Below are 56,512 nucleotides of genomic sequence, written 5' to 3'. Positions count from 1 at the left end.
AACGCGCGGCTCGCCCGCCACGGGCGCAGGCTGGGCCCCGACCCGGCGAGCGAGTCCGCCTGCACCATCGGCGGCATGGTGGCCAACAACTCCAGCGGCATGACGTGCGGCACCCGGGACAACGCCTACCGGACCATGGAGTCCTTGCAGTTCGTGCTGCCCTCGGGCACCGTCGTCGACACCGCGGCGCCCGACGCCGACCAGGAACTGCGCGCCCGTGAACCCGAACTGCACGCGGGGCTGCTCGGGCTGCGCGACCGCGTCCGCGCCTCGGCACGTTCCCGCGCCACCGTCGAGCGGCTGTTCTCGATGAAGAACACCATGGGCTACGGCCTCAACTCGTTCCTGGACCACACCGATCCCGCCGACATCCTCGCCCACCTCATGATCGGCAGCGAGGGCACCCTCGGCTTCGTCGGCGAGGCCGTCTTCCGTACCGTACCCCTCCTGCCGCACACCGCCACCGGTCTGCTGGTGCTGCCCGGGCTCGCCGAGGCCACCGACGCGCTGCCCGCGCTGCTGGCCGCCGGAGCCCGCACCGCCGAGCTCCTCGACGCCGCGTCACTGCGGGTGGCGCAGCGCTCCCCCGACCCCGTCGACGAAGTGCGCGGGCTGCGCGTCGAGCGGCACGCCGCCCTGCTGGTCGAATTCGCCGAGGACGACCCCGCGTCGCTTGAGGAGCGGGTGGCCGCCGCGCAGCCGGTGCTGGACAGCCTGCCCACCGTCACCGGCACCACGTTGGTGCGCGACCCGCGCGTCAGGGCGCGCCTCTGGCATCTGCGCAAGGGCCTGTACACCGCGGTCGCCGGCGCCCGCCGTCCGGGCACCACCGCGCTGCTGGAGGACATCGCGGTGCCGATGGAACGGCTCACCCGCACGTGCGAGGGCCTGATCGGGCTCTTCGACCGGCACGGCTACCAGGACGCGGTGATCTTCGGCCACGCCCGCGACGGCAACCTGCACTTCATGCTCACCCAGGACTTCGGCTCCGCCCCGGAGATCGAGCGATACGCCCGGTTCACCGACGCGATGGTCGACCTCGTCCTGGACGCCGGCGGCACGCTGAAGGCCGAGCACGGCACCGGCCGGGCGATGGCTCCCTTCGTCCGCCGCCAGTACGGCGACGAACTGTACGACGTCATGCGCGAGTTGAAGCGGCTGTGCGACCCGCACGGCGTGCTCAACCCGGGTGTGCTCCTGGAGGACGACCCGGCCGCGCACCTGCGCGACCTCAAGAGCGTTCCCGAGGTCGATCCCGCCGTCGACGCGTGCGTCGAGTGCGGCTACTGCGAACCCGTCTGCCCCACGGCGGACGCCACCACGACGCCCCGCCAGCGCATCGCCCTGCGGCGCGAGATCGCGCTCGCCACCGCCGCCGGTGAGGACGAACGCCGCCGCGCGCTGGAAGCCGACTACGCCTACGCGGCCGTGGACAGCTGCGCGGCCGACAGCCTCTGCGTCACCGCCTGCCCGGTCGCCATCGACACCGGCGCGGTGATGAAGCGCCTGCGCGCCGAACGCCACGGTGCCGCCGCACAGCACGCGGCGAGCGTGACGGCCCGGCACTGGGCGGGCGCGGTCCGGGGCGTGCGCCTCGCACTCGACGCGGCACATGCCGTGCCCGCCCCGGCCGTGCGCGCCGCGACCGGCGCCGTGCGGCGGCTCGGGGCCGGGGAACTGGTGCCCGAATGGGCCGACGACATTCCGCGCGGCGGCCCGGCCCGTCCGGCGCCCCGGCGGCCCGGGGCGGCACGGGCGGTGTTCTTCGCCGCCTGCATCGGCAGCGTCTTCGCCGCAGAAGGTGCCTCCGACGGCGCGGCGGCGGCCTTCCTGCGGCTGTGCGACCGGGCCGGTGTGCCCGTCGTCGTGCCCGAGGGGCTGTCCGGCCTGTGCTGCGGCACCCCATGGCAGTCCAAGGGCTACACCGCCGGCCATCGCGCCATGGCCGCCCGCACGCTCCAGGCGCTGTGGGAGGCGAGCGACCGGGGCCGGCTGCCCGTGGTCTGCGACGCGTCCTCCTGCACCCACGGCCTGGAGCAACTGTCCGGCGCCCTCCCGGAGTCCGAACGCGCCCGCTTCGCCGCCCTGCGCTTCGTCGACAGCGTCGTCTTCACGGCCGAGCACCTGCTTCCCGCGCTCCCCGAGCCCCGCCGCCTGCCGCGTCTCGCCCTGCACCCCACCTGCTCCACCGTGCACCTGGGCATCGACGGGGCCCTGCGCACCGTGGCCGCCGCGGTGGGCGACGAGGTCACCGTGCCCGACAACTGGGGCTGCTGCGCATTCGCCGGCGACCGCGGCCTGCTGCACCCGGAGGTCACCGCGAGCGCCACCGCCGCCCAGGCCGCCGAGATCACCGCGGGCACCCATGACGCGTACGTCTCCTGCAACCGCACCTGCGAGATGGGCATGACCCGCGCCACCGGCCGCCCCTACCGGCACGTACTGGAACTCCTCGACGAAGCCACGGCCTGATCCCCCGGGAGCAGGGCCCGCCTCGGCCTTCGGGCACCGCCGTCCTCGTCGAGCGGGTTGTTCACGGCCGGCAGCGGGCACTCCGCGGAGGCCAGGGCCTGGTCGTCGGCGACGAGGAGGGGGCCGTCGGGCCGGTTCTCCACGTCGCGGCTGATCCGCGCCTGGAGCTGGTCTGTCGCGCAGCCCGTGCCGACGGCCCTCCAGCCCGGCGGGCCAAGGGTCCGGTTCTCCGGGGCCATTTGCCGGGTGTCAGCGGCGGTGGGGCAGGGCGCGGGCGAGACAACCGAGGGATGCCAGGGGGTCGGGGCCGACGGGGGCGAGGACGACGCTGGTCGCGCCGGCCGCGTGACGGGCGGCGATCGCTGCGCGGGCCTGGTCGGGGGTGCCGGCGATGCTCAGCTCACGGACCCAGTCGGCGGGCATGGTCCGGGCGAACGCGCGGCCGTCGGGGCAGGCGGCCCGGTGTGCGCGCAGCTCGGCGGCGAAGGGCAGGGGTTCGATGTGCGCGGCCCAGTCCGGCTCGCCGATGGGCTCAAGACCGGGGCGGACGCGGGTGAGGGCGGTTTCCTCGTCGTCGTCGACGGCCGCTGCGTCGTAGGTGACGATCTCCCGGTCGCCCGCGGCGGAGGCGGCGCCGCCGTCCAGGTGCCGGCGGGAGGCGGTGATGTAGGCGGGGGCGGCGGGTTCGGCCAGGAGGAGTCCGTCGGCGACTTCGCCCGCGGCTTGCTGTGAGCGGGGGCCGCGCACGCCCAGGACGACCGGCGGGACGGCCTCGGGGTGGGGGGTCTCGGTGAGGACGACGCCTTCGCAGCGTACGTAGCGGCCGCCCGCGGGCCCGGGTTCGCCGCGCAGGAGCAGACGCAGGGCGGTCGTGTATTCCTTGATCAGTGTCAGTGGGCTGGCGGGCCGGTTTCCGGCCTGTCGCATCCAGTCGGGCATGCCGTGGCCGATGCCGGCGATCAGGCGCCCGGGATGGAGCTGGGCGAGGGTGGCCAGTTCCATCGCGGTGAAGCACACGTTGCGGGCGCCCGCGGGCAGGATGCCGACGCCGACGGTGGTGCGCGTGGTGGCGGCCAGGACGGTGGCGGCCTGGGCGATGCCGCCGCGCCAGCCGAGGTCCTCCACCACCCAGCTCTGCTCGAAGCCCAGTTCTTCGGCGCGCCGCGCGTACGGCACCACGTCACGGGCGGGGAGGTCGCGGGGCAGCAGCACGCCGACGCGGCCGCGGGCGGGCCGGGTGTGGGGCTCGGGCATCAGGGGCTCCTTCGGGAACGGCGGCGGATTTCGGCCTCCCGGTCCTCGGCGGGCCGGGGGGCTGGGGGGCTTGTGCGGCACGGGGTCAGGTCCGTGCCGCACAAGCGGTCAGTGGATGCCGGCTGCCGGCTCACTCTCGCGGGTGTGGACGGCTCCGGTGCGCAGGACGCGGGCGCCCACGGCGGTGGTCACGCACAGCAGGGTCAGCAGGACGAAGGCGTGGTTCAGGGCGACGAGGTGGGTCAGCCAGCCGATGACGGCGGGGCCGGCGAGCATGCCGACGTAGCCGAGTCCGGCAACGCGGGAGACGTTGGCGCCGGCGGCCGCGGGATCGGCGTGCCCGGCCGCGCTGAACAGCTGCGGTACACAGCCCGACAGGCCCAGCCCGAACAGTGCCCAGCCGGCGAACGCGGCCCACATCCACGGGCCGAGGGCCACGAGTGTGATGCCGGCGGCGGCCGTGGCCGCGCCGCAGCGCAGGATCGCCATGGAACCGAACCGGGCGACGAAGCGGTCCGCGAGCAGCCGGCCGAGGGTCATGGCCGCGGCGAAGGTGCCGTACCCGAAGGCGGCCGTGCCGGCGGGTGCGCCGAGGACGTCCTTGAGGTGCAGGGCGCTCCAGTCGTTGGCGGCGCCCTCGCACAGCATGACCATCAGCGCCAGGGCGGCCAGCAGCCAGACCCGCCCCCTGGTGCCGCGGTGCCTGGCGGCCGGTGCCGCGTCCGGCTCCGTGGCGGAGCCGGAGCCGGCGTCGGGGCTCTCGGCGGCGGGCAGCAGGGCGCGTGCCGAGGCCAGGGCGATCACGATGCCCACGGCTCCCATGGCGGCCATGCCCGCGGCCGGGTTCAGGCCGGCGCTCGCCGCGCCCGCTCCGACGAGCGAGGCGAGGACGCCGCCGACGGAGAACGTGGCGTGAAAGCCCGACATGACGGGACGGCCGTACGCCTTCTCCACGTGCACGGCGTGGGCGTTCATGCTCACGTCCAGGCAGCCGTTGCAGAACCCGAAGACCAGCAGCGCGCCGGCCAGGGTCCACGGATCCCGGGCGAGACCGGGCAGGGCCAGGGCGGCACCGCACAGGATGCCGCCGGCGGGGACCACGACGCGGGAGCCCAGGCGGTCGGTCAGGGGCCCGGCCACCCGCATCCCGATGAAGGCTCCGAGCCCGAGCAGCACCAGCAGGCCGCCGAGGGTGGCGTGGCTGATGCCCACACGGTCCTCGATCGCGGGGATGTGCACCACCCAGATGCCCATCAAGGTGCCGCACAGGACGAAGTAGATGTAGGTCGCCACACGGGCGGCTCGAAGCGATCGTTCCATGCCCCCACCGTAACGACCATCATCCATGTTCGAAAGCCTAGCTAATGAACAGATTGATTGTTTGTTTTCCGGTGGTGTTCAATCGCGGTATGAGCAACGCAGACCGGCACGGACTGATCGCGAAGGCCGTCAGGGACTCCGGTGGCGCCACGGTCCAAGAGCTCGCCGAGCTGACCGGCGCCTCGGAGATGACCATCCGCCGCGACCTCGACACGCTCGCCGCCCAGGGCGTCCTCGAACGCGTCCGCGGTGGGGCACGCACCCTGCTGCTCCGCGGCGAGGAGCCCCCTTTCGCGCTGCGCGCCCACGAATCGGTCGACACCAAACGCCGGATCGCAGCCGAGGTCTGCGCGCTCATCGCCGACGGCGAGAGCGTCCTGCTCGACAGCGGCACCACCTGCCTGGAGGTCGCCCGCCTCCTGCGCGAGCGGCCCGTCACCGTGATGCCGCTGTCCCTCCAGGCCATCCACCTGCTCGGCGAGACACCCGGCCCGGCCACACTGGTCGTGCCCGGCGGACAGCCCCGCGCCGCCGAGGGAGCCCTCACCGGCCCCCTCACCCTCGCCTCCCTGGCCGCCCTGCGCTTCGACACGGCCGTCATCGGCTGCTGCGGACTGAGTGCGGCCGACGGGCTGACCGCCTACGACCTCGACGACGCCGCGGTGAAGAAAGCGGGCATCGCCTCGGCCCGCCGCACCATCGCCGCCGCCGACGGCGCCAAACTCGGCCGGACCGCCTACGCCTACGTCGGCCCCGCCGCCCTCCTGCACACCCTCGTCACCGACACCACCGCACCCGCCGCGGAAGTCACAGCACTCGAAGGCGCGGGCACCACGGTCAAGACCGTCTGACCGCTCCGCCGTGCGGAGCCGGGCCCGCGGCCCGCTCACCCCTGGGGGCCAAGCGATCGTCTTCACGGGCCCGATCCGCAACTCCCTGGTCGTCCCGCCCCTGGCTCTCGACGGGCGGGCCGCCGGGCGCGGTGACCGTCACAGGGCTCCGGCGTCCCGGGCCGTCCAGACGCTTGGGTAGATCGGCCGGAAGCCCAGCTCCCGGCGGATCCGCTGGTTGGACACGATCCCGAGCCACGGGTCGGGGTCCGTGAGCTCGTGGAGCCCGGCGGGTACCTCGACGCCGTTGAGCTGGTACAGCTCGATCGTCGTGACGGGGGCGTCATCCGCGATGTTGTAGATCCGGCCGGCGATGCCCGGGGCGTACAGCAGACGCATCAGGCCCTGAGCGACATCCGCGTGGTGGGCCATCTGGAGGCGCTGGTGCGGCGCCCAACGGGCAGCCCAGTGCAAGGAGTCGGCGAGGTGCGGGTCGCCCTCGCCGTAGACGAAGGGGAGCCGTCCGATGCGTACGTCCAGGTCCTCGAGCGCGAGCAGTTCGCGCTCGGCCTCGGCCTTGGACTCGGGGTAGGCACCCCACATCGAGCCGCCCGGCCGGCTCTCGTCCTCCTCGGTCAGCGGGCGGCCCCGCCCGAGGCCGTACACGTTGTTCGTGCTGACCTGCACGAACCGTTCCACGCCCATGGCCCGCGCGGCGCGGCCCAGGGCCACCGCGGCGTCCCGGTTGACGGCCCACGCCTCCTCGTCCGGCACTCCGCGGAAGGACGCGGCGACGTTCACGACGGCGTCCACGCCGGCGAGCGCCTTGCCGAGTGTCTCCTCGTCGCGCATGTCCCCCACGGCGACCTGGGCGCCCAGCTGCGCGAAGCGCTCACCGCGGGCCGCGTCCCGCACCAGGACCCGCACCTGCTCGTCCGGCTGCCGCTGGGCCAGCAGCCTCGGCACGAAGCGGCGTCCGACCTGTCCCGTCGTACCGGTCACCAATGTCAGCACGATGTGCTCCTCACGTCCTGTGTCACCTGTGGTCGACGACGAGTCTCCGCCTACGCGGGGACGAGGGGGAGAGACCTCTTGATCAGGGGATCGCGGGTCCCTGGATGAGCCGGCCGGCATCCCGCACCCTGGAGAGGTGAACCGAGCCGAACTCGCCGACTTCCTGCGCCGCGCCCGCGCCCGCCTAACCCCCTCCGACGTGGGCCTCACGGCCACGGCCCGCCGCCGTACGCCGGGGCTGCGCCGCGAGGAGGTGGCCCAGCTGGCCGGCATGTCCGTGGACTACTACACGCGACTGGAACAGTCCCGGGGCCCGCGCCCGTCCCGCCAGATGCTCACCGCGCTGGCCCGCGCCCTGCGCCTGACGGAGGACGAACGCGACCACCTCTTCCACCTCACCGGGGAGGAGCCGCCGCGCCGGGAGGCGACCAGCAGGCACGTGCGCCCGGCCCTGCTCCTTGTGCTGGACCGGCTGCACGACAACCCGGCGATGGTGGCCACCGACTGCGGCGAGGTCCTGGCCCAGAACGCGCTGTCACGTGCGCTGAGCGGAGACGTCCTCGCCCGTCCGCCCCAAGGACGCAATATCATCCGCCACTTCTTCCTGGACCCGGCGGCCAGCGAACTGTTCCCGCCCGAGGACCGCCCGGAGCGCGCCCGCGAGCTGGTGGCCGGTCTGCGAGCAGTGGCCTCGGCCCGCCCCACGGACCCCGAACCCGCCGCCCTCGTCGCCGAACTACGTGCCGCGAGCGCGGAGTTCGCCCACCTTTGGAACGAACACGAGGTTGCCGTACGCCGCGCCTCCACGAAACGCTTCCGGCACCCTGCGATCGGCATCCTCGAACTCGACTGCGAGGTCCTCGTCAACTCCGACCACAACCAGCAGCTCGTCATCCACACGGCACGCCCCGGCACGGAGTCGTACGAGCGCTTGCAACTGCTGCGGGTGGTGGGCTTGCAGGACCTGACACCGACAGGCTCCTGACCGCGCGCACGCCTTGAGGCACGAGCGTCTTGACGCCCTGTCAACATCACCCTACGGTGGCGCACCGTCGGTATTACAACGATGCAAAGCGATGTCCCGGCGCAGCCGCGCCGGGCCTTCCCCCGCCTCAGTGCGAAAGCGCTCCCCAAAAGGAGTCCCTCATGCGCACGCAATCCCGCACCGCCCTCCCCCGGTCGCGGCCCCCTCGCTCGCGCCCGCGGCGTCTGCTCGGCGTGCTGGTCGCGCTCGGGCTGGTCCTCGTCGCGCTGAGCGCCGTACGCCCCGCTCCCGTCGCGGCGGCCCAGGCGGACGGGCCGATGGCCCGGCCCGCGGCCCAACAGGCCGCCGCCACCGGTACGTTCCGCAACCCGCTCAACACCGGGCCGGACCCGTTCATGACGTACTGGAACGGGAACTACTACCTCACCACCAGCCAGGGCAGCAGCATCCGCATGTGGCGCTCGCCGTCGCTGAGCACCCTGCTGACCGCCGATCCCATCACCGTGTGGGCCGACACCGACGCCTCGCGCAACCGGGACGTGTGGGCGCCGGAGTTCTACCGGTTCGGCGACCGCTGGTACCTCTACTACACCGCCGACGACGGCACCGACGACCACCACCGGATCTACGTCGCCGAGTCCGACCGCGACGACCCGGCCGGGCCGTACCACTTCAAGGCGAAACTGGTGCCCCCCAACCACGCCGCCGACTTCGCCATCGACCCGGGCATCCTCCAGCACAACGGCCGCCTCTACCTGGCCTACAGCGGCATCAACCCGTACCAGCACAACGGTCTCAACATCGCGCCCCTGTCGAACCCGTACACCGTCTCGGGCGACGCCGTGGCGATCAACGCGGCCGGCGGGTGCCCCGAGGTGCGGGAGGGGCCGGAGTTCCTGTACCGCAACGGCCGTACCTGGATGACGTATTCGACCTGTGACACCGGCAAGCCGGACTACCAGGTGTGGATGATGTCGCTGCCGTCGAACGCCGACCCGCTGGTCCCCGGCAACTGGACGCAGCACCAGGGGGCGGTCTTCTCCCGCGCCGACGACCACGGCGTCTTCGGGCCTGGCCACCACGCCTTCTTCACGTCGCCCGACGGCACCCAGGACTGGATCGTCTACCACGCCAAGACCACCTCGGCCTACACCTACACCGACCGCACCACCCGCGCCCAGCGCATCGGCTGGAACGCCGACGGCAGCCCGAACCTCGGCGTCCCGCTCGCGACGGGCGCCACTCAGGACCTGCCGTCCGGCGACCCGGGACCGGGCGCCTACTGGATCAACGACGACGGCCGTTCCAACGGCGCGGGCAGCGTCGCCTACACCGGCTCCTGGAACTCGGGCACCGGCTGCGCCGTGCAGTGCTTCTGGGGCGACGACCACTGGAGCGACCAGGCCGGGAACACCGCCACGTTCACCTTCACCGGCACCCGGATCGCCCTGCTGTCCGTCCGCGACACCGGCAACGGCTACGCGGCGCTCAGCATCGACGGCGGCGCCGAGCAACGCCTCGACTACTACGGCGCGATCCGCACCGGCGAGACACTCCAGTTCCTCAGCCCGCGCCTGCCCTACGGCCGGCACACGCTGCGGGTGCGGGTGACGGGCGAGCACGACGCGCAGTCCGGGGCGTCGTTCGTCAGCGTCGACCGCGCGGAGGTGTACGTCAACTGAGTCGAAAAGAGTAGGGGGTACGGGACCGGATTCCGGTCCCGTACCCCCTCTCCCTTCCCGATGTCGTCAGGTCAGGTCAGTGTGAACCGCTGTGCTGCCGAGCCGTTGCAGTCCCAGATGCGCAGCCGGGTGCCGTTGGCGGTCGCGCCGTCGGGCGAGTCCAGGCACCGGCCCGACTGGGGGTTGAACAGGGAACCGTCCGAGCGTTGCTGCCAGTTCTGGCCGCCGACGCCGTTGCAGTCCCACAGCTCGACCTGCGTGCCGTTCGCGGTGCCGTTGCCGTTGACGTCGAGGCAGCGGCCGAGCGAGCGCAGCGAGCCGTTCGCGTTGTGGTACCAGTGCTGGTCGACGGCGTAGGACTGGCAGTCCCAGAGCTGTACGGCGCTGCCGTTGGAGCCGGTGTCGTCGGCGGCCACGTCGAGGCACTTGCCGCCGGGGGCCGCGACCGGGGCGCCGCCGTCGACGGAGAACTTCTGCGCCGTCGAACCGTTGCAGTCCCAGATCTGCAACCGGGTGCCGTTGGCGGTGGCGCCGCTCGGCGAGTCGAGGCAGCGGCCCGACTGCGGGTTGCGCAGGGAGCCGTCGGTCTGCTGCACCCACTTCTGACCGCCGACCCCGTTGCAGTCCCACAGCTCGACCTTGGCGCCGTTGGCGGTGCCGTTGCCCTCGATGTCCAGGCAGCGGCCGATGGTGCTCAGCGAGCCGTCGGCGTTGTGCTGCCAGTGCTGGTCCTCGGCCCAGGTCTGGCAGTCCCACAGCTGCACGGCGGCGCCGTTGGCGCCCGTGTCGTCGGCGGCCACGTCCACGCACTTGCCGCCGGGGCCGGTGACGGTGCCCTGCGGGCCGTTGGGCACGTCGGTCTGGCCCGCGTAGCCGACGGAGACGATGTTGGCCTGGACGGCGTTCTCGGCGGCGTCGCTCGGGTAGCCGGAGACCATGACGCCCTCGAAGAAGGTGCCCCGGTTCCAGTTGCTGTTGTCACCGCCGGTGCCCAGGATGATGCCGCCCTCCTGGTGCATGGGCTTGTAGCCGCCGCGGGTGGGCAGTCCGCCGTCCCACCAGGTTGTCAGTGCGCCGGTCTGGGAGTTGCCGCCCTTGAGGGCGTACTTGGTCTGCCCGTCGTTCTTCAGCACGGCCGTGACGAACGGGCTGTTGTTGCCCCGGTTGGCGGTGTTGGAGCCGTTGTCGCCTTGGAACATGCCGTTCTCCAGGTCGGCCTCGACCCATGGTCCGGAGCCGGTGCACGGTGCGAAGTAGCACGTGGTGGCGATGGAGACGGCATCCATGTGGCCGTTTCCGGTGTCGGCCGGGGTGCTCTCGGCGTTGCCGTAGTCGAAGCAGCAGTCGGAGCCGACGTGGGTGCCGGAGGCCACCATGTAGGCGCCCTCGGGCTGGCCGTTGACGGCGACGCCGGAGGCCACGCCGGTGTAGCGGTAGCCGACGCCCGGCGAGATCCAGATGCCGTAGACCTTGTGGCCGCCGGCCGTCACCGCGATCTCGCCGGCGTCGGCGCCCCGGTCGGCGCCCATGCCGGAGGTGCCGGCCGGGCCGGGGGTGAGGTCGTTGTGGCGGGAGGTCTGGTCGTAGACCTTGGTGATGCGGCATGTGGTGTTCTGGCAGAACACGTCCTGCTGGGCGGCGTTGGCGTAGCCGCCGGGGGCCAGCAGTCCGATGTCGGCGCGGGCCCCGTCGGAGGCGCGTGTGACCTGGTAGAGGGGGCCGTTGTAGGAGGACAGCAGGGCGCGTGTGGTGCTGTGCGCGGCGACGCAGGGGGTGCCGGCCGCGCCGTAGATGTCGCACGGCAGCGAGCCGGCCGCCTGGGAGACGGCGGGAAAGGCGATCAGCGCGCCGAGGACGAGACCGAGGGCGGCCACGGCGGACAGTATGTGCCGGAGAGGGAGGACCGCTGATCTCGTGACGAGGCGCGGGATTCCTCGCGCGGCGATGGTGTGTGCTCTGCGCATGGTGTGCTCCCGTGGCTGTGGGGAGGGAAATGGAGCTCAACCTGCCGGTGCGGCGGCAGAGTTCACGCCACTCGGCACCTTCGCGGGAAGTTAACGCGCACTGATCGAACGCGTCAATATTTGTTGCTTCACTTTCCTTGGCCGCTGGCAGTGCGTCTGAATCTGTTGCCTTCTGTTGGCCCGGGGCCCGATTCTGCCACTCGTCGAGCTTGTCCGGACCGTTCCCGGGCAGCCCGCAGCCCAGCGTCATTCCGCCCACGGAACACGCCCGGGAACGGCATCAGGGTCAGCGGAACGAAACCCGGGAACGCACGTGACCGCCCGGGCAGTTCCTGCGGGGGCAGCAAGCGAGCCGAGCATCCAGCAGACGGCACACGGGACGACTCAGCTCGACTCGCGGACGACGAGGCGGCAGGGAACGGTGCACACGCCTGGCTCCGGGTTGCCGCCGATGGCGTCGAGAAGCCGCAGCGCGGCCTGCCGGCCGACCTCCGCGAGATTCGTGTCGATCGTGGTCAGCGGCGGGCGGCACGCCAGCGCCATGACGTCCCAGTTGTCATAGCCGACGACCGCCACCCTGCCGGGGACGTCCATGCCGCCTTCGCGCAGCCTGTCGGCGACGCCCCTCGCGATCTGGTCGTTGCCGCAGAAGAAGGCGTCGGTGTCCGGTGCGGCACGCAGGACCGCCTCGGCGGCGCGGCGGCCCCACGCCTCGCTCCACTCGCCGAAGTGGACCCGGCCGGTGGAGAGCGCCAGCGAGGAGTCCCCCAGCAACTCGACGGTGTGCTGGGCCCGGTCACGGGCGGCAGCGTGATGTGCCGGGCCGGTCACATGCGCGATGCGGGTGCGGCCCGTCGCCAGCAGGTGCTCGACCGCCAGCCGTGCTCCGCTGCGGTCGTCGGACACGACGGACATGTCGTTCGGGTCGGTGGACGGCGAGAGGGCGTAGACCGTGGGGATCGGCTCGATGCCCGTCAGAGGAGGACGCGGGTCGGTGCGCCGGCCGGTCACGATGATGCCGTCCACCCTACGGTCCATCAGGTTGCGCAGATGATGCTGCTCGCGGATGGCGTCGCCCCGGGTGTCGCACAGCAGCACGGAGATCTTCCCCGCGCCAAGCGCATCCTCGGCGCCGAGCAGTACCGGAGTGCTGAAACGGCCGATGCCGTCGGTCGTCATCAGCCCGACGGTCCAGCTGCGCCCGGTATGCAGGCTCTGCGCATGCTGGTTGGGCCGGAAGTCGAGCGCTTCGACGGCGGCCAGGACGCGCTGCCGCGTCTCGGGCCGCATCCTGCCGTTGCCGTTCAGTGCTTTCGAGGCCGTCCCCACACTGACGCCGGCCAGCTTGGCGACATCGGCGAGCTTCGCCCGCCCGCCTTGGGGAGGCCCTGAAACAGCGGTCACGCGCAATCCTTTTCCTAGACGACGTCAGTGATGCCCATCCTGACACCCATCTCGCACCCTGACCAGTTTCCGGCGGGGCGGAGAAACTTGCCGCACTCCCCCTTGACTCACACCCTCGGGCTCCCTACGTTTCCGGCAGAAAATCGTTTTCCCAAACGAGTACGGGGAGCGGGGCACCGCCGGGCCGCTCCCAGGACGCACGACATCCCACGTGCGCCGGGCTTCACCCCGTTTTCCCACCTGCCTTCTCGGAGAGCCATGCCTCGTCCACGTTCCACCGTGTCCTCCCCCACGTGCCCGGCTCCACTCGAAGCGGGTCGCTCCCCCGCGGGCCCGGTTCGCCTCGGCCCGGGTGCCAGGGCCGCGCTGGTCCCCGCCGCCGTCGAGGTGGGCGCCGGCTTCTGGGGCACCCGGAGGGAGGTGAACGCGCGCACCTCCATACCACTGGGCCCCGGTCTGCTGGAGTCGGCGGGGAACCTGAACAATCTGCGGCTTGCGGCGGGCACCGCCGAGGGCGAGTTCCAGGGTGCGTACCCGTTCGTGGACTCGGACGTCTACAAGTGGTTGGAGGCCGCGGCCTGGCAACTCGCCCACGGGTCGCCCGACGGCGACGACCCACTCGCGGCGGACGTGGAGCGGATCGTTTCCCTCGTCGCGGACGCGCAGCAGCCCGACGGTTATCTGAACACCTGGTTCCAACTGCTCAAGGGCGGCGAGCGGTACAGGGACCTGCGCTGGGGCCACGAGCTGTACTGCGCCGGCCATCTGATCCAGGCCGCGGTGGCCCACCACCGGGCCACCGGACGCCGTCGCCTGCTCGATGTCGCCGTGAGGTTCGCCGACCACATCGACAGCGTCTTCGGCCCCGCGGACAGCGGAAAACCCCTCGACGGCGTCGACGGTCACCCCGAGGTGGAGACCGCCCTGGTGGAGCTGTACCGGGAGACCGGTGAGCGCCGCTACCTGGACCTGGCCGGCTACTTCGTCGACCGCTTCGGCCACGGCCTGCTCGGCGGTGAGGCGTACTGCCAGGACCGCGTTCCACTGCGCGAGGCGACCGACGTGGAAGGGCACGCCGTACGTCAGTTGTACCTGCTGGCCGCCGCCACCGACCTGGCGACCGAGACCGGGGACGCGGAACTGCGCGCCGCCACCGAACGGCTGTGGTCGGCGATGACGGCCACCAAGACGTATGTGACCGGCGGCCTTGGCGCCCACCACGACGAGGAGGACTTCGGCGACCCGTTCGAGCTGCCCAACGAGCGCGCCTACTGCGAGACCTGCGCCGCCGTCGCCTCCGTCCAGTGGAGCTGGCGCATGGCCCTGCTCACCGGCGAGGCCCGCTACTCCGACCTGATCGAGCGCACCCTCTACAACGGTTTCCTCACCGGCGTCTCACTGGACGGCGAGCGGTGGCTGTACGTCAACCCGCTCCAGGTCCGCGACGGGCACACCGACACCGGCGGGGACCAGTCGGCCCGCCGCACCCGCTGGTTCCGCTGTGCCTGCTGTCCGCCGAACGTGATGCGCCTGCTGGCCTCCTTGGAGCACTACCTCGCCAGCGAAGACGCGGGCGGCCTCCAGATCCACCAGTACGTCGCCGGCCGCTACACCGCCCCTGGCCTCACCGTCCGCTGCGAGACCGACTACCCCTGGCAGGGCGTGATCGGACTGACCGTGGAGGAGGCCCCCGGCGACCGGCCCCGCGTCCTCTCACTACGCGTCCCGCAGTGGTGTGGCGAGTTCCGCGTCCGGTACGGGGAGACGGTGTACGACCAGGACGACGCGCCGGTCGACGACGGCTGGCTGCGGCTGGAGCGCGCCTGGGCCCCCGGCGACGTGGTCGTCCTCGAACTCGGCCTGGAACCCCGCCTCACGGCCGCCGATCCGCGGGTGGACGCCGTACGCGGCTGCGTGGCGATCGAACGCGGGCCGCTCGTGTACTGCCTGGAGCAGGTCGACCACCCCGGCGGCCTGGACGACATCGTCCTCGACACCACACGCGCACTCATGGTGCGGCACCGTCCGGACCTGCTCGGCGGAGTCACCACCGTCGTGGCCGCGGGGCACCGTCGGCGCATCCCCGATGCCGGCTGGTGGCCGTACCGGAGTGCGCAGGCCGCCGACGGGCCGCGGGCGGCCGAGCCCCTCGAACTGACCGCGATCCCCTACTACGCGTGGGCGAACCGCCAGGACGGCAGCATGCGCGTCTGGCTCCCCACTTCCTGAACCCCACGACCGTCCCCGGCTCCACCCCGCCCCTGCTCGCAGTGAAACACGCCGAGACAACGAGGTCACCGTGAGAAACAGCCGCCGTAGCCTGATCACCGCCGTCGCCGCCCTCGGCGCACTCACCTCCCTGGCCTCCTGCGGTGGTGGTGCCGGCTCGTCCACGTCCGGGAAGGCCGGCGGGACGTACACCTTCTGGGACCCGTACCCGCAGTTCGACGCCTCCTCCGCCTGGGGCAGGCTCGTCACCAAGTGCGGCGGCGACGCCGGGGTCAAGGTCAAGCGCACCGGTATGGACACCACGGACCTCGGCAACAAGGCGCTGCTCGCCGCCCAGCAGGGCAACGCCCCCGACGTCATGCTCGTCGACAACCCGGTCGTGTCCACACTGGTGGAGGCGGGAATCCTCAACAAGACCAGCGACCTGGGTCTGGACACGAAGCCGATCCAGAAGAACATCCTCGGCGGCGGAGAGGTCGACGGCGCGTCCTACGGTGTGCCGATCGGCGCGAACACACTGGCCCTCTACTACAACAAGAAGATCCTGTCCGCCGCGCACGTCGACCCCGCCTCCGTCAAGGACTGGGCCTCCCTGACGGCAGCCCTGAAGAAGGTCAAGGCGGCCGGGAAGAAGGGCATCACCTTCTCCGCGATCAACACGGAAGAGGGCAGCTTCCAGTTCCTGCCGTGGTTCTGGGGCGCCGGCGGCGACCTCACCAAGCTGAACTCCGACGAGGGCACGGCGGCGCTGTCCCTGTGGAAGCAGTGGGTCCAATCCGGGTACGCGCCCAAGGACGTGCTGCAGAACACGCAGACCACCAGCTGGCAGCAGTTCGCCACCGGGGACTACGCCTTCGGCGAGAACGGCACCTGGCAGCTCGGCAACGCGGGCAAGGCCGGTTTCGACTACGGGGTCATCGGCATCCCCGGCGAAAACGGCGGGGCGGCGCCCGTGCCGACCGGCGGCGAGTTCGTCACGGTGCCCGTGCAGAAGGACACCTCGCGCTACGGCGTCAGCACGAAGATCGTCACCTGCCTGACCAACTCCGCCAACCTGCTGACCACCGACAACACCCTGATGTATGTCGCGCCCACCACGGCGGTGCAGGCCGAGCAGGTCAAGTCGAACCCCCGGCTCGAGCCGTGGGTCAGGGCGGTGGCCGCGGCACGCGGTCGCACCAGCGGCGGCCTGGGCACCAAGTACCCGACCATCTCGCAGCCGATGTGGACCGCCGTCCAGGCCGCCCTGTCCGGCGGCAAGAGCCCCAAGGCCGCTCTCGACGCCGCGCAGACGGCCGTCGGCAAGGGCAACTGACGCGCGGCGCCCTCGTGGCACGCGCCCGGGGCCTCTTCTCCGAGCCGCACGGCACCCGCAACCGCCCGGACACCACCACGGCTCCGGGCAGGCCACCCGCATCCAGGAGTTCGCATGACCACCGCCCGCGTCGACCGCCGCCCACCGCGGTCACCGGTCAAGTCCGCGGTGACCGGCACCGGTGACCGAACGGACGCCTCGGCGTTCCGGCGCCGGCAGCGCCGCAGGAGCCGGCTCACCGCGCTGGCCTTCCTCGCCCCGCTGGTCCTCTACCTCGCCGCCTTCTACGTCTATCCCCTCTACCGCAATCTCGACCTGAGCCTGCGTGACTACACGGTCCGCTCGTTCGTGGCAGGCGACGCGCCCTTCTCCGGGCTGGACAACTTCCGGAGCGTCCTCGACGACCCCACGTTCGGTCCGGCGATGCGCCACACCATGATCTTCACCTTCGTGTCGATCGTGTTCCAGTACCTGGCCGGACTCGCCCTCGCGGTCTTCTTCAACCGGCACTTCCGGCTGGCCGGCACGCTCCGGGCACTGTTCCTGATCCCATGGCTGCTCCCGCTGATCGTGTCGGCGTCGACCTGGTCGTGGATGCTCAACAGCGAGTCCGGCGTCATCAACTACGCCCTCCATCTGGTGGGCGTCTCCCCCGTCGACTGGCTCAACTCCCCGAGCTGGGCGCTGACCTCGGTGATCGTCGCCAACATCTGGATCGGCATCCCGTTCAACCTCGTCATCCTCTACAGCGGTCTGCAGAACATCCCCGATGAGCTGTACGAGGCGGCGGCCCTGGACGGGGCGAGCACCTGGCAGCAGTTCCGGTGCATCACCTTTCCGTTGCTGCGGCCGGTGTCGGCCATCACCCTGCTGCTCGGTCTCGTCTACACCCTCAAGGTCTTCGACCTGATCTGGATCATGACCAAGGGCGGTCCGGGCGACGCCTCCTCCACCCTGGCGACCTGGTCCTATCAGCTCGGGTTCGGCACCCTGCTGCCGAAGTTCGGCCCCGGGGCCGCCGTCGGAAACATGCTCATCCTCATCGCCCTCGTCTTCGGGCTGCTGTACATCCGTGTCCAGAAGAGGCAGGAATCGTGATGTCTCGTACCAGGTCGGCCCGTCACACCGTCACAGGTCTCGTTCTCACCGCCCTGATGCTGTTCCCGGTGTACTGGATGCTCAACGTGTCCCTCACTCCGCAGCAGGACATGCGCAAGAGCCCGCCGGACCTGCTGCCCCTGCACCCCACGTTCGAGGGCTACCGGGCCGTGCTGAACGACCAGATGCCCTATCTCGGCACCAGCCTGCTCATCGGTCTGGGCACGGTCGTCCTCACGCTGCTCATCGCCGCCCCGGCCGGTTTCGCGCTGGCGAGACTCAGGCCCTACGGTGGGGGCGTCCTCGGCCTCGTCCTGCTGGTCGCCCAGATGATTCCCGGCATCGTCATGGCGATGGGCTTCTACGGCATCTTCCTCGACCTCGGTCTGCTGAACTCCTGGTGGGGTCTGATCGTCGCCGACTCGACCATCGCCGTGCCCTTCGGCGTCATGATCTTCACAGCCTTCATGTCCGGGATTCCCGGCGAACTCATCGCCGCGGCCCGCATCGACGGCGCCGGAACCCTGCGCACCTTCCTGTCCGTCGTCCTCCCGGTGAGCCGCAACGCCGTCGTCACGGTCTCCCTCTTCGGGTTCCTGTGGGCCTGGTCCGACTTCGTCTTCGCCAACACGCTCGACGGCGGCGGCGACCGGCGGCCGATCACCCTCGGCATCTACCACTACATCGGCAACAACAACCAGGAGTGGAACGCGATCATGGCCACGGCCGTCGTCGCCTCCCTGCCCGCGGCGATCCTCCTCGTCCTCGCCCAGCGCTACGTGGCCGCCGGGGTCACCGCGGGCGCCGTCAAGGACTGATCCCACGACGCCCGCCGCCCGCGGCCCACCGGCCGGACGGGACCGCGCTCCGCCCTCGGGCCCCGCGGAGCCGCCACCGTTCATGAGGGCCCTCGTCCCAGGCGACCGGCCGACCCCCGAGCCGCCGCCTCCCCGGCGCACCGCGCCACCGGCACGTCCACTTCCACCCCCAGGAGAGCCGCTGATGTCGGACCCGATCCCCCGTCACCGCCGCAGAGGAAACCCAGTCCGCACGATCGCCGCCACCCTCGCCACCGCCCTGGCCACCACCACCGTGATCCTGTCGGGCACGCCCGCCCAAGCCGCTCCCTCCACCCTCGTCGTCAACGCCAACCAGGTCCTGCGCCCGGTCACGCACGTGGCGACGGGCAGTCTGTACGGTCTGGCGAACGCCACGACCCCGGCCGACAACCTGGTGCAGGCGATCAAGCCGAACACCTTCGTACAAAAACCGCAGGGCGGTCGTCAGCAACCGACCGGCGACATCCTGACGGTGGCGCCGAAGGCGGCCAGAGCCGGAGCGAAGGTGGTCAACCGGTTGTCGGACTACTACGCCGGCTGGCCGTACCAGTTCAGCTGGAGCGACTGGCTGGGCGTGGTCGACGACCAGATCGCCAAGACCAAGGCATCGGGCATCACCAACCTGGCCGCGTACGCGCCCTGGAACGAGTCCGACAACACCTGGCTTTCCTCCAACGGCACGTTCGAGGACTTCTGGACCAGGACCTACCGCGAGATCAGGTCCAAGGACGCCACCACGCCGATCCAGGGCCCGAGCTTCTCGGACAACATCGGCGACATGGACAACTTCTTGAGAAACGCGGTCGCCACCAACACGGTGCCGGACATCATCGCCTGGCACGAGCTGACCAGGTCGTCGAAGATCGCCGGTGATGTGGCGACGGTGACCGCTCTGGAGAACAAGTACGGCATCAGTCCGCGGCCGATCGCGATCGAGGAGTACGCCGCCCCCTCCGAGGTGGGCGTTCCCGGTGCCCTGGTGGGCTACATCGCCAAGTTCGAGCGCCTGGGCGTCCACGACGCCGAACTCGCCTTCTGGAACCAGTCCGGGGCGCTCGGGGATCTGCTCACCGGCCAGGGCGGCAGCCCCAACGGCGCCTACTGGCTGTACAAGTGGTACGCCGACATGAGCGGCAGCATGCTCGTCACCACCCCGCCCGCCCAGACCGGTATCGACGGAGCCGCCTCCCGCAACAGTGCCGGCAACGAGATCGACGTCGTCTTCGGCGGCGGTTCCGGCGACTCGGCGGTGACCGTCAACGGACTGGGCTCGCTGTCGGCCTTCGGGTCGACCGTCCACGTCAAGGTCGAGTACACGCCTTCCCCGGGACGTACGGTGGCCGTGTCGGGGCCGACCACCCTCTCCGAGTCCGACTACGCCGTGAACAACGGCTCCATCACGGTTCCGGTATCCGCGAACAGCGCCTACGGCTACCACATCGTGATCACGCCCGGGAGCGGCAGCGGCACCACCCTTGACGGCAGCTACCAGATCACCAACAAGAACAGCGCCCTTGCACTCGACACCCGGAACGGGGCCACCAGCCAGGGCACTCCGGTCGACCAGGCCACCTCGGGCGGCTCGGCCACCCAGACCTGGACGCTGGTGTCCGCGGGCCCGGGCCTGTACAAGATCCGCAACCAGGCCAGTGGTCTGCTGCTGGGCATCACCAACGCGAGCACCTCGGCCGGCGGCACGGCGCTGATCTGGGGCGACAACGGCACCCCTGACCACCTGTGGCGGGTGCAGCCCGACGGCACCGGCTACTACAAGATCGTCAACTACAACAGCAACCTGCTCCTGGGCGTCCAGAACATGAGCACCGCCAGCGGCGCCCAAGTCCTCCAATGGGACGACAACGGCACCGCCGACCACCTGTGGAAGCTCAACCCGCGCTGACCCCCGTCGCCTGCCGGTTGCCGCCGCCCCGACGCCTTGTCCGTCGGGGCGGCGGCAACCGGCGGTGTGCGTTCCGACGCCCGGTGAGCCGACCGGAAAGGTTCGCCGGGGCTACCGACCAACGGGCCGGGAGCACTGGTCGGCTCGCCGTCAAGGGCAGGTTCGCGTCACGCGACCGACTCCTTTCACGCTCTCTTGCGCGTCTGGCGCACAGTTGACCCTGCAAAGCCCTCCGCTGAGTTAACGTGATTCTTGACCATTAATTGACCAACACTTGGTTCGTTCAGTGGGCGCGAAGTGACGGAAGGGAGGCGCATGTTCCCAGGTACAACGGGTGCGTGCATTGCTCGCCCTCCTTCGCGCGGCCTTGCTCGCACCCCAGCCCCTCGCACCAACGACAGGCTTCGCACCCGCGCACACGCTCAGCCATGCACAGGCCAGAGCCGAGCCCGGAACCGTCTCCCCCGCCCAGCCGGTGCGGGACGGCCGGCGAGGCGGCCACCATCGAGTACACCCACGCGGCGCACGGCCCGCCCGGCGCGACCGAGGACCCGGAGGTCGCCGAGGCCGTGCAGTGCCACGTCCTGACCCAGCTGCCACGGCTGCGCTCCCACCCTGCGTGGAGCGCGCCCTGACACGGGACCGGCTCGCGCTGCACAGCAGGTACGACGAGGTGCACACCGGCGCCGTCCGGACGCACCGCCCGCAGACAGACACCTTCGAGTCACTGTGAGAACGCCGATGACCCGTCAGAACATCACAGCGGTAGCCCGATTTCCGTATCTGCGGCAGGACTTCGCCGCCTCTCTCGTCGTCTTCCTGGTCGCACTGCCTCTGTGCGTGGGCGTGGCCGTCGCCTCCGGGGTCCCGGCCGAACTCGGTCTGGTCACCGGCATCGTGGGTGGTCTCGTCACCGGGCTGATGCGTGGCAGCAGCCTTCAGGTCTCGGGCCCGGCGGCCGGGATGTCCGTCCTCGTCTACGAGGCGGTCAAGGAGTTCGGGCTGCCCGTGCTCGGCACGATCGTGCTCGCCGCCGGCCTGCTCCAGGTGGGCATGGGCCTGCTCAGGATGGGCCGCTACTTCCGCGCGATCTCCGTCTCCGTCGTCGAGGGCATGCTGGCCGGGATCGGGCTGGTGCTGATCGCCGGTCAGCTGTACCCGGCGCTGGCCGCCAAGGCTCCGGGCTCCGGTCTCGGCAAGATCGCCGGCCTGCCCGGGGCGTTCTGGGACGCCCTCGGCGACACCAGGGCGCTGGTCTCGCTCGCGTTGTGCGCGGGCACGATCGCGGTGCTGTTGCTGTGGAAGCACGTGCCGGCCAAGGTGCGGACCGTGCCCGGGCCGGTGGCCGCGGTCGGCCTCGCCACGGTGGCCGCGTTCGCGCTCGGCCTGCCCGTGGCCACGGTGGAGGTGCGGGGCCTGTCGGGTTCGGTCCAGCCGCCACCGCTCGGCACGTTCGGCGAGCTGGCGGACGCCGGGATGCTCGGCACGGTCGTCGCGTTCACGCTGATCGCCTCGGCCGAGTCGCTGTTCAGCGCGGCCGCGGTGGACCGGCTGCATTCGGGGCCGCGCACTCGGTACGACCAGGAGCTGCTCGCTCAGGGCGTCGGCAACACCGTGTGCGGGCTGTTGGGCGCACTACCGATGACCGCGGTGATCGTGCGCAGCGCGGCCAACGTCCAGGCCGGCGCCCGCACGAAGGCATCGCGTGTGCTGCACGGGGTGTGGCTGCTGCTGTTCGCGGCGCTGCTGCCGGGCGTGCTCGCCTACCTCCCGATCCCGGCGCTCGCGGGCATCCTGATCCATTCGGGTGCCAAGCTCGTCCCGGTCCGGCCGCTGGCCGCGCTGTGGCGCGAGCACCGGGGCGAGGCGCTCGTCCTCTCCGTGACGGCCGTCGCCATCGTCGCGGTCAGCATGTTCGAGGGCGTGCTCATCGGCCTCGCCCTGTCGGTGGTCAAGGCTGCCTGGGAGGCCTCGTGCATCGAGCTGAAGGTCGTCGACACCGGCGCGGGCCCGGTGGACGCCCGGTTGTCGGGCAACGCGACCTTCCTGCGGCTGCCGAAGCTGCTGGACAGCCTGGAGTCGCTGCCTCAGGACCGCCCGGTCCGCTTGGACCTGTCCGGCCTCCACCACCTCGACCACGCCTGCCGTACGTCCCTGGAGAACTGGGCGGAGCGGCACAGCGCGGTGGGGACGGAACCGGTGCGGATGACGAAGGTCGCGTGACGCTCCGCCGATGACGCCCTGCCGGGCACCAGCCGGGGCAGGTGTCGCGCCAGGTGTCGCCTCGACCGCCGCCGGGGGGCGGCGGGGCTGGTGGTGCGGGCGGCTGGAGCGGTCGTCCATGCCCTTGGCGCCCGACTGCCGGTATCGGCCGGCCCATGGTCAAGAGGTCAGGTCCTGCGGTTCGTGGGAGCCCGGACGGCCATGGGACCGGAGGCCGTCCATCAGGAGGTCGAGCAGGCGGGCGGCCTTGGTCTCGTGTCCCGGCGGGGGGAACACGGTGAAGATGCCGATGAGCGAGGCGGCGACGTCATCCGCGGTCACATCGGAGCGGAGTTCCCCTGCCGCGCGGCCTGCGTCGAGGATCGTGCTGATGGCCGTCAGCAGCTCGGTCCGGGTCCGCGCATGGGTGATCTCACCCGATTCGACCATCGCGAGCAACGTGTCGAGCATGCCGTTCTTGGTGGCGATCCATTCCCCGAACAAGTCCATCCAGCGCCGCATCGCCGCAGCCGGGGGCAGCTGGCCGACTAGTTCGCGGGCGCCCGTCGTCAGACGGACGACCTGGTCCTGGTAGACCGCGTCGACGAGCGACTCCCTGGTCGGAAAATGCCGGTAGAGAGTGGCGATACCGACCCCTGCCTCGCGGGCGATCACGCGCATCGACGGCTCCGTGTCGGCCGACATGAAGACGCGAGTGGCCACCGCGAGGAGCTGGTCGCGGTTGCGGACCGCGTCCGCCCGCGGCGGGCGGACTCCCGCCCCATCAGAAACGGAGCGCGCTCCGTTTGTGCTACGGTCGTTCATGTAAACGGAGCATAGTCCGTTTCGCGGTGGAGCAAAGGAGACGAGCGCCCGTGCAGACACAGAGCAGGCAGCAAAGCGCAGGCGGCAGCAGGGCGGTCCGGCTCGATTCGTTCGGCGGCCCGGAGGTCCTGGACGTCCGCGAGGTTCCCGCGCCGCAGGCCGGACCGGGGCAGGTCCGTGTACGGGTCACCGCGGCCGGCCTGAACCCGATGGACTGGATCATGACCGCCGATGCGGACACCGCCGCCAGGTTCGGGCTGGCCCTGCCTGTCGGCTTCGGGACCGACTACGCGGGAGTGGTCGACCAGGTCGGTGACGGGGTGAGCGGCTTCGCGCCCGGCGACCGGGTGTTCGGGGGAGCCCTGTCCCGGGCGGTCGCCGACTTCGTGGTGGTCGACGCGGCCGGGGGGATCGCGGCGAACGAGGTCCACCACACACCCGACGGCGTCGACGACCGCACCGCCGCCACGCTCACCATCGCCGGCCGCACGGCATCCGCAGCCCTCGCCGCGATCGGCCCCGGCCCGGACGACACCGTGCTGATCGGTGGCGCCGGGGGTGGCGTCGGGGTGTTCGCCGTTCAGCTGGCGCGGCTCGCCGGAGCGCGCGTGATCGGGACGGGATCGGCGACCTCGGCCGACTACCTGCGCGGCCTCGGAGCCGAACCGGTCGCCTACGGCGACGGCCTGGCCGATCGGGTCCGGGCCCTCGCTCCCGGCGGTGTCACCGCCGCCCTCGACCTGCACGGAACCGAGACCGTGCACGTCGCGAGGGAACTGGGCGTCCCGGACAGCCGCATCTGCACCATCGCCGCGCAGGTCGAGGGCGTGGCCGCGGGAAACGGCGCGAACGCGGCCCCCGGAGCCCTGGAAGAGATCGCCGGCATGGTCGCCGCGGGCCGGCTGCGGGTGCCTCTCGCGGGTGTCTTCCCGATCGAGCAGATCCGCCGTGCGGTCGAGCTCCAAGCCGGCCGGCACGCGCGGGGCAAGGTCGTCATCGACCTGTGCGCCGCGGGTCCTCGCGACGATGAACGCGATGTCGTCGTCGCTGACCAGGCACGGGTGTAAGGCCGTCAGGCCGGCGGTCGGGGCGGGTCAGGGTCAGGATCACCAGGGGAGGGTGCCGGAACGGTCGACGAACTGTCCGGTGGGGCCGTCCGGGCCGATCGTCGCGAGGGCCACGATGGATTCGGCGCCCTCGGCCACACTGTGCCCGACGCCCCCGGTGAAGTCGGTGGCGGTCTGGCCGGGATCGGCGGCGTTGACCTTCATGTCCTTGAGTTCCCTGGCGTACTGCGTCGTGAGCATGGTGACCGCCGCCTTCGACGCGGCGTAGAGGGGCAGGGCGTACTGCGACTCGATCCGAGCCGGGTCCTGGGTCATGCCGAACGAGCCCATTCCGCTGGACACGTTGACGATGACAGGGTGCGACGACTTGCGCAGCAGCGGCAGGAAGGCGTGCGTGACGCGCACGACGCCGACGACGTTCACGTCGAGGACGGCGCTCATGTCGGCCGCCGTGTACTCCTCGACGGGCCCGACCCGGCCGAGCACGCCGGCGTTGTTGACCAGGACGTCGATGGCCCCTTCGTGCGCCGCGACATCGGCCGCGGCGGCCTCAACCGAGGCGTCGTCGGTCACGTCGATCCGGACGAACCGGGCGCCCAGTGATGCGGCCGCGGCCCGGCCGCGTTCGGCATCACGGGCGCCGACGACGACGGTGTGCCCCGCCTCGACGAGACGACGGGCGGTCTCCAGACCGAGGGACTTGTTGGCTCCGGTGATGAACGTGGTGGTCATGCTGGCTTCTCCGCTCCGAACAGCACCGTGGTGCGCTGTTCACGGACTCGATGCTGCGCCCCCGGGAGCCTGATCGGGAGCCACGGTGCTTCCTGGTACAGCGCGTACCACCCACGCAAGCGGGCCCCTCACCGCCGAAGGGGCGTCTTCTGGACGCCTACGGCGGTGAGCAGATCCAGTTTGCCGCGGGCGTCGGTACCCGGCTGCGGGGTGTACACCACGAGTCGGAGATCGCCCTGGGTGGTCAGCACATCGGAGATCAGGGCGATGTCTCCGACCTCGGGGTGTTCGGCGTACTTGCGCGCACTCTCGTGACCGCCCACCGACCGGCTGCTCCACAATTCACGGAACCGCGCACTGCGGCCGAGCCTCTCGATCAGCGCCGGCAGCTCGGGGTCGTCGGGGTACCTGCCGGTCGTGGCACGGAGGTCGGCGATGAGCGACTCCTCGAACGCCGCCCGCTCGGACGCCGTCTGCCGCACGCGCGGCAGCTCACCCAGGAACACCCACACCAGGACGTTGCGCTCCTGCGACTCATGGACGGCCAGCTCACCGAATGTGGCCGCGAACAGCTGGTTCCAGTGCAGCAGCCGCCAGGTGGCGTCGTAGAGCGCCAATGGATTGGCGGCGAGCTGGTCCATGATCCGGTGCAGGTTCGCCGGGACCACACGCGGGACCCGCCGGGGGTCTGCGACGTGGCCGGCCATCCGCAAGAGGTGGGCGTGCTCGTCGTCGGACAGCCGCAGGGCGCGGGCCAGTGCGGAGCACACCTGCGCCGAGGGTGTCCGCACCCGCCCCTGCTCGAGCCGGACCACGTACTCGACCGAGATGCCGGCCAGCATGGCGAGCTCCGCACGCCGCAGGCCGGGAACCCGTCGGGATGTCCCGTGCGCCCACCCCACCTGCGCGGGATCCAGCCGATCCCGCCACGCCCGCAACGCGTCACCGAGTTGATTCATGCACGCCATCATCCGTCACCCCCGTCGCGCAGCCGGGTGGGACCCGGTGCACCAGGAAGCCCCGTAGCTTACGCCGACGTAGGGCCGGCGCCGTCGGGCGGGTTCCGCCGGCTTCCGGAGCGACGGCGCCCGGTCCCGGTGCCGAGCGGTGCGCCTCGTCGGTCTGCTGCATTGGCAGCACCGAGGTCACCGGGTAGGAGGAACCAGCCCCCCGCCACCAAGCCGGCACCACCGCCCCGGTGTGACGATCACAAGGAGATGACACCACGGCTCCGGCCGATGACCCTGCCCGTCAGGAGGACCCAAGGATGAACCCCACTGTGAAACGCGTTCTCGGTGTCGCCGCGGCGCTCGCCATAGGCACGCTGGCCCCGCTCGCGACCGCTGCTTCCCCCGCCGTCGCCGCCGAAGGCGCGCATTGCGCCCGTGCCGAACAGGACGTGTGGGACAGCGGGCCCAGCCGCAACGTGACCGCCCGGGGCTGCACCATCCCGTCCCACGGGCATCGGTGGTACACCGTGGAGATCGACACCCTCATCGAGCGCCACTACAAGGGTGAGAGCGTGGAGACGGGAGTCGACCGGTCCACGACCGTGCACGGCAGGACCATCAGATGCCTCGGCCACACCTCCGGCGACGGCACCGGCACGGTCGACTGGTTCGGCTGCCCGCCCGTCTGACACGCCCGCTTCCACCGCCCGACCCCCGCCGCCGGAACGGTCCTTCAGGAGGACCGCTGTCCGGCGGCGGACGACACCGGAGATTCCTTGGAAGGGCACGGAGACGATGCCCCCTTCGACGGACCCCGGTGACGTCGCCGAACTGGTTCGCAGCCGGCACCGGCAGGACGGTGCCCGGCTCATCGCCCTTGCGGCCAACCGGTGTACGCCTCGGCGAGGTAGGCCGACCCCGCGGTGGAGCCGGTCACCGCGGCCAACTCCCCCTCCTGGCGCCGGACGTCGAACGGGGTGGCCTCCGGCAGCGTGTGCAGCATGGTGGTCATCCAGTACGAGAAGTGCTGTGCCTTCCAGACCCGGCGCAGTGCCCGCTCGCTGTAGGAGGCGAGCGGGGCGATGTCACCGCGGGTGACCGCCCTCTCGAGTTCCTGGGCCAACACGCGCACATCGGCGAGTGCCAGGTTGAGGCCCTTGGCGCCGGTCGGCGGCACCGTGTGCGCGGCATCGCCGGCCAGCACCAGCCGCCCATGGTGCATCGGCTCCTGGACGAAGCTGCGGAAGGGCAGGACGGCCTTGGAGATGATCGGCCCTTCCTCCAGGCGGTGGCCGTTGGCCCCGACCCGCGACTGGAGTTCGTCCCAGATCCGGTCGTCGGACCAGGCCGCGGTGTCCTCCGCGGGGTCGCACTGGAAGTACATCCGCTGGACGGTCTCGGTGCGCCGGCTGATCAGCGCGAAGCCTCCCGGGGAGTGGTTGTAGATCAGCTCCGGTGCGCTGGGCGGTGCCTCGGTGAGGATCCCGAACCAGGCGAAGGGGTATGCGCGGAAGTACTGCGTGCGCGCCGCTTCCGGTACCTCGCGGCGGCACAGGCTTCGCGATCCGTCGGCGCCCACCAGGAAGTCGGCGCGGACCTCGTGGCCGACACCGTCGGCGTCGGTGAAGCGCAGAACGGGCGAGTCGGAGACGATGTCGTCGACCGACACGTCGGTGACGCCGAACCGGACGTCGCCGCCGTCGCGCTCCCGGGCGTCGGCGAGGTCGATGAAGACGTCCGTCTGGGGGTAGAGCTGGGTCGAGGCACCGACCAGGTGCTGGAAGTCGATGCGGTGACTGCCCCCGCCGAAGGCCAGTTCGATGCCGTCGTGGCGGTGACCGTCCCGGTGCACCCGCGCGGAGACGCCGGTGCCGACCAGGAGGTCGACGGAGTCCTGCTCGAGGATTCCGGCGCGGTGCGTCTGCTCGATCTCCCGGCGGCTGCGCAGATCGACCACGACCGAGTCGATCCCGGCCCGGGCGAGCAGGTGGGAGAGCATGAGTCCGGCGGGGCCGGCTCCGACGATGCCGATCTGCGTGCGGCTTCGGATGCGTGACGAGGTCATGGCCGGCATTCTCGAACCGCCCGGTCGCTTCGACCACCCTGTTCTTCCGTCCAGTGGAAGCCGGTCAGCCGTCCACCGGTCCCGGGATGCTGCGCCCGATGCCCCGCGCCGCCACGTGCAGGGCGCTGACCAGCCTCCCCCGGTCACGCTTGAGTCGGGGAAGTACGATCCCGAGTGCGGCCACCACGTCACCACCGGCCCGGATCGGCACGGCCACGGAGCACGCGCCCAGGGTCATCTCCTCCACCGTCGTGGCGAAGTCGTCCTCGCGTACCTTCTCCAGTTGGCGCAGCAACCGGCCCGGCTGGATCACCGTGTACGGCGTCATCCGTGGCAGGTCGTCGAGCACCTGTTCTTGGACACCGGTCGGCGCGTACGCGAGCAGTACCTTGCCGACCCCCGTCGCGTGCAGGGGCAGCCGCGATCCGATCGCGCTGACCACCGGCACCGAGGCGTGTCCGGAGAGCCGGTCGACGTACAGGGCCCGCCGGCCGTCGCGTACCGCGAGGTGGACGGTGGCCCGGGTCGCGCCGTACAGGTCGTGGAGGTACGGCGAGGCGATCCGCCCCAGCCCCGTGTGCACCGGCGCGAGCAGGCCGATGTCCCACAGTCGGCGTCCGACGACGTACGTGCCCGACTCGGTGCGGCTCAGCGCCCCCCAGGCGACGAGGTCGGCGACCAGCCGGTGCGCTGTCGCGGTGGGGAGGCCGGCCCGGGCCGCGAGATCGGTGAGGCCGAGCTGACGGTGCCGCTCGTCGAAGGCGCCGAGGATGGCCAGGGCGCGGCTGGTCACCGAGCGCCCGCGGTTCGCGGCGTTGCCGGCCATGGCAGACGTCCTTCCGCTCGGTGGGCGGTGAGCCCGGGCGACGGCCCGTCACCGCTCCTCGTTGGCTGCCTTCAGGCTCGGGTGGCCAGGTGGTCCGCCGGCGCGCGGAGTTCGTCGGCGGCGTCGGCCACGCGCCGGATGAGGTCGAGGAAGTGGGCCTGCTCCTCGGTGGAGAGCGGTGCCAGGAACACCTGGTTCATCCGGGCGGTGCGCACGGTCAGCTTGCGGTGGACGCGCACGCCGTCGTCGGTCAGACGCAGCAGGAAACGTCGGCCGTCCTGCGGATCACGGTCCTTGTCGAGGAATCCGCGCCGGATGAGCCGACTGATCACCTCGGCGATGGTGGAGCGGTCGAGGCCGACCCGCTCGCCCACCGTGCGCTGGTCGAGGCCGGGTTCGGCGACGAGCGTGTTGAGGACCGCGAACTGCGGTGAGGTGATCTCCTCGGAGACCATCGTCGTCCACAGCAGGTGGTGTGCCTGCTGGAGCCGCCGGGCGAGGTGCCCGGGGTGGGTGTTCAGGTCCACCGCCGCCATCTGTGCTCCTCGTCTCAGGCGTCAGCGCGTCGGTCCGCAGGTCGGCCGGATTCACTCCGTGCACTGAACGATAACAGTGACCGGACTGTACGCCCAGGGTTCTTCCGGTGCACCTGCATGCGTCGTACACCCCGTAGTGGGCAGGAGTCTTGACGACCCTCCCGGGAAGTGGCAGCGTACGGAAACCTCACAGAGACAGTCAGTGTACTGACTACTTGTCCTGACTACCTGCACTACTCGCGCAGGAGAAATGGGGCCGCACCGATGGACAAGGTGGTGCCGACAGCAGCCGAGGCAGTGGCGGACGTGCCGGACGGCGCGTCGCTGGCGGTCGGCGGATTCGGGTTGAGCGGCGTGCCGAACGTACTGATCCATGCCCTGTACGAACGCGGGGTCCGCCGACTGGGCATCGTCTCCAACAACTGCGGAGCGCTGGACTCGGGACTCGCGGTGCTGCTGGCGGCCGGCCGGATCGCCCGCGTGACCGGGTCGTACATCGGCGCCAACAAGGAGTTCGCGCGGCAGTATCTGGCCGGCGAGCTGGAGGTCGAGATGATTCCGCAGGGCACGCTGGCCGAGCGGCTGCGCGCCGGCGGGGCCGGGATCCCCGCCTTCTACACCCCGGCCGGCGTGGGCACGCAGATCGCCGACGGCGGACTGCCGTGGCGCTACGACGGAAACGGCGGGGTGGCACTTGCTTCGCCGCCCAAGGAGGTCCGCGAGTTCGACGGCACCGAGTACGTGCTGGAGCGCGGCATCCGCACCGACTTCGCCCTCGTCCGGGCCGCCAGGGGTGACCGGCACGGGAACCTCGTGTTCGGCAAGTCCGCGCGGAACTTCAACCCGCTGGCCGCGATGGCCGGGCGCGTCACGATCGCCGAGGTCGAGGAGCTCGTCGAGCCCGGCGAGATCGACCCCGACGCGGTGCACCTGCCGGGCATCTTCGTGCAGCGGGTGGTCGCGCTCACCGCGGAGCAGGCGGCGGACAAGCAGATCGAACGGCGCACGGTCTCCGCGCCTTCGGCACGAGGAACGGTGAGCGGCTGATGGCCTGGACGCGTGAAGAGATGGCCGCCCGCGCGGCCCGGGAACTGAAGGACGGCCAGTACGTCAACCTCGGCATCGGCCTGCCCACCCTGATCCCGAACCATCTGCCGCAGGGCGTCGAGGTCGTTCTGGAATCGGAGAACGGCATCCTGGGAACCGGCCCGTACCCGACCGACGACCAGGTCGACCCCGATCTGATCAACGCGGGCAAGGAGACCGTCACGGTCCTGCCCGGTGCGTCCTTCTTCGACTCCTCCCTGTCGTTCGCGATGATCCGCGGCGGACACATCGACGTCGCCGTGCTCGGCGCCATGCAGGTCTCCGAGAAGGGCGACCTGGCGAACTGGGCCGTCCCCGGCAAGATGATCACCGGGATCGGCGGCGCGATGGACCTGGTCCACGGCGCCCGGACCGTCATCGTCGTGATGACACACACCGCGAAGGACGGCTCACCGAAGATCCTGGCCGAGTGCGCGCTGCCGCTGACGGGCAGGGCGTGCGTGAACCGGATCATCAGCGATCTCGGAGTGCTGGACGTGACCCCCGACGGACTGGTGCTCGTGGAGACCGCGCCGGACGTCACCGTGGACGAGATCGTCACGAAGACCGCCGCCGAGGTCCGTGTCCCCCGGGAACTCGCGGACCGCGCCGGGGAGATGGCGTCATGAGCCCGCGCGACGTCTCCACCGTCCTCGCCGGCGGTGTGGGATCGATGACGGGCAGCGGAGTCGGCGTCGCCGCCCTCCGCATCGGCGTCGGCCGGGGCCTCGCCCTCGTCCTCGAACGCTGACTCCAGGCCCAAGCGCTTTCAGGACAAAGGAGTTCGGGCACCCATGGCCCTCACACAGCACGACATCGACCGGGAGATCGCGGCCGAGCGCGCCGCGTACGAGAAGCGGGTCGCCGACGGCGCGCCCGTCGAGCACCATCCACGCCGCGACTACGCGCCGTACCGCTCCTCGGCGCTGCGCCACCCGAAGCAGCCGCCGATCGCCATCGACGTCTCCAAGGACCCGGAGATGGTGGAGCTGTACTCCCCCGCGTTCGGGGAGCGGGACATCACCGGGATCGACAACGACCTCACCCGGCAGCACACCGGCGAGCCCGTCGGCGAACGCATCACCGTCTCCGGACGGCTGCTGGACCGCGCCGGCCGTCCCGTGCGCGGCCAGCTCATCGAGATCTGGCAGGCCAACTCGGCCGGGCGGTACGCGCATCAGCGCGAGCAGCACGACGCCCCGCTGGACCCGAACTTCACCGGGGTGGGCCGCACCCTCACCGACCCGGACGGCTTCTACCGCTTCACCACCATCCAGCCGGGCCCGTACCCCTGGCGCAACCACCTCAACGCCTGGCGGCCGGCACACATCCACTTCTCCGTCTTCGGATCGGCCTTCACCCAGCGGCTCGTGACACAGATGTACTTCCCGAACGATCCGCTCTTCCCGTACGACCCGATCCTGCAGTCGGTGACGGACGACGCGGCGCGGCAGCGGCTGGTCGCGACGTACGACCACAGTCTGTCGGTGCCGGAGTTCTCGCTCGGCTACCACTGGGACATCGTGCTGGACGGGCCGAACGGCACCTGGATGGAAGAAGGGCGCTGACCACCATGACGAACACCTACACCACCGCCGCGGACGGCGTGCTGCCCACTCCCTCACACACCGTCGGCCCCTTCTACGGCTACGCGCTGCCGTTCCCCGGCGGCGAGGACATCGCACCGGCGGGACACCCGGACACCGTCACCCTGCACGGGTACGTGTACGACGGCGAGGGCCGGCCGTTGCCGGACGCGCTCCTGGAGCTGTGGGGGCCGGACCCGCAGGGGAACGTGCCGACAACGGACGGCTCCCTGCGGCGGGATCCGGCGAGCGGTGGCTTCCTCGGCCGGAACGGCGTGGAGTTCACCGGCTTCGGGCGGATCCAGACCGACGCGAACGGCCACTGGTACGCCCGTACGCTGCGCCCCGGGGCTCGCGGCGGCAGCGCGCCGTACCTCAGTGTCTGCGTGTTCGCGCGGGGTCTGCTGGTGCACCTGTTCACCCGGATCTACCTGCCGGGCGACGAGGCGGCGCTGACGGCGGACCCGCTGCTGTCCCGCCTCGACGCCGGACGGCGCGACACGCTGGTCGCGGCCGAGGAGGGCGCCGCCACGTACCGTTTCGACATCCGCCTTCAGGGTGAGGGCGAGACGGTCTTCCTGGAGTTCCAGTGACATCAGCCGACATCGACGCCGGTCTGCTCGCCCCCGGGTGGGCCGGTTCCCCGGCCGCCGCGGAGACGTCCGACACGGCGTTCCTGCGCGCGCTGCTCGACGCGGAGGTCGCGCTGACCCGCGCCCAGGCGGCCCTGGGACTCGCGCCCGAAGGAGCGGCGACAGCGGTGTCGGAGGCCGCCGACACGGCCGGTTTCGATGTCGCTTCCCTCGCCGAGCGGGCCCGGGACGGCGGCAACCCGGTGATTCCGCTGGTCGCGGAGCTGACCCGGGCGGCCGGCACGGAGCACGGCCCGTACGTGCACCGGGGGGCGACCAGCCAGGACATCATGGACACGGCGATGATGCTGGTCGCCGCGCGCACCCTGGACCTCGTCCTCGGCGACCTCGGGCGCACCGAGCGTGCGCTCGCACGCCTCGCCGCCCGGCACCGCGACACGCCGATGCCGGGGCGCACGCTGACCCAGCACGCCGTACCGACGACGTTCGGGCTGAAGGCGGCCGGGTGGCGCTCCCTGGTGTTGGACGCCCGGGACCGGGTGACGGCGGTACGCGCCTCACTGCCCGCGCAACTCGGCGGCGCGGCCGGAACGCTGGCGGCCTTCTCCGCGTACGGGGCCGAGGACGCCACCGCGCTGCCGGGCACGTATGCCCGTGAACTCGGCCTGGCGGAGCCGCTGTTGCCCTGGCACACGCTGCGCACGCCGGTCGCCGACCTCGCCGGCTGCCTGGCCTTCACGGCCGGCGCGCTGGGCAAGGCGGCCGTGGACGTGCTCACCCTGTCCCGTACCGAGATCGGCGAGGTGGCGGAGGGGAGCGGCGGCGGCTCGTCGGCCATGCCGCACAAGGCGAACCCGGTGCGCGCCACGCTGATCGCGTCCGGTGCCCGCCGCGCCCCGCAGCTCGCGGCGACGCTGCACGGCTCACTGGTGGCCGAGGACGAGCGGCCGGCCGGGGCCTGGCACGCCGAGTGGGAGACGTTGCGGGACCTGCTCCGCCTGGTGGGCGGCGCCGCCCGGCACGCGGCCGAACTGACCGAGGGGCTGCGGGTGCGGCCGGAGGTCATGGAGGAACACCTCCGGCTCACCCACGGGCTGATCGTCTCCGAGCGGCTGTCCGCCGAACTGGCGCCCGTGCTCGGACGCGCCCGCGCGAAGGAGCTGATCACCGATGCCGCCGAGCGCACGTACGCAGAGGGCCGGTCCCTGGCCGAAGTCCTCTCCGACGAAAAGGAGTTGGCCGGCGTCGACCTCGGCGAGCTGACCGACCCCGCCCGCTACACGGGCTCCGCCGGAGCCCTCACCGACCGTGCTCTGGAGCGACGTTGACCGACATCCTGCTCAACCACCGTGTCGAAGGCCCCGCTTCCGCTCCGGCTCTGCTGCTCGGCCCCTCGCTCGGCACCTCGTACGCCCTGTGGGACAAGGTGGCGCCCGAGCTTTCCGCCGCGCACCGCGTGGTGCGCTGGGACCTGCCCGGGCACGGCGGCTCGGCGGCCGGGCTGATCGGGGCCGGTGCGACCGTCGGCGATCTCGCCGGGCTGGTTCTCGCGCTCGCCGACGCCCTCGGCATCGAGCGGTTCGCGTACGCGGGCGTCTCCCTGGGCGGTGCGGTGGGGCTGCACCTGGCCGTGCACCACCCGGACCGGCTGTCGTCGCTGGCCGTGATCTGCTCCTCGGCCCACTTCAACGGCGCCAAGCCGTGGGAGGAGCGGGCGGCGCTCGCGCGGAGGCAGGGGCTCGCCGACCTCGCGGAGGGCGCGGACGCCCGCTGGTTCACGCCGGGCTTCACCGTGCCGGGGCTGGTCCGCGATCACCGGGAGGCGGACCCGGAGGCGTACGCCGCCTGCTGCGACGCGCTGGCCGCGTTCGACCTGCGCGATCGCCTCCCGGAGATCACGGTCCCTCTGCTGGCCATCGCCGGGCGGGAGGATCCGGCCACTCCGCCGGCGCATCTGCGGGAGATCGCGGACGCCGTCGCGGGTGCGGCGCTCGTGGAAATCCCCGGCGCCTCGCACCTGGCACCCGCCGAGCGCCCGGAGGCCGTCCTGACGGCGCTGCGCGCCCACTTCTCCGGCACCGCCGGACGTGGCATGGAGGTGCGCCGCGAGGTGTTGGGCGACGCGCACGTGGACCGCGCGCAGTCCCGGCAGACGCCGTTCACGGCACGCTTCCAGGACTTCATCTCCCGCTACGCCTGGGGCGAGATCTGGACCGACCTCACCCTCACCCGCCGCGAGCGCAGCATGATCACGCTCACGGCACTGGTCGCGCACGGCCACTACGACGAGTTCGCCATGCACGTACGGGCGGCGCGGCGCAACGGGCTCACCGTCGAGGAGATCGGCGCGGTGCTGCTCCAGACGGCCGTGTACTGCGGGGTGCCGGCGGCCAACTCCGCGTTCGCGGCGGCGCAACGGGTGCTCGCGGAGGACGACGCGGACCGAACCTGACGAGCGGCGCGGGGCCGCCGGCACCGCCCGTTCCGGCTACCGGCTACCGGCTACCCGGGACCGTCGCGGGCAGGAGATCACGTACGCCCTGCAAGCCGGCGCACCGCCGGGATGGGTGGGAACTCTGGCGCGTGTGCCTCCGGACGTGGGAATTCCCGGCGACTCGGCGCGGCCCCCACCGGCCGCGACGGAAAGGTGGTGTGCTGGTCACCGAGCAAGATCGTCCGGTCGGGCACGTACCCGGTGGTGATCGTCGGCCCGGAGCAGACCCTCACCGTCGGCGCGGCCGGAACACCCTGGACGGCCGGTGGCCGAGGAGGTGATCAAGTGAGGACTTCCCCCAGGCATCAGCCCCGCCCGCACCAGAAAGTACGGCGGCCCCCACCGAGCACTCCGCAATCCCGTGTGACGATGGCGGCGGTCCTGCTGGTCCTCCTCACGACGACGCTGGTCGTGGGGTGGTTCGGCCGCGAAGACTTCGTCCACGCTCTGACCTTCCCCGGGCGTATCACGGGCGCCGTGCTCATCGCGGTCGCCTTCACCTCGTTCGTGGGCGCCGCCGCGGTCGTCGACCACTGGTTGTGGCGAAGTTTCCCCTACTCCGGCATGGTCGCGCTGATCGGCGCGTTCGCCGCTCTGCTGACCAACGCGCTGCTCGTGGTCGAGACGGCGAGGGGCGACTCCACGGCCTACCTCGCGCTGTTCGGCGCGCTCACCGCGGGTTCGGTATGGGCCGTCTTCGCGGTGTGGCGAACAGCGGTCGAGATCCCCGCTCCGAAGCGGGTGGCCGCGGCGCTCGTCGTCTCCTCGGCCATCGCGATCGCCAACTTCGGCTATCAGAACCTTTACCAGCCCTACCAGCGTGAGACCCGGCCTCTCATCGGGCTGTCCCTGGGAAATCCAGTGCTGAGCCGGGACCGGACGGAATTCTCCGTACCGGTCGACATCACCCTGGAGAACCACGGTGACGTCGGTTTCTACGTGCTCGGCACAGAGTTCCACGCCATGGGGGAAAAGGTTCCGCTGAGTCAGAAAGACCGGCTCCGCATGCAATGGCGAGCCGATGCGGAAAAGTGGAGCACCTCCCAGGAGGTGAATCCGCTCTCCCGCCGGGAGATCCATCAGCCCGGAGAGTTGGTGGAGGCCCGTCCGTGGATGCCCTATGGGCAGTGGATCGAGTCGAGCGACACGTTCGCCACCCGGGTGGTGGTGCAACTGCCCATCGACACCCCGTACGACCAGCTGGCGTTCTACGCCACCGCGAGCCTCGCCCGCAAGGACCGGCTCGACCTGGAGCCACCGCTCGAGTTCAAGGCGTATTCCTGGAGCGGGAAGGACGTCCCCGGCTGGGTGAGGGAGCAACAGAAGCAGGGCCTGGACTCCATCATCTACCGCGCCAGGGTGCACGAGAACAACGCGATCGACGAGCGCACCCGGGACCCGCGGTACGTGACCGTCTACTGGAGGTTCGGCACGCACGGCGCGAACGTGGCGACGATCGTCGCGCGAAACGGTGAGGAGGGCCGCATCCCCACTGCGGCGGAGGAGCGCGAGCTGGTGAGCCGCTACGGTCTCGTCGACGTCCTGAGGGGCCCGATCGAACGGACGCTGTGGGACATCAAGAGCCGGGGTTGACGGGCCCCGCCGTGTCGAAGGCACCGGAGGGCTCCTTCGAACGCTCCAGCCAGGCCACCAGCGCCAGCGAACTGTTCACCCGGTCCCAGGAACGCGCGTCCCCCAGCCCGAACTGGGCCTCCCGCACCGCGCGGCACAGCAAAGGGACGTCGAACATCTCCGCGACCAGCGGATGCCGGGCGGAGCGGCACAGGTCGATGAGTGCGGCGCCGTGGGTCCGCAGGCCGCGGGCGTAGAGACCGTCGAAGGGGACCTTCACCGTTCTGCGGCTGATCAGGTCCGGCAGCAGGTCCGCCATGGCCGCGCGCAGAACCGCTTTCGGACGGCCCGGATCGAACACGGCTTCGGTGGGGAGGCCGCGCATCGTGGCGATGACCTCCGGGTCGAGGAAGGGGTGCGAGAGGAAGAACCCGTCCTCTCTCGCGCGCTGCCAGGACAACAGGTCCGGAGCGGCGAGGTAGTTGGCCGCTTCGTAGAGCGACCACTCCGGCCGGCGCCCGTACACGAAGCGGCTCTCCGTGATACTGGCCTCGCGGTAGCCGTGCTCGCGCGCGAACGCCGCTCGCAGCCAGGGGGGACGGGTGAAGGAGCCGAGGCCGCCGAGCACCGTCCTACCACGAACGAGCGCCCCTGCCCGTTCGGCCGCCAGCGGAAGAGCCGGCCGTACGACGTAGGCGTGGACTGTCTCCCGCAGCCCACGCTCGGCGCCCTCGGCCCAGGCGCGTGCCTGCCTGGCCAGCGCCCGCAACTGCCCCGTACGGGCGAGACGGTGCAGGTGGAACGGGTTGGCGTCCACGACCGGGTCGGCACCGCAACCGGTCAGGACGGTGTCACAGCCCAGTTCGGCGGCAACGGCGTGGAGCCTGGTCCAGAACGGGGCACGGAATGCGTGCGCGTGTGGCTCGTCCGCGTCTCCCGCGTGGTGCTCGAAGTCGTCGAAATCGGCCACGCCCTCGCTGTCGACGATCACCGGGCGGGCCGCGGGCGCGAGACGGCGGATCTCGTTCACCGCCGCGTCGAGGTACGGCTGCTCGCCGGCCAGCTCTCCCGCGCTGAAACGCCCGGCGAGCAGGAAGAGGTCCCCGGGGCCGTCCCGTTCCCCGGCCAGCAGGCGTGCCGCGAGCAGCGCCACGCTGGTGGAGTCGAGGCCGCCGGAGACATGGCAGGCCGTCATGGTGCCCAGCCGGCGCCGCACGGCCCCTTCCAGGGCCCGGCGCAGCTCCTTCGCCGCCCCATGGAGGTGGGATCCGCCGGTTGCCGGTGCGGGCCGGCCGGGGGCCTGCCGGACGCGTCGTGGGCCGCCGTGGCGCATCCGTCCGGTGGCCGAGAGCTCCAGCACCTCCCCGCCGAGGACACGGTGGACGCCCGCGAAGGGAGTGAGGTCCGTGTGCGGTTGCGCCATGTTGCCGGTGAGGTACCGGCAGAAGTACCGGGGTTCGAGCGCCGAACCGTTCCCCAGCCGGCGGACCGAGGTGCTCACGGCGCTCACCTGGCCACCGGACTCCCGGAAGAACAGCGGGACGCGAGCCTGCTCGTCCCGGATGACGAGGACGCGGTCGCGGTACACCAGAACGGCCGCGTAGTCGCCCGCCGGCAACGGCGCGGCGGCTCGCTGTCGGCCGAGGGTGTCCAGGAGGGCGCGGGCGCCCGCCACCCGGTTCCGCGGCGGGCCGACCGAGCCGACGACGGTCGCGGTGCCCTCCGGTGAGGAGACCGTCGTCACGAGTCCCTGACGCTCCATCGACTCGGCGGTCCAGAGCTTGGGCGTGCCGTTGGTCCATTCGAGGTGGAGCGCCTCCATGTCACGGACCCCCACGGCCGATCGACAGTACCGGGGTGAACGCATGCCCGCGCGGGTCGGCGTCCGGGATGCACAGTCCGGCCGAGGACACCCAGGCGTGCAGGGCGAAGGGGTGTTCGCGCACACCGACGTGGAGGACGGCCTCCCAACCGCGTCGCCGCAGCAGCACGTAGGCCGTCACCGCCTCGGACTTGCAGTCACCGTTGACCAAGCAGCTCCTGCGGCTCTGTGACTGCACCGCTCGTTTCAGCCGTCGCACCTGCTCCGCCGGGGGACGGTCCGTGCGGGCGTAGTCCGGGGCGACCACGGACAGCAGACGGAGCACCCTTCCGAATCCCAGGGTCCGGATCAGCAGGTGTGCTCCGTGCAACCAGAGCCGGACGCCGGCCTCCGTGTGTCCCCGTGAGCGGCCCGGCGCACAGCCGGCCCGGACGAGACCGGTGACGACCTCGGCACGCTCCTCGGCGTTTCCCCCGGTCACCGCCCGCACGTCCGCCGACGTCATCCCGAGGAAACGTGTCCGCTTCCAGTCCGCGATCAACGCTCCGCCGGACAATCTGGTGACACGGCAATGCGGTGCAAGGATCTTTGCCATGGCTGCCAGGGCATCGGCCTCGTCGGCCACTGCGCACCCTCCCGGGTCCGGTCGGGAACGGGTCAGGACTGGTATCCGTGACCGTCGTAGAACCCGCCGCTGAAGCCCCGGATCAGACGGCCGGTACCGAGAAAGGTGAGCCGACGAGGCGAACGGATCCGCAGCAATCGGCGAAACATGGCCAACCTCCGAAATAGGGCAGGATCTGCCAACTCCAGGCTACCGGGCCCCGAATGCTCCGCAACCGGGCCGTATGTCCCGCACCGCGTGCCAGATGCGGCGGGGAAGTGCACCGCGTCATGCCTCGCGGTCGATACGGATGAGCCGGCCCTGCACTTTTCGCAGGCGGCCGGCGAGCGTGCGCAGCGACCAGCGGCCGCCCACTGAGGGTCCAGGCAGGCGAGGCCGATCCTGTTGTCCTCGTCAGCGCCGGCCACCAGTCCGGTGAACCCGTGCGGCCACCACAGGTCGGAGGTCAGCCGACCGTCGCGTGCCGGTGGTGGTTCCGGGTGAGCCAGGGGGCGGCCTCGGCAAGCAGGTGCAGGCTGGTCCCAGGGCCGGGCCGGTGTCGTGGTGGTCGAGGACTGTGGCAAGGATGCCGGTGACCGTGGCATCGCCATGGTCGCGGGCGGCCCGGCACCGTCGGCACCCGCCTGCCGGAGGAACCGACGGTCCGTCAGTCGACCAGGTCCGCGACCGGCTGGGCCGTGGCCGGCGGAGCGGGCGGTGCCTCGGCCGCCACCGCCTGCCCGGCCCCCTTTCCGCCCTCGGGTTCGCGCCCCCAGCTCGCCCTGTCCATCGCCGGCGGTCAGCCGCGCACGTGCAGCCCGAAACCGCTTCGGCCCGCGGGCTCCAGTCCCTCCTTCAGGTGCAGCGAGGGGATCTCGTAGTCGCCGAAGTTCTGCCGTCGGAAGGCGATCGGCTCGGTCGACTCCAGGGTGAGCAGACGCTGCTTCCATGCCTTGGCGACGTCCGGGTAGCTCTCTGCGGTCATCCGGTCGGTGCCGTAAAGCACGAACGGCGGCAGCACTTCGATGCCCGGGAAGTAGAGGATGCCGTGCTGGATCGGGAACAGCAGGTCGTCGATGGGGCCGTTGATCCCGCGAGCGGCGTAGTGCGACTCCGGGCCGCCGGCAGTCACCGACAGCAGGGCCCTCCTGCCCGCGAGGGTGCCTTCGCCGAAGCGCTCACCGTATTTGGTGTCGCTGTGCTCTCCGACGCCGTACGCGAAGTGGTACGTGAAGACCCGGTCCACCCAGCCCTTGAGGATCGCGGGCATCGAGTACCACCACAGCGGGAACTGGAAGATGATCGTGTCGGCCCACAGCAGCTTCTCCTGCTCGGCGATGACGTCCCGGGTGAGTGTGCCGGTGTCGAAGGCCCGGCCCGAGTCCCGGGCGACCTTCAGCGGACGTGAGGCGCTGGGGCCGTAGTCCTCGGCGTCCACGGCCGCCTTCCAGTTCATGGCGTACAGATCGCTCACCCGTACCTCGTGCCCGGCGCTCTCCAGCGTGGTCACCGCGAGGTCCTTCAGCGAGCCGTTGAGCGACTTCGGCTCCGGGTGGGCGTAGACGATCAGCGTCTTCATGGGAACTCCTTCGGATCGGACGCCTTCGATCCTGGACGCCACGGCGCTCGGCGTTCAGGGACGCTTCTTCCGTCGGACGGGACTTCCTGGTAATGGCAGGACCACCTTCCCGAGCATTGCCGAGGCCATACTGGAGACATGGACGATCTCGCGGGTTTCCTGCGGACCCGGCGTGCCCGGGTCGACCCGGCCGCCGTCGGCATCGCCACCGACAGCCGCCGCCGGGTCGAAGGGCTGCGTCGCGAAGAGGTCGCGCATCTGTCCGGGGTCAGCGTCGACTACTACGTCCGTCTGGAGCAGGGCCGCGCGACCCAGCCGTCCGAGCAGGTCCTCGACGCCCTCGCTCGTGTCCTCGACCTCGACGAGACCGAACGCGGGCACCTCTACCGGCTCGCCCGGCAGCGCCGCCGCCGCGCGAAGACACCCGGCGGGCGGGTCCGCCCCGAGCTGCTGCGCGTCCTCGACCTGGTCGCCGGCGGACCCGCACTGATCATGAACCACCGCCTGGACGTGCTCGCCGGAAACCGCCTCGCCGGGCTCCTCTACGGCCGGCCGATGCCGGGCTTGAACACGGCACGGCACCTCTTCCTCGAGGAGGCCGAGCGCGGACTGTACGCGGACTGGGAGAACTGCACCCTCGACGTGGTCGGACACCTGCGGCTGGCCGCCGGAAAGTACCCCGACGATCCCCGCCTGGCCTCACTCATCGGCGAGCTGGCGATGGGCAGCGAGCGTTTCCGCCGCCTCTGGGCCCGCGCGGACGTGCGCGCCCGTACCTATGGATGCAAGGCGTATCGGCATCCGCTGGTCGGGCTGCTGGAACTGCACCAGGAGAACTTCGTCCTGCCGAACGAATCAGGTATGGAGCTGGTGGTGCTGTCCGCGGCCCCCGGCAGCCCGGCCGAGGACGGGCTGCGCCTGCTCGCGGACCTGGGCGCCACCGGCGCTGACGCACATCCGCCAGTGGACGCTCAGGTCCGCGAGCGACTCAACGACGTTCCCCACTAGCCCCGAACTCCCCCGCGCCGACGGCTGTCCGCTCCCCACGTGCCTGCCGACGACGGGCGGTCCGGACTCGGGTCCGGGAGGAAGCCGATGGCAGTCACCAGGGGACGTGTCCGCCGTTCCGGTCAAGGAATGCCAGGCCCTTGCTGTCAAGGTGTGAGAGCAACACGTCCACGAGCAGCGGAGTGCTCTCTTCCACGGAGTAGGGGGCGTCGTCGCCGCCGAGTGCCGTGCGGATCCAGCCCGGCGCCATGAGCAGCAGGGAGCGGTCGGCGTGGGTTTGCCGGGCGGCATAGCTGCGCATGAACATGTTCAGAGCTGCTTTGCTGCCACGGTAGACCTCGCGCAGCCCGTTGGTGTTGTTGGTGATGCTGCCCTGCCCCGAGGACATGACGCCGATCAGGCCGTTGGGCGTCACCAGGTCGTCGAGTGCTTCGATGACGCGCATGGGGCTGAGCGCGTTGGTCACCATGACGTCGATGAAATCCTGGGTGGGGACGGCCCCGATGGGGGTCTGTTCGTTGTTGGTGGTGCCCGCGTTGACGAACAGCACGTCTAGTTGCACTCCGGTCAGGCGCTCGTGCAGCGGCATGAGCTCCTCGGGTTCGGTGATATCGAGGTGTTCGACGCGGACGCGGTCGGGGCGGTGGTCGGCGAGGTCGTGCAGCGGGGTGCGGGCGCTGCCGCGGACGGTGCCGATGACCGACCACCCCCGCTCGGCGAGTTCACCCGCCATGGCGCATCCGAGTCCTCGGGATGCTCCGACGACCAGGGCGGTCCGGGTGGTGTGCTGATCAGTGATGGACTGCGACATGTCGCACGTTCTCCTTGTTGTGGGGCGACTCGAGGTGAGGGACGCGGGCCGGCTTCTGCCGCGCTGGTCGCGGTTCAGGCTGTGAGGGGGTCGACTCCGAAGAGGGCCGCGGCGTTGGCCGAGCGGACCTTGTGCCGGTCGGTGTCGGTGGCGAAGTGCTCGAAGAACGTGTCGATCTCCGCTCGGGTGGGCTGCTGGAAGGGGTAGTCAGTGGAGAAGATCAGCCGGTCGACGGTCGTCACGGTCAGTGCGTGCTGCAGCAGGGCCGGGTTGAGCATCCCCGACGTCGTAAGGAAGACGTTGGTGCGGATGTAGTCCGAGACCGGCCGTCGGAGCCCGGCGAGGCGGGCGAGACTGTCGGCGCGGTCGAGCCAGAAGGGAAGCAGTTCCCCCCAGTGGCCCAGCACGATCTGCAGGTCGGGGTGGCGATCGAAGGTGCCGCGCAGGATGAGACGCAGTGCCGCGGTAGCCGCCTCCACGTGCCAGCCCCAGCCGAAGGTGGCCAGCCCGAGTTCCGTCATGGGGTCGAAACCCCGGTAGGCGGCGGCACGCAGCGCGTCGGAGGGGATCTGCGGGTGAATGAAGACCGGCTGACCGAGGCCGGCGGCGGCAGCGAAGAAGTCGTCGTAGGCGGGGTCGTCGAGGAACCGGTCGCCGGTGCGGCCGTAGACCATGGTCCCCACGTGACCTTGCCGTGCGGCGCGTTCCAGCTCGGCCGCGACATGCCGTGGGGACGACAGCGGCAAGGTCGACAGGGAGGAGAAGCGCGTCGGGTGGGTACGGGCCGCTTCGGCGGCGGTGTCATTGGCGAGGCGGCTGAGCGCGATCGCCTCCTCGGGCGGCAGGGCCTGGGTCCCCGGTGGAGTGAGGGCGAGTACGGCCAGATCGATTCCCTGGGCGTCCATGGTGGCGATCCGGTCGGCGCCCAGGTCTTCGAGCCGCCGGCCGAGGTCACCGCGCTCGTTGAAGAGGAGACTCTCATCCGGTCGGGACACGGCTTTGAGGGCGGAGGTCAGCTCCGGCAGCATCCAATGTTCTTCGATGGCGACGAGGGGCATGGTCGGTGTTCCTTCTGTGTTCCGCACGCACGTGTTCGCGCGCTGGCTGAGAAGTTGTGCAGCTCTTCGGGCGTGAGCACGCCGCGCGTTATCTGTCAGATGATAGCTATCACACGACAGGCAATATACTGCTGATGTGGATGAGAAGCAGAAGGCCCGACTGTTCGAGCTCGCGGACCTGATCCTGGCGGTGAGTCGACACCTTCACGCGGCCAAGGCGGACCCGGCAGAGGCGTGGACGCCACTCGAAGCGGCGGTCATGCGCTTCATCGATCATCAGCCGGGTGTCACGGCGACACAGGCGGCCGAAGCCACCCAGCTGATCTCCAGCAACTTCAGCCGGGCGCTGCGCAAGCTTGAACAGAAAGGCCTGGTACGTCGCGAAACCGACTCGGAAGACGCCAGACGGGTGCGCCTGTATCCGACCCCGAAGGCTGCCGAAAACCTGAGGCGTCTCGAGGACGTCTGGAGCGGTCTACTGGCCGAGGCCCTCCCCGATGCCGCCGAGACGGACGCGACGATCGCCACACTCCGACGCGTCGAGTCACAGCTCATCGGCCGGGTCCGCGGCGGCACGCGCACTGGGTGACCAAACCCTGACCGGTTGCCCGGCGAGCGGGGCTTGTCCAGGGGTCCGCCCGGCACCGGCGCACTCCAGCGACTGGTCTCCGACGCCCGCCCCGCCTCCGTCCCCGCGCTGGGGGGGGCAGCGGCGACCGTCGCGGGCTACGGCACCGCTTCGCCGCCACCCGCGTCGCCGGGCATCGGCCCGGATCGCCGCCCGGCGAGTCGCTCGGCGCACGAGCGTAGGCCGCCGCTTTTCCCGTGCGGTGACGTGACTGCCGCCGGTTACCGGGTGCGCTCGGTACGGCCGTCGTACTCTTCGCGGGCGGTGATGACCTCTTCGATGTGCGTCACGGACCACTCCGTGAGTGCCTTCAGCGGTTCCCGCAACGTCTGGCCGAGCGCGGTCAGCTCGTACTCCACGTGCGGCGGCACCTCCGGGTAGACGGTCCGGCTGATCAGGCCGTCGCGTTCGAGGGTGCGCAGCGTCTGGGTGAGCATCTTCTCGCTCACGCCCGCCAGCGCCTGCCGGAGTTGACCGAACCGGGAGGTCCCGTTCCGGCCGAGTTCGCCGAGCACGAGGACCGCCCACTTGCTGCCGATCTGGTCGAGCAGGTCCCGCGACGGACAGCCACGCTCGTACGGATCGAACGTGGGCCCGGTCACGCTCTGGACAGAAGCCATGCCGCTCACCTCGATGCTATCGGCCAGGTAAGTACCGTACCAAGAAGTGGCTACTCCCCATCAGAGAGTGTCCAGGTCATTCTGAGTTCCACCCCGCCGCGGACGGTTCGCGGCAGGCGCGCGAGGCGCGCGTGAACGGAAGGAATGACCATCATGCCGATCGTCGTCACCGGAGCAACCGGCCAGCTGGGCAGGCTCGCCGTCGAGGCGCTGCTGCGGCGCGGGACCCCGGCCGCGGACATCATCGCGACCGGCCGGGACCTCACGAGGATCAAGGACTTGGCCGACCGGGGCATCACCGTACGCCGCGCCGACTTCGCGGACGCCGACAGCCTGGCGGAGGCGTTCGCGGGGGCGGACAGGCTGCTGCTGATCTCGGCCTCGGTCCCCGTGGACGAACGAGTCGCCAACCACCGTCGCGTGATCGACGCCGCGGCGTCCGCAGGTGTGTCGCTGGTGGCGTACACCAGCACGACGCACGCGGACACGGCCACCACCGTCATCGGTGCCACGCACGGCGAGACCGAGGAGTATCTGCGGGACCGCGGAATCCCCAGCGTGCTGCTGCGCAACGGCTGGTACCTGGAGAACTACACCAGCCAACTGCCGCAGATCCTGCGGAACGGCGCCGTCGTCGGCGCCGCGGGTGAAGGGCGGATCAGCGCCGCGTCCCGCGCCGACTACGCCGAGGCCGCTGCTGCCGTCCTCACCACCGAGGGCCACACCGGCGCCGTGTACGAGCTCGGCGGCGACGAATCCTTCACCCTCACCGAACTCGCCGCCGCGATCTCCGCTGCGGCCGGAAAGCAGGTCACCTACACCGACCTCCCGGTGACCGACTTCGCCCGGGTACTGGCCGCCGCAGGTCTGCCCGCGGAGCTGGCGGAAGTCCTCGCCGACGCTGACCGCGGCATGAACCGCGGCGAGATGTTCACCGACTCCGGCGACTTGCACCGCCTGATCGGCCGCCCGCCCGTGACCCTGGCCGAGGCGCTCAAGGACGCCCTGCCTTCCTGAAGTCGACCTCCATGAGGTGACCGGGTTTCTCGGGTGAGTCCGGTGAGGAGGTGACCGGGTTTCTCGGGTGAGTCCCGTTGCCAGGCCGGTCCCGCGAGGCAGTGGCCGCCGGCAAGCAAGGAGGGTACGCCTGCGCGTGGGCCGACCGGATCGGCACCGCGAGGTTCGTTCCCCGCGTTCGAGCCTTTGCCGGCGGGGCAGGCGGGCGGGTGCGTCGCCCGTCGCCTGCCGCCGAGCGAGCTTTTGCGGTAGGGCCGCGTGTCGCGGGCCCGGGATCGTTCCGCGCCTTGCGGGACCGAGTTTGCGGACCTGTCGCCCGCGACACCTCCGGCACATCCGGCGCTGCGAGTCGTGACGTTGTTGGTGTACCGGTCAGCCGGTGTGGGCCACCACGGCGTCGATGATCTTGGGCCAGAGTTCGCGCGGTCGGTCGTGGCCCATGTCGGGAAGCAGCAGGAGTTCCGAGCCGGGCACCAGGTCCGCGGTGCGTTTCCCGCCGCTGGGGTCGATCAACGTGTCATCCAGCCCGTGGATCACCAGCGTCGGCACCCGTAGTTCGCGCAGTTCGTCCGCGCGTGATCCGCTGAGGATCATCGCGCCGAGCTGTCGGGCGATCCCCGCGGGGTAGTAGGCGCGGTCGTAGCTGTCGGCGGCCAACTCGCGCAGCACGGCAGCGTCACCGTATCGCTTGGAGGCCCACACCAGCTCCTTCTCCGCCGCCGCTACGTACCCGTCGCGGTCCGCGGGCTTCGGGCTGAACAGCACCGCCTGGGCTTCGGGGCTGGACCGGCCGTAATCCCTCTCCCCGGTCGAGGACATCATCGACGTCAAGGTCAGCACCCGCTCCGGGGAGGAGAGGGCCATCGTCTGGGCGATCATCCCGCCCATCGAGGCACCGACCACGTGGGCGCGTTCGATACCCAGCGCGGTGAGCAGGCCAAATCCGTCGCGGGCCATATCGAGAAGCCGGTAGGGAACCATCCGGCAGGCAGCGGGAATGTCACCCGAGCTCACGGCGGCAATGAACTCCCCCATGTCCACGGGGTGACTGTCGAACTTGGTGGACAGACCGCAGTCACGGTTGTCATACCGGATCACGTAACGGCCGCGATCTGCCAGGGCCCGGCAGAAGTCCTCGTGCCACGCGAGCATCTGCGCCCCGAACCCCATCACCAGCAGGACGGGCGGGTCCCCAGGGTCGCCGAAGCTTTCGTACGCGATGGAGACTTCGGGAGACACATCAACGGTCGACATACGTGGAGCCTGCCACGGCCAACCGCGAAGCGCATCCAAGATATCGCCTGTGACCTGCGCATCCGCTTCCAGGCCCACCTGTGCACCACAGACAGGCCCTCAGCCTGAAGTGGTACCCACCGGCCCCTGGCCTTCTCCACCTCGGCCTGCCTCCTGGAGGCGAGGCAAGCGTCAAGGCCTGGGCGCACCCAGGTCCACGAACAGGCCCACACTGATGCGATCTTCGCGCACGATCGAGTCGTCAGGAAATCGTGCCGACAGCTCTCTTGACGCAGCCTTGACCGCCTGACTTGATGTGGGACTGACACTTGGGAGCGCTCCCATACCTCTTCGACCCGAGGAGTTCATCCGTGCCCCATACACGCAAGGCCGGTCCCTTCCTCGCCGCGGCGGCCGCGACCGCCGCCCTCGTCGGCCTGTGTGCAGCACCGGCCGCCGCGGCGAAGGCGTCCGCCGCCGATCACACGCTCGCCCAGGGCACCAGGTTCTACGTCGAGCCCGCGAGCAAGGCGGCCAAGCAGTCCCTCGCCGACCTCAAGGCGGGCGACAAGACGGGCGCCGCCGCGATGGCCGCGATGGCCTCGTACCCGGTCGCCCAGTGGTTCACCGGCACCGCCGAGCCCGCGCAGACCACGAACGACATGGCGAAGCTCCAGGCCAAGGCCGCGGTGGAGAAGCGGGTGCCGGTCACCGTGGCGTACAACGTTCCCGGCCGCGACTGCTCGCAGTACTCCGCGGGGGGCGCCGCCACCAGCGAGGAGTACGCCGCCTGGGTCGAGGCCCTGGCCAAGGGCATCGCCAACCACAAGACCGTGGTCATCCTGGAGCCCGACGGGCTGGCCCTCTCCCCCGCCTACTGCGGCGGCACCGCCGAACAGCAGACCGCCCGGCTCGCGGAGATCAACGGCGCGGTGAACCGGCTGGAACAGCAGCCCGGCACGGTCGTCTACCTGGACGCCGGCCACAGTTCCTGGCAGCCCGTCGGCACCATGTCCAAGCTGCTGATCGACGGCGGGGTGGCCCGCGCGCAGGGCTTCTTCCTCAACGTCTCCAACTACCAGACCGACAGCAATCTGGTCCGCTATGGCACCCAGGTCTCCAAGTGCGTCTGGTACCTGCGGAACACCGCAGGCGCCCAACCGGGCGACTGCCCCGACCAGTCGTGGCCGGCTGCGGACGCCGACGCGTGGTACGCCTCGCACGTGCCCGCCGGCGCCAAGCTGACCCACTTCGTGATCGACAGCAGCCGCAACGGCCAGGGCCCGTGGACGCCGACCGCCTCCTACCCGGACGCCCAGGAGTGGTGCAACCCGCCCGGCCGCGGCCTCGGCGCGCGCCCCACCACCGACACCGGCAACCCGTTGCTCGACGCCTACCTGTGGGTGAAGGTGCCCGGTGAGTCCGACGGCAGTTGCACCCGCGGCACCGCCGGCCCGACCGACCCGGAGTACGGCGTGGTCGACCCGATCGCCGGCGCCTGGTGGCCCGACCAGGCCCACGCTCTGGCCGCCAACGCCTCTCCGGCGCTGACCTTCAATCGGGACCTGTTGCACCGCTGAGCGGTGAACCGCGCCCTGAGCCGACGGCCACGCCCCGCCCTGGGGCGTGGCCGTCCGGCGCCCCCCTCTGAGCGCCCAGGCCCACGCCCCCGCTGTCGTGGACGGGAAGCGAAGTGTCACGGGCTGCGGTCGCGTCCGTCCCATGGGGCGAAGGCGGCGAGGGCGTCGGCGTCGGTCGCGCGAGCGTGCAGGAAGTAGTCGGCCCACTCGGTGATGTCGGGGTAGGACGAGTCCTGGCCGAGCCGGGTGGCTGCGGTTCTGCACGATCAGCCGCGTCATCGCACGCGACAAACCCGGCGACACCCACGATCAACCCCGGGATACTGGTCGCCCATGGATGAGGTCAAAGTCGTCGTCGCCCACGGTGAGCGCGCGACTCTGCGCGTCGGTGACGTGTTCTTGAAGGTGGACTCCGATCGGGCGCGCATCGAGGCCGAGGTCGAGGCGATGTCCCTCGCGCCGGTCCCGACCCCGGAAATCCTCTGGTGCAAGCCGCCCGTGCTCGCGATCGCCGCACTCCCGGGGACGACACTGGGGCGCCTCGGCGGGCCGTCGACCGGGTCGCCTGCGGCATGGGCCGCGGCGGGCGCCGCCATCCGCACGCTGCACGAGGCTCCCCTGCCGCCCCGGGCGGGCCGGGCCGGGCGGAGCATCGTCGAGCTGAGGGCACAGCTCGACGACGAATGCGAGTCGCTCGTGGCGAACGGCATGCTGCCCGCCGACCTGGTCACCCGCAACCGCCGGATCGCCGAGGCCGCGCTCCGGCCGTGGACTGCGTCATTCACACACGGCGACCTGCAGATCGCCCACGTCTTCGTAGACGGTGACGAGGTCACGGGCGTCATCGACTGGTCCGAGGCCGGCCAGGGTGACGCCCTGTACGACCTCGCCACCTTCACGCTCGGGCACGAGGAGCACCTCGACGACGTCATCGCCGGCTATGGCACCGACGTCGACCTCGGCGTGATCCAGGCGTGGTGGTCGCTGCGGAGTCTGCTGGCGGTTCGCTGGCTGATCGAGCACGGCTTCGACCCCTTCGCACCGGGCTGCGAGGTCGACGTGCTGAGATCCCGGATGTGAGACACCCTCGGCAGGGTGCGGTACTCGGCCGTCGCCGGCAGAGGACGACGCAGCCGAGGGGTGGCGGACGGGTCGCGGATGCCGACGCGGACCTCCCAGCGGATGCGCAGACGGCGGAGCCTCCCTGCCAGGTTGAACGACAGTACCGTGATCGTCATGACAGACGACGGTGAGGCACTGGCCGGCGGGATGGCGAACGCGGGAGCGGTCTTTCGCCGGGGCGCGTTGGTCGACCGCCCGGCGCCGCGCAACGCGCGCGCTCTGCACGCCTGTCTCCGTGCGCTGAAGGAGCACGGCTTCGACGCGGCACCGGCTCCCGTCGGACTCACCGCGGACGGCCGTGAGCAGTTGACCTTCATTCCCGGGGACGTGGCCCTGCCGCCGTTCCCGGACTGGGCGATGACCCGTTCCGCCCTCGCCTCGGTGGGAAGTCTGCTCCGGCGTCTGTATGAGACCAGCGCGGCCGTCACGGTCGACCCCCGTGCCGAGTGGCCACGGGACCTGGCCGACCCGGAAGGGGGAACGATGTTGTGCCACAACGACGTGTGCCCGGACAACGTCGTCTTCCGCGACGGCCGTGCCGCGGCGCTGATCGATTTCGACCTGGCGGCCCCGGGGCGTGCCCTGTGGGACATCGCCATGACCGCCCGCTACTGGGTGCCCATGCTGGATCCGCAGTCCGCGGCCGCGTTCTACCCCTCCGGACTGGATGCGCCCGCACGGCTGCGGATCCTTGCCGACAGCTACGGCCTCTCGGCGCGGGACCGCACCGAGTTGCCCGGCGTCATCGAGCAGGCCACCAAGGTCTGCCGGGCCTTCGTCACCCGTCGCGTGGCCGACGGCGACCCGGTCTACCTCCAGGCGCTGGCCGAACGCGGCGGATGGGAACGCTGGGATCGCATACAGACCTGGCTGGCGGACCACCGCAAGACGTTCACGGCCGCCCTGCTGAACTGACCCGTCCGAACAGCACGCCCCGCGTCCCGGTCCGCATGGTCGATCAAAGCACCCGCCTCACCGACGCCCGCGGCCTCTGCCACTACGTCCAGCTGCCGCAGCACTTGAGAGATCGGGCTGCCCGCAGGTGGCATGGGCTGCCCCTCCTCCACGTGAAGTGGAGCGCTCACGCCACTGCCGTCTGTGAGGGAAGCGACCAGCGCGTCCGTCATCGGCATCAGCGACAGGCCCCGTCCGATCGGCGCCAGGCGCGCACCAGGCAGGTTCTGGGTCGCTTCACCCAGGACCTCCGCATCGGCGATCACTGCTCGCGCGCTCGCTCCCCGGGCAGCCGCAGCACCGGCAAAGGCCCTCGACCGGCCCCGGAAGGTCAGGTCAGGTCGAGGAAGCTCCAGCGGGCGTCCGGTTGGGCGCCGCTCAGCCACTTGCCGCAGTTCTGGAGCACGACAGGGCTCGACGTTGTGTGCTGCGCGCCCGTTCCGAGGTCGCGCAGGAAGCGGTCGATCGGGCCGCGGCGGATCGCCGCCGAGCCGGCCCAGCGGTGCACGGTGCGGCCCACCTCGTACACGGTCGAGGTGGTGTGGTTCAGGGCGAGACGGATCAGAGTGTCCTGCTCCGTGCTCGGCAACTGCCCTTGGTCCAGATTCCGTTCGACGTCCTGCCAGACGTCGTTGAACCAGGCCCGGGCTGCCCGAAGCCTGGCCTCAGCCGTCGCGTACTCGGCGTGGAAGTGGGAGGTGTCGACCGCGGCGCCCCGCGAACCGGTCCGCGCCGCGGCAACCCGTTTCAGCTCGGCCAGGAGACGCCGCCCGACACCGAGGGCCCAGCCCGTGTGCCCGATCGCTGACATGTTGACCAGGCCGAGGCGGTAGATGGCGCCGCCGTTGACCGGGGTGTGCGTGGTCGCGACGTACGTGTACTCGTGCGGTACGTACACGTCCGTGCAGTGGTAGTCGATGCTGTGTGTCGCACGCAACCCGAGCACGTCCCAGTTGCCGTCCAGGATCACCTGTGACTTCGGCATCGCCAGCACCCGCAACTCACCGGTGACCTCGACCTGGATCGCGCTGTGGATGTGGGTGGCGTGCGCCATTCCGGAGGCGAACTGCCACTGACCGCTGACCCGGTAGCCGCCCTGCACCGGGACCGCTCGACCTGGGCGAGTGCCGTGTCCGGAGAGCAGCGCGTACTTCCCGTTCGGCACGTCGGGGAACAACTCGGCCGACGCGTCCGCGGAGAGGTACGCCGCGGTGGTCCCCGTCATCATCTGCAGCGCGAACATGGTCCACCCGGCCGCGGCGTCGTGGTAGCTCGTCCGCTCCACCGTCTCGATCAGCTGCCGCGGCGCGAACTCGTATCCGCCCAGGCTCAGCGGGATTTCGGCCCGTACGATTCCGGTGTCGAGCAGTGCCCGTGCCGTGTCCTCGGGTAGCCGGCCCAACTCCTCGGCGGCGTCGGCCCGTTCATCGAGTAGTCCGCCGAGCGATTCGATCTTCTCCAGCACGCCCGCCAGTTCTCCACTGACATGCAGCTGGCCCCTGTCCCCCATGGCATTCCCCTCGCTGCGGCCTTGTTTTGCGATCGTCTCACGCACCCGGCGCCCCGACCCGGAAGCTCCAGCCACGGACGGCACGCCAGGCCGCTACGAGATGCCGCACGCCGGCCAGAGGTTGATCGCCTCACCGAGCAGTTCGGGACCTCGATCCGCAACGGCCGCGCTCCCGGGGGCGGGAACCGGAAGTTCGAACGCGCGAGGCCATCACGTTCGCTGCCCCGCGCGAGGGCAACTCCCGCCAAGCCCTCGACGGCATCAGCATCCTGCACGCCGTGCTCCGCGACGGAATCTTCATCGTGCCCGGAAGCCCGCGGCCTGCTTGACGAAGAGCACGGAGGAACCCCTGGAGCGGGTGGCGGTTCGCGTTCCGGTCCGAGGCTCAGATGATTTCCAGCACCGCCGCCGCGAAGTTGAACCCGATCCCCGCACCCACCATCATCACCAGGTCCCCGGAGGCCAGCTTCCCGTTCTCCCGCAGGTGGGCCAGTCCCGCCGCCTGGTCACCCGCACCCAGGTGACCGACGGTACGCCCGTAGTTCCAGAGCGACTGCTCCTCGGTGTAGCCCAGGATCTCGTAGTTCTCGGTGAGCCCGCCGCCACGGTGGAGGAACGGAACCACCGCGTGGCGTATGTCCTGGGGGCCGGCCCCGGCCTCGCTCAGCGCTCGGTCGTGGCAGGCGAACAATCCCTTCTCGTACTGCCCCCAGGCGGCCGGTGCCTCGGGCAGGGTGAAGAACTGCTGTGTGCGCTCCGGCACCGGTACCGGCTGCCGCATCCCGGGGGCCGGTGCGAAGTCCGTGGTGCCACGGGTGACCCGCTCCAGTGAGTTGTCCGCTCCGACGGCGAAGGAGACGATCCGGGCGAAGCCGCTCTCGGTCGACAGGACCACGGCCGTGCCGGCGTCACCGAAGATGATGTTGTCCAGGGTGTTCCACCGGTCGATGCCCGGCGAGGCGTAGCGGTCGCCGGTGGTGACGAGCGCTGCGTGGGTGAAGCCACTGCGCAGGTAGGCGGAGGCGAGCCGCATGGCGCCGAGCCCGCCCAGCGACTGCTGTTGCACATCCAGGGCGAAGGGGTGCGCGCCCACCGACTCGTTGGCGACGTAGGCCGCCGACGGCCACAGGTCCAGGCCCTGGAACCAGTGACTGGCGTGCAGCACCAAGCCGATTTCGGAGGGGTCCAGCTCGGACTTCTCGATCGCCGACCTTGCCGCCTGAGCCGCCATTTCCGGGCCGGCCTCGCCGTTCGAAACCGCGATGCGCTCAAAACCGAGTTCCTGGTGCGTGGGCGGCACCAGGCCCTCGGCGATGGCCTCACTCACGGACACGGTCTCGGCCAGGGACACGGTCGCGGCCGCAATATAAACAGACTCGTTGTTCATGATGATCTCCAACCACGGAGGCTGATGGGAATGGGAAAGTGAATGGGAATCCACTCTTCGGATTCAGGTCCGACCCGTCCTGGGAGCAGTAGATGTCGAAGCCACAGACGAGGCCGATATACCGGCAGCTGGCTCGCTCTCGGGCACGGACAACACGGGCATACTGCTGAACAGCGCTGACATGTCTCTGATGGGTGGCTGACATTCGACCCGTTGGTCGTTTGGACGGGCCAGAAGACGGGGAGCATGGCATGCCGCCGGTACATCGGCCCTGGGCGTTGCTCGATCAGCGTCGGCCCACGCCGGCAGATGGGCAGGCCGTCCCGCTCGGCAACCGGACAGAGCGCGGAGCCCGCGTCGACCCGCAGCAGCGACGCGGCTTGCGGGAGTGGGGCGGGAATCAGCTTGCCCGGCCGGTGGACCGGTGCCACCGCGTTGGGAGCCTCGGCCCGGTCTTCGAGATGTCAGTGCCGTGTCAGCGGGCCGTGTCATTCTCTTTCACGTGAACGGGCCCGAACCCCAGAGGGGTCGGAGCGAGGAGAGGTGCCCGGAGTGGTTGATCGGGGACCGGCGAGCACGTCTCGAGGTCGGATCCTTTCGGGGGTCCACGCAGGTTCGAATCCTGCCCTCTCCGCATCACACGGTACGCCGCTCACCGGGGAACTTCCGGTGAGCGGCGTACCGCTGTTGTGTGGCATCGCCCGCCTCGCCGTACCCGTAACAGCGAGGCGGTCGCCGGCGGTCATTCGATCACGCTGCCCGTCTCGGGCGTCCATGGCGTCCCGGCCGACGCGAGCGCCGTGGTCCTCAACGTCATGGCGGCTGCCACCAAGGGCTCCGGAAGTCTCAGCGTCGCTGACCGCCGTACCGGGGCCATCGAGCCCGCCAGTGGATGCCCCGGAGAACCCCGGGGCATCCGGCATGCGCAAGTCCCCTGGGAGCATGCCGCCCGGGGCCTTCCGACGGGTATGGCGATGCAGGCGGCAGAACCGGTCAGGAATCGAGAAGCCCCGGCGGCCGAGCAGCCTCTAGCGTGGTGGCCGTGGCAACCAGCGCATCGCACACGTCCGTCGTATCGGTCACCCTCTCGGTGACCGGCCCCCATGCCGCCCTCGTCCGCCCCCGCGCCGTAAGGGCGCCTGCACTGTCCTGACGCAGGGCCTCGCACTACCGCCCCGATCCGCGTCTTTCCAGTACGAGAGGAACCTGCCATGCAGCCCACGAGTTCGTCCACCGAGAACTCCGGCACGAGCGCCGAGCAGTACAACGGATTCACCGCCGACGAGCGGGCGGCGATGAAGGAACACGCCCAGGAGCAGAAGAAGGCGGCGGCACGGCGCGGTTCGCGGGCGGAGAAGGAGGCGGCAGCGGAGCGGGACGTGCTCGCGAAGATCGCCGAGATGCCGGAGGCGGACCGGGTCCTCGCCGAGCGGATCCACGCCATCGTCAAGACCGCCGCTCCGGACCTCATGCCCAAGCTCTGGTACGGGATGCCCGCCTACGCGAGAGACGGCAAGGTCCTCTGCCACTTCCAGAGCGCGCAGAAGTTCAAGTCGCGGTACGCCACGCTCGGGTTCAGCGACCAGGCGGCACTGGACGACGGTGCCATGTGGCCGACCGCCTACGCCCTGAAGGAGCTGACCGCGGCCGACGAACAGCGCATCAGCGCGCTCGTCAAGAAGGCGGTGGGCTGAGGCCGACTCGGGCCGAAGCGGCGGTGGCGGACGGCACGTTCCCGACTGCCGGCGCCGATGCCGGGACTCCGGCGGCGGTCGAACCGCAGCGAGGAATCTCGCGACCTGGGGCGGGTGGTCCGGCCCTGGGAGCGTGGCCAACGCCTTCAGTGCGGTGGGTGCCGGGTCGTGGAGCGGTTATGACGACCGAAGCAACTGCCGGAGTTCGCAGCGGGGGCGCGCTCCAGCCGTCCGTCGGCCGAGTCGCCGGCTCAACCCGTCCGATGCGTTCACGCCAGTTTGGCGAAGACCGGGAGGAACGGACCGAGGACCGCGCGGGCATGCGCCAGGGTCTCGTCCGGCGGGCGGAAGCCCGGGACCGGGGCGCCTTGGATGAGCAGGTAGAGATGCGGCTGCGCCACAGCCCAGTCGCGGAAAGCCGTCGCCAGCGCGTGCAGCGGCCGCCGCCCGCCGGCCGAGACGTCGACAGCCTGGACCTTCGCGGCGACGGCCTCGTAGGCGTCGACGACCAGCTCCGCCAGCAAGTCGTCGCGGCTGGCGAAGTAGCGGTAGAGAGCCGGACCGGACATGCCGATCTCCTTGGCGATGCGCAGCAGGGCCACGCTCTCCAGGCCCCCTGCGGCGAGCCGGCGTACGGCGATCTCCTTGATCTCCGCGCGCGTCTGGTCGGTGCCGGCTCGGCCGGCTCGATGCTGGCCGGCGAGCTGATACGCCGCGGGCACGGGGTCCACCTCGTCGACCGCACGGGCGTCGGCCCGGCCCGCGAGGGCGTCACCCGCGTCAAGGGCGACGTCGGCACCGTCGGCGGCGCCCGGGCCGCGATCAAGGGGGCCGCCGTCGTGTACCACTGCGTCAACGTCGCCTATCACCTCCAGGTCGAGGTGATGCCCGTCATCCAGGACGCCGTGGTCGCAGCCGTCGAAACCGAAGGCGCGCGCCTGGTCGTCCTCGGCACCCTCTACCCGTACGGCGAGACCCATGGCGCGGTGATGACCGAGGACACCCCGTGGGGTGCCACCACCGCGAAGGGCAGGATGCGGGCCGC

50 protein-coding genes and 3 pseudogenes (2 of these 53 running past the window's edge) are annotated in these 56,512 nt (G+C 70.9%); 30 read left to right on the top strand and 23 right to left on the bottom strand.

What is annotated here, in order from left to right; genetic code table 11:
- Positions 1-2,472 carry the 3' portion of an FAD-binding and (Fe-S)-binding domain-containing protein gene (locus tag ACSP97_RS35830; RefSeq protein ID WP_440555947.1) on the top strand. It extends 393 nt beyond the left edge of the window, so only the last 2,472 of its 2,865 coding nucleotides appear in the window; its start codon lies off the left edge, out of view; its stop codon occupies positions 2,470-2,472.
- Between the two features lie 249 nt (positions 2,473-2,721).
- Here ACSP97_RS35830 and ACSP97_RS35825 read toward each other — a convergent pair whose 3' ends face one another.
- Together ACSP97_RS35825 and ACSP97_RS35820 are read right to left on the bottom strand one after the other, a co-directional pair.
- Positions 2,722-3,726: an LLM class flavin-dependent oxidoreductase gene (locus ACSP97_RS35825; protein WP_440555946.1), complete on the bottom strand. Its 1,005-nt coding sequence runs from the start codon at positions 3,724-3,726 to the stop codon at positions 2,722-2,724.
- A gap of 108 nt (positions 3,727-3,834) precedes the next feature.
- Positions 3,835-5,046: an MFS transporter gene (locus ACSP97_RS35820; protein WP_355328950.1), complete on the bottom strand. Its 1,212-nt coding sequence runs from the start codon at positions 5,044-5,046 to the stop codon at positions 3,835-3,837.
- Between the two features lie 89 nt (positions 5,047-5,135).
- Between ACSP97_RS35820 and ACSP97_RS35815 the strand changes: the two genes are divergently transcribed.
- On the top strand, positions 5,136-5,897 hold the full coding sequence (locus ACSP97_RS35815; protein ID WP_440555945.1) for a DeoR/GlpR family DNA-binding transcription regulator: 762 nt from the start codon (positions 5,136-5,138) through the stop codon (positions 5,895-5,897).
- 138 nt (positions 5,898-6,035) lie between these two features.
- On the opposite strand, the gene ACSP97_RS35810 is transcribed toward ACSP97_RS35815, so the two are convergent.
- A complete protein-coding gene (locus tag ACSP97_RS35810) occupies positions 6,036-6,890 on the bottom strand; it encodes an NAD-dependent epimerase/dehydratase family protein (RefSeq protein ID WP_355151841.1) in 855 nt (284 codons plus the stop codon).
- Positions 6,891-7,026: 136 nt separating this feature from the next.
- Between ACSP97_RS35810 and ACSP97_RS35805 the strand changes: the two genes are divergently transcribed.
- Both ACSP97_RS35805 and ACSP97_RS35800 read left to right on the top strand, forming a co-directional pair.
- On the top strand, positions 7,027-7,875 hold the full coding sequence (locus tag ACSP97_RS35805) for a helix-turn-helix transcriptional regulator (RefSeq protein ID WP_440555944.1): 849 nt from the start codon (positions 7,027-7,029) through the stop codon (positions 7,873-7,875).
- A gap of 161 nt (positions 7,876-8,036) precedes the next feature.
- The gene (locus ACSP97_RS35800; protein WP_355151843.1) at positions 8,037-9,557 is read left to right on the top strand and encodes a family 43 glycosylhydrolase; all 1,521 of its coding nucleotides are present in this window, start codon (positions 8,037-8,039) and stop codon (positions 9,555-9,557) included.
- A gap of 71 nt (positions 9,558-9,628) precedes the next feature.
- On the opposite strand, the gene ACSP97_RS35795 is transcribed toward ACSP97_RS35800, so the two are convergent.
- Together ACSP97_RS35795 and ACSP97_RS35790 are read right to left on the bottom strand one after the other, a co-directional pair.
- Complete coding sequence (locus tag ACSP97_RS35795; protein ID WP_355151844.1) at positions 9,629-11,521, bottom strand: arabinofuranosidase catalytic domain-containing protein; 1,893 nt, start codon at positions 11,519-11,521, stop codon at positions 9,629-9,631.
- A gap of 384 nt (positions 11,522-11,905) precedes the next feature.
- Entirely contained in the window at positions 11,906-12,925 is a 1,020-nt protein-coding gene (locus ACSP97_RS35790; RefSeq protein WP_355151845.1) for a LacI family DNA-binding transcriptional regulator, read from the bottom strand.
- 258 nt (positions 12,926-13,183) lie between these two features.
- On the opposite strand from ACSP97_RS35790, the gene ACSP97_RS35785 reads away from it, so the two are divergent.
- The 7 genes from ACSP97_RS35785 (at position 13,184) to ACSP97_RS35755 (ending at position 22,529) form a co-directional block, all read left to right on the top strand.
- Positions 13,184-15,154: a glycoside hydrolase family 127 protein gene (locus tag ACSP97_RS35785; protein ID WP_440555943.1), complete on the top strand. Its 1,971-nt coding sequence runs from the start codon at positions 13,184-13,186 to the stop codon at positions 15,152-15,154.
- 70 nt (positions 15,155-15,224) lie between these two features.
- On the top strand, positions 15,225-16,469 hold the full coding sequence (locus ACSP97_RS35780) for a sugar ABC transporter substrate-binding protein (RefSeq protein ID WP_355328944.1): 1,245 nt from the start codon (positions 15,225-15,227) through the stop codon (positions 16,467-16,469).
- A 114-nt stretch (positions 16,470-16,583) separates the two neighbouring features.
- Complete coding sequence (locus tag ACSP97_RS35775; protein ID WP_358676491.1) at positions 16,584-17,567, top strand: carbohydrate ABC transporter permease; 984 nt, start codon at positions 16,584-16,586, stop codon at positions 17,565-17,567.
- Positions 17,567-18,385, top strand: a complete 819-nt coding sequence (locus tag ACSP97_RS35770) for a carbohydrate ABC transporter permease (protein ID WP_355151849.1) — start codon at positions 17,567-17,569, stop codon at positions 18,383-18,385. Before ACSP97_RS35775 ends, ACSP97_RS35770 begins: the two co-directional genes overlap by 1 nt.
- 184 nt (positions 18,386-18,569) lie before the next feature.
- Complete coding sequence (locus ACSP97_RS35765; RefSeq protein WP_440555942.1) at positions 18,570-20,306, top strand: RICIN domain-containing protein; 1,737 nt, start codon at positions 18,570-18,572, stop codon at positions 20,304-20,306.
- 428 nt (positions 20,307-20,734) lie between these two features.
- Positions 20,735-20,941: a hypothetical protein gene (locus ACSP97_RS35760; protein ID WP_388311919.1), complete on the top strand. Its 207-nt coding sequence runs from the start codon at positions 20,735-20,737 to the stop codon at positions 20,939-20,941.
- A gap of 106 nt (positions 20,942-21,047) precedes the next feature.
- Positions 21,048-22,529, top strand: coding sequence for a SulP family inorganic anion transporter (locus ACSP97_RS35755; RefSeq protein WP_388311922.1), 1,482 nt, complete (start codon positions 21,048-21,050; stop codon positions 22,527-22,529).
- A 60-nt stretch (positions 22,530-22,589) separates the two neighbouring features.
- On the opposite strand, the pseudogene ACSP97_RS35750 reads toward ACSP97_RS35755, so the two are convergent.
- Positions 22,590-22,685, bottom strand: a pseudogene (locus ACSP97_RS35750) (leucine zipper domain-containing protein); the annotation flags it as partial.
- Between the two features lie 3 nt (positions 22,686-22,688).
- A complete protein-coding gene (locus ACSP97_RS35745) occupies positions 22,689-23,333 on the bottom strand; it encodes a TetR/AcrR family transcriptional regulator (RefSeq protein WP_388295517.1) in 645 nt (214 codons plus the stop codon).
- Positions 23,334-23,383: 50 nt separating this feature from the next.
- Between ACSP97_RS35745 and ACSP97_RS35740 the strand changes: the two genes are divergently transcribed.
- Positions 23,384-24,400, top strand: a complete 1,017-nt coding sequence (locus tag ACSP97_RS35740) for an NADP-dependent oxidoreductase (protein WP_355527488.1) — start codon at positions 23,384-23,386, stop codon at positions 24,398-24,400.
- A 39-nt stretch (positions 24,401-24,439) separates the two neighbouring features.
- Here ACSP97_RS35740 and ACSP97_RS35735 read toward each other — a convergent pair whose 3' ends face one another.
- Both ACSP97_RS35735 and ACSP97_RS35730 read right to left on the bottom strand, forming a co-directional pair.
- Entirely contained in the window at positions 24,440-25,132 is a 693-nt protein-coding gene (locus ACSP97_RS35735; RefSeq protein WP_355151854.1) for an SDR family NAD(P)-dependent oxidoreductase, read from the bottom strand.
- Positions 25,133-25,260: 128 nt separating this feature from the next.
- Positions 25,261-26,091 (bottom strand): helix-turn-helix domain-containing protein, encoded by an 831-nt coding sequence (locus ACSP97_RS35730; protein WP_440555941.1) that lies wholly within the window; start codon positions 26,089-26,091, stop codon positions 25,261-25,263.
- Positions 26,092-26,399: 308 nt separating this feature from the next.
- On the opposite strand from ACSP97_RS35730, the gene ACSP97_RS35725 reads away from it, so the two are divergent.
- Positions 26,400-26,771, top strand: coding sequence for a hypothetical protein (locus ACSP97_RS35725; protein ID WP_355328933.1), 372 nt, complete (start codon positions 26,400-26,402; stop codon positions 26,769-26,771).
- A gap of 179 nt (positions 26,772-26,950) precedes the next feature.
- Here the strand turns inward: ACSP97_RS35725 and ACSP97_RS35720 are convergent, their stop codons facing one another.
- The 3 genes from ACSP97_RS35720 to ACSP97_RS35710 form a co-directional block, all read right to left on the bottom strand.
- Positions 26,951-28,147: a 4-hydroxybenzoate 3-monooxygenase gene (locus tag ACSP97_RS35720; protein ID WP_440555940.1), complete on the bottom strand. Its 1,197-nt coding sequence runs from the start codon at positions 28,145-28,147 to the stop codon at positions 26,951-26,953.
- Between the two features lie 64 nt (positions 28,148-28,211).
- The gene (locus ACSP97_RS35715) at positions 28,212-28,973 is read right to left on the bottom strand and encodes an IclR family transcriptional regulator (RefSeq protein ID WP_355527496.1); all 762 of its coding nucleotides are present in this window, start codon (positions 28,971-28,973) and stop codon (positions 28,212-28,214) included.
- A gap of 71 nt (positions 28,974-29,044) precedes the next feature.
- Positions 29,045-29,509 carry a MarR family winged helix-turn-helix transcriptional regulator gene (locus ACSP97_RS35710; protein ID WP_358676469.1) on the bottom strand — a complete coding sequence of 155 codons (465 nt, stop codon included), beginning with the start codon at positions 29,507-29,509 and terminating at the stop codon, positions 29,045-29,047.
- Between the two features lie 264 nt (positions 29,510-29,773).
- Between ACSP97_RS35710 and ACSP97_RS35705 the strand changes: the two genes are divergently transcribed.
- From ACSP97_RS35705 to ACSP97_RS35670, 8 genes are all read left to right on the top strand, one after another.
- Positions 29,774-30,556, top strand: a complete 783-nt coding sequence (locus tag ACSP97_RS35705; RefSeq protein ID WP_355151860.1) for a CoA transferase subunit A — start codon at positions 29,774-29,776, stop codon at positions 30,554-30,556.
- Positions 30,556-31,224 (top strand): CoA transferase subunit B, encoded by a 669-nt coding sequence (locus ACSP97_RS35700; protein ID WP_355527498.1) that lies wholly within the window; start codon positions 30,556-30,558, stop codon positions 31,222-31,224. The genes ACSP97_RS35705 and ACSP97_RS35700 overlap by 1 nt, the downstream gene beginning before the upstream one ends.
- Positions 31,221-31,346 carry a hypothetical protein gene (locus ACSP97_RS35695; protein WP_355527499.1) on the top strand — a complete coding sequence of 42 codons (126 nt, stop codon included), beginning with the start codon at positions 31,221-31,223 and terminating at the stop codon, positions 31,344-31,346. Before ACSP97_RS35700 ends, ACSP97_RS35695 begins: the two co-directional genes overlap by 4 nt.
- A gap of 43 nt (positions 31,347-31,389) precedes the next feature.
- Positions 31,390-32,163 carry a protocatechuate 3,4-dioxygenase subunit beta gene (pcaH, locus tag ACSP97_RS35690; protein WP_355527501.1) on the top strand — a complete coding sequence of 258 codons (774 nt, stop codon included), beginning with the start codon at positions 31,390-31,392 and terminating at the stop codon, positions 32,161-32,163.
- Positions 32,164-32,168: 5 nt separating this feature from the next.
- Positions 32,169-32,774 (top strand): protocatechuate 3,4-dioxygenase subunit alpha, encoded by a 606-nt coding sequence (gene pcaG / locus ACSP97_RS35685; RefSeq protein ID WP_440555939.1) that lies wholly within the window; start codon positions 32,169-32,171, stop codon positions 32,772-32,774.
- On the top strand, positions 32,771-34,102 hold the full coding sequence (pcaB, locus tag ACSP97_RS35680; RefSeq protein WP_440555938.1) for a 3-carboxy-cis,cis-muconate cycloisomerase: 1,332 nt from the start codon (positions 32,771-32,773) through the stop codon (positions 34,100-34,102). The genes pcaG and pcaB overlap by 4 nt, the downstream gene beginning before the upstream one ends.
- The gene (pcaDC, locus tag ACSP97_RS35675; protein WP_440555937.1) at positions 34,099-35,226 is read left to right on the top strand and encodes a bifunctional 3-oxoadipate enol-lactonase/4-carboxymuconolactone decarboxylase PcaDC; all 1,128 of its coding nucleotides are present in this window, start codon (positions 34,099-34,101) and stop codon (positions 35,224-35,226) included. The genes pcaB and pcaDC overlap by 4 nt, the downstream gene beginning before the upstream one ends.
- 411 nt (positions 35,227-35,637) lie before the next feature.
- A complete protein-coding gene (locus ACSP97_RS35670; protein WP_358676455.1) occupies positions 35,638-36,861 on the top strand; it encodes a hypothetical protein in 1,224 nt (407 codons plus the stop codon).
- Here ACSP97_RS35670 and ACSP97_RS35665 read toward each other — a convergent pair.
- The 4 genes from ACSP97_RS35665 to ACSP97_RS35650 all read right to left on the bottom strand — a co-directional run bounded on the left by ACSP97_RS35665 (position 36,845) and on the right by ACSP97_RS35650 (position 40,845).
- The gene (locus ACSP97_RS35665; protein WP_440555936.1) at positions 36,845-38,677 is read right to left on the bottom strand and encodes an asparagine synthase-related protein; all 1,833 of its coding nucleotides are present in this window, start codon (positions 38,675-38,677) and stop codon (positions 36,845-36,847) included. The genes ACSP97_RS35670 and ACSP97_RS35665 overlap by 17 nt on opposite strands.
- Complete coding sequence (locus tag ACSP97_RS35660) at positions 38,664-39,167, bottom strand: lasso peptide biosynthesis B2 protein (protein ID WP_355151869.1); 504 nt, start codon at positions 39,165-39,167, stop codon at positions 38,664-38,666. Before ACSP97_RS35660 ends, ACSP97_RS35665 begins: the two co-directional genes overlap by 14 nt.
- 766 nt (positions 39,168-39,933) lie before the next feature.
- Complete coding sequence (locus tag ACSP97_RS35655; protein WP_388295499.1) at positions 39,934-40,056, bottom strand: hypothetical protein; 123 nt, start codon at positions 40,054-40,056, stop codon at positions 39,934-39,936.
- 9 nt (positions 40,057-40,065) lie between these two features.
- Positions 40,066-40,845, bottom strand: a complete 780-nt coding sequence (locus tag ACSP97_RS35650; RefSeq protein WP_355151870.1) for an NAD(P)H-dependent oxidoreductase — start codon at positions 40,843-40,845, stop codon at positions 40,066-40,068.
- Positions 40,846-40,983: 138 nt separating this feature from the next.
- Here ACSP97_RS35650 and ACSP97_RS35645 point away from each other — a divergent pair, with 138 nt between their 5' ends.
- The gene (locus ACSP97_RS35645; RefSeq protein WP_440555935.1) at positions 40,984-41,853 is read left to right on the top strand and encodes a helix-turn-helix transcriptional regulator; all 870 of its coding nucleotides are present in this window, start codon (positions 40,984-40,986) and stop codon (positions 41,851-41,853) included.
- Between the two features lie 94 nt (positions 41,854-41,947).
- Here the strand turns inward: ACSP97_RS35645 and ACSP97_RS35640 are convergent, their stop codons facing one another.
- Positions 41,948-42,664, bottom strand: coding sequence for an SDR family NAD(P)-dependent oxidoreductase (locus ACSP97_RS35640; protein WP_355151872.1), 717 nt, complete (start codon positions 42,662-42,664; stop codon positions 41,948-41,950).
- 74 nt (positions 42,665-42,738) lie between these two features.
- A complete protein-coding gene (locus ACSP97_RS35635) occupies positions 42,739-43,722 on the bottom strand; it encodes an amidohydrolase family protein (protein WP_355527509.1) in 984 nt (327 codons plus the stop codon).
- A gap of 136 nt (positions 43,723-43,858) precedes the next feature.
- Here ACSP97_RS35635 and ACSP97_RS35630 point away from each other — a divergent pair, with 136 nt between their 5' ends.
- A complete protein-coding gene (locus ACSP97_RS35630) occupies positions 43,859-44,311 on the top strand; it encodes a MarR family winged helix-turn-helix transcriptional regulator (protein ID WP_355328909.1) in 453 nt (150 codons plus the stop codon).
- Between the two features lie 260 nt (positions 44,312-44,571).
- Here ACSP97_RS35630 and ACSP97_RS35625 read toward each other — a convergent pair whose 3' ends face one another.
- A complete protein-coding gene (locus ACSP97_RS35625; RefSeq protein ID WP_355151875.1) occupies positions 44,572-44,970 on the bottom strand; it encodes a winged helix-turn-helix transcriptional regulator in 399 nt (132 codons plus the stop codon).
- Between the two features lie 144 nt (positions 44,971-45,114).
- Here ACSP97_RS35625 and ACSP97_RS35620 point away from each other — a divergent pair, with 144 nt between their 5' ends.
- A complete protein-coding gene (locus ACSP97_RS35620; RefSeq protein WP_440555934.1) occupies positions 45,115-45,987 on the top strand; it encodes an SDR family oxidoreductase in 873 nt (290 codons plus the stop codon).
- 372 nt (positions 45,988-46,359) lie between these two features.
- On the opposite strand, the gene ACSP97_RS35615 is transcribed toward ACSP97_RS35620, so the two are convergent.
- Entirely contained in the window at positions 46,360-47,241 is an 882-nt protein-coding gene (locus ACSP97_RS35615; protein WP_355527515.1) for an alpha/beta fold hydrolase, read from the bottom strand.
- A gap of 350 nt (positions 47,242-47,591) precedes the next feature.
- On the opposite strand from ACSP97_RS35615, the gene ACSP97_RS35610 reads away from it, so the two are divergent.
- The 3 genes from ACSP97_RS35610 (at position 47,592) to ACSP97_RS35600 (ending at position 50,837) form a co-directional block, all read left to right on the top strand.
- Complete coding sequence (locus ACSP97_RS35610) at positions 47,592-48,800, top strand: glycoside hydrolase family 6 protein (RefSeq protein WP_440555933.1); 1,209 nt, start codon at positions 47,592-47,594, stop codon at positions 48,798-48,800.
- Positions 48,801-49,133: 333 nt separating this feature from the next.
- Entirely contained in the window at positions 49,134-49,880 is a 747-nt protein-coding gene (locus ACSP97_RS35605; protein WP_355527517.1) for a phosphotransferase family protein, read from the top strand.
- A gap of 156 nt (positions 49,881-50,036) precedes the next feature.
- Positions 50,037-50,837: an aminoglycoside phosphotransferase family protein gene (locus tag ACSP97_RS35600; protein WP_440555932.1), complete on the top strand. Its 801-nt coding sequence runs from the start codon at positions 50,037-50,039 to the stop codon at positions 50,835-50,837.
- A gap of 370 nt (positions 50,838-51,207) precedes the next feature.
- On the opposite strand, the gene ACSP97_RS35595 is transcribed toward ACSP97_RS35600, so the two are convergent.
- The gene (locus ACSP97_RS35595; RefSeq protein ID WP_440555931.1) at positions 51,208-52,386 is read right to left on the bottom strand and encodes an acyl-CoA dehydrogenase; all 1,179 of its coding nucleotides are present in this window, start codon (positions 52,384-52,386) and stop codon (positions 51,208-51,210) included.
- A gap of 385 nt (positions 52,387-52,771) precedes the next feature.
- Positions 52,772-53,773, bottom strand: coding sequence for a ketoacyl-ACP synthase III family protein (locus ACSP97_RS35590; RefSeq protein WP_355328897.1), 1,002 nt, complete (start codon positions 53,771-53,773; stop codon positions 52,772-52,774).
- A 537-nt stretch (positions 53,774-54,310) separates the two neighbouring features.
- Here ACSP97_RS35590 and ACSP97_RS35585 point away from each other — a divergent pair.
- Positions 54,311-54,407 (top strand): annotated as a pseudogene (locus tag ACSP97_RS35585).
- A 577-nt stretch (positions 54,408-54,984) separates the two neighbouring features.
- Positions 54,985-55,467, top strand: coding sequence for an iron chaperone (locus ACSP97_RS35580; protein WP_355527523.1), 483 nt, complete (start codon positions 54,985-54,987; stop codon positions 55,465-55,467).
- A gap of 278 nt (positions 55,468-55,745) precedes the next feature.
- On the opposite strand, the pseudogene ACSP97_RS35575 reads toward ACSP97_RS35580, so the two are convergent.
- Positions 55,746-56,189: pseudogene (locus ACSP97_RS35575) on the bottom strand (TetR/AcrR family transcriptional regulator); the annotation flags it as partial.
- Here ACSP97_RS35575 and ACSP97_RS35570 point away from each other — a divergent pair.
- Positions 56,157-56,512, top strand: partial view of an NAD-dependent epimerase/dehydratase family protein gene (locus ACSP97_RS35570; RefSeq protein ID WP_440555930.1) — the beginning only. Its footprint extends 538 nt past the window's final position; the window shows 356 of its 894 coding nt (coding positions 1-356); the start codon lies at positions 56,157-56,159; the stop codon falls past the right edge of the window. The pseudogene ACSP97_RS35575 and the gene ACSP97_RS35570 sit on opposite strands and share 33 nt — an antisense overlap.

Source organism: Streptomyces sp. SCPE 10 (genome assembly GCF_051980735.1).
Lineage (GTDB): Bacteria > Actinomycetota > Actinomycetes > Streptomycetales > Streptomycetaceae > Streptomyces > Streptomyces misionensis.
Note: the sequence above shows the minus strand (reverse complement) of the source record. Positions and strands in the feature narration are given on the sequence as shown.

Coding starts and splice junctions, on each gene's coding strand:
- ACSP97_RS35645 (WP_440555935.1), top strand. CDS start 40,984: ATGGACGATCTCGCGGGTTTCCTGCGGACCCGGCGTGCCCGGGTCGAC.
- ACSP97_RS35660 (WP_355151869.1), bottom strand. CDS start 39,167: ATGACGTCGGCGGACGTGCGGGCGGTGACCGGGGGAAACGCCGAGGAG.
- ACSP97_RS35635 (WP_355527509.1), bottom strand. CDS start 43,722: ATGCCCCTCGTCGCCATCGAAGAACATTGGATGCTGCCGGAGCTGACC.
- pcaG (WP_440555939.1), top strand. CDS start 32,169: ATGACGAACACCTACACCACCGCCGCGGACGGCGTGCTGCCCACTCCC.
- ACSP97_RS35625 (WP_355151875.1), bottom strand. CDS start 44,970: ATGGCTTCTGTCCAGAGCGTGACCGGGCCCACGTTCGATCCGTACGAG.
- ACSP97_RS35795 (WP_355151844.1), bottom strand. CDS start 11,521: ATGCGCAGAGCACACACCATCGCCGCGCGAGGAATCCCGCGCCTCGTC.
- ACSP97_RS35670 (WP_358676455.1), top strand. CDS start 35,638: ATGGCGGCGGTCCTGCTGGTCCTCCTCACGACGACGCTGGTCGTGGGG.
- ACSP97_RS35710 (WP_358676469.1), bottom strand. CDS start 29,509: ATGGCGGCGGTGGACCTGAACACCCACCCCGGGCACCTCGCCCGGCGG.
- ACSP97_RS35655 (WP_388295499.1), bottom strand. CDS start 40,056: ATGGACAGGGCGAGCTGGGGGCGCGAACCCGAGGGCGGAAAGGGGGCC.
- ACSP97_RS35775 (WP_358676491.1), top strand. CDS start 16,584: ATGACCACCGCCCGCGTCGACCGCCGCCCACCGCGGTCACCGGTCAAG.
- ACSP97_RS35615 (WP_355527515.1), bottom strand. CDS start 47,241: ATGTCGACCGTTGATGTGTCTCCCGAAGTCTCCATCGCGTACGAAAGC.
- ACSP97_RS35820 (WP_355328950.1), bottom strand. CDS start 5,046: ATGGAACGATCGCTTCGAGCCGCCCGTGTGGCGACCTACATCTACTTC.
- ACSP97_RS35595 (WP_440555931.1), bottom strand. CDS start 52,386: ATGGGGGACAGGGGCCAGCTGCATGTCAGTGGAGAACTGGCGGGCGTG.
- ACSP97_RS35640 (WP_355151872.1), bottom strand. CDS start 42,664: ATGTCGCAGTCCATCACTGATCAGCACACCACCCGGACCGCCCTGGTC.
- ACSP97_RS35745 (WP_388295517.1), bottom strand. CDS start 23,333: ATGAACGACCGTAGCACAAACGGAGCGCGCTCCGTTTCTGATGGGGCG.
- ACSP97_RS35785 (WP_440555943.1), top strand. CDS start 13,184: ATGCCTCGTCCACGTTCCACCGTGTCCTCCCCCACGTGCCCGGCTCCA.
- ACSP97_RS35825 (WP_440555946.1), bottom strand. CDS start 3,726: ATGCCCGAGCCCCACACCCGGCCCGCCCGCGGCCGCGTCGGCGTGCTG.
- ACSP97_RS35590 (WP_355328897.1), bottom strand. CDS start 53,773: ATGAACAACGAGTCTGTTTATATTGCGGCCGCGACCGTGTCCCTGGCC.
- ACSP97_RS35735 (WP_355151854.1), bottom strand. CDS start 25,132: ATGACCACCACGTTCATCACCGGAGCCAACAAGTCCCTCGGTCTGGAG.
- ACSP97_RS35755 (WP_388311922.1), top strand. CDS start 21,048: ATGACCCGTCAGAACATCACAGCGGTAGCCCGATTTCCGTATCTGCGG.
- ACSP97_RS35765 (WP_440555942.1), top strand. CDS start 18,570: ATGTCGGACCCGATCCCCCGTCACCGCCGCAGAGGAAACCCAGTCCGC.
- ACSP97_RS35705 (WP_355151860.1), top strand. CDS start 29,774: ATGGACAAGGTGGTGCCGACAGCAGCCGAGGCAGTGGCGGACGTGCCG.
- ACSP97_RS35695 (WP_355527499.1), top strand. CDS start 31,221: ATGAGCCCGCGCGACGTCTCCACCGTCCTCGCCGGCGGTGTGGGATCG.
- ACSP97_RS35725 (WP_355328933.1), top strand. CDS start 26,400: ATGAACCCCACTGTGAAACGCGTTCTCGGTGTCGCCGCGGCGCTCGCC.
- pcaH (WP_355527501.1), top strand. CDS start 31,390: ATGGCCCTCACACAGCACGACATCGACCGGGAGATCGCGGCCGAGCGC.
- ACSP97_RS35580 (WP_355527523.1), top strand. CDS start 54,985: ATGCAGCCCACGAGTTCGTCCACCGAGAACTCCGGCACGAGCGCCGAG.
- ACSP97_RS35605 (WP_355527517.1), top strand. CDS start 49,134: ATGGATGAGGTCAAAGTCGTCGTCGCCCACGGTGAGCGCGCGACTCTG.
- ACSP97_RS35720 (WP_440555940.1), bottom strand. CDS start 28,147: ATGACCTCGTCACGCATCCGAAGCCGCACGCAGATCGGCATCGTCGGA.
- ACSP97_RS35620 (WP_440555934.1), top strand. CDS start 45,115: ATGACCATCATGCCGATCGTCGTCACCGGAGCAACCGGCCAGCTGGGC.
- ACSP97_RS35715 (WP_355527496.1), bottom strand. CDS start 28,973: ATGGCCGGCAACGCCGCGAACCGCGGGCGCTCGGTGACCAGCCGCGCC.
- ACSP97_RS35815 (WP_440555945.1), top strand. CDS start 5,136: ATGAGCAACGCAGACCGGCACGGACTGATCGCGAAGGCCGTCAGGGAC.
- ACSP97_RS35760 (WP_388311919.1), top strand. CDS start 20,735: ATGCACAGGCCAGAGCCGAGCCCGGAACCGTCTCCCCCGCCCAGCCGG.
- ACSP97_RS35700 (WP_355527498.1), top strand. CDS start 30,556: ATGGCCTGGACGCGTGAAGAGATGGCCGCCCGCGCGGCCCGGGAACTG.
- ACSP97_RS35730 (WP_440555941.1), bottom strand. CDS start 26,091: ATGAATCAACTCGGTGACGCGTTGCGGGCGTGGCGGGATCGGCTGGAT.
- ACSP97_RS35770 (WP_355151849.1), top strand. CDS start 17,567: ATGTCTCGTACCAGGTCGGCCCGTCACACCGTCACAGGTCTCGTTCTC.
- ACSP97_RS35800 (WP_355151843.1), top strand. CDS start 8,037: ATGCGCACGCAATCCCGCACCGCCCTCCCCCGGTCGCGGCCCCCTCGC.
- ACSP97_RS35650 (WP_355151870.1), bottom strand. CDS start 40,845: ATGAAGACGCTGATCGTCTACGCCCACCCGGAGCCGAAGTCGCTCAAC.
- ACSP97_RS35600 (WP_440555932.1), top strand. CDS start 50,037: ATGACAGACGACGGTGAGGCACTGGCCGGCGGGATGGCGAACGCGGGA.